Origin of the sequence: Rhodococcoides kyotonense (assembly GCF_900188125.1) — a bacterium.
GTDB classification, from domain to species: domain Bacteria; phylum Actinomycetota; class Actinomycetes; order Mycobacteriales; family Mycobacteriaceae; genus Rhodococcoides; species Rhodococcoides kyotonense.
Map to the genome: position 1 here is coordinate 1 of NZ_FZOW01000029.1, position 55297 is coordinate 55297.

Below are 55297 nucleotides of genomic sequence, written 5' to 3' on the forward strand. Positions count from 1 at the left end.
GCCGGAAGCCGTCGACGCCGGGCCTATCGCCTTCGTGCGCGACGGTGATCAGATCCGTCTCGACGTCGGAAAGGGGACACTCGACGTCCTCGTCGGCGACGCGGAACTCGAAGCACGTAAGCAAGGGTGGGCTCCGCTGCCTCCCCGTTACACGCGCGGAGTGTTGGCGAAGTATTCCAAGCTGGTCGGATCGGCGTCGACCGGTGCGGTTCTGGTTTGACACTGCTTGAATGGCGACCCGAAGCTATCTGATCGTATGAATGGACCATTCAAGCGGTAGGCGGGCCATGCAATCCCGACGCAAAACGACGAAAGGGCCACCGCGCCGGTGTTGTGAAACCCAGCGCGATGGCCCATTCGTCGTGAGAAGTCCTACGGGATCGGAGTGAATCCGGCTCCCACTGCGTTTCCTGCGTTGATCTGACGCAGGATCGCGTCGATGTTGGTACCGACCTGCGGGCCGAAGCACGCGACGCCGAGGTAGGCGTTGACCATTCCGACGAGCGTGGTGCCGACGACGACCGGGCTGCCCGAGTCACCTTCGACGACGCACAGCTGCGACCACGTTTCCTGCGACTGCAGGATGTCGCCGTACGCGATGCCGCACGTGTTGCCGGTGGTTCGCCCTTCCTTGCACACGATGTTCGGGAACAATGCGGGCGGGCCGACCTGCGTGATGGTCACGTTGCCGACATGGTTGACCGGGATGACCTTGGCGCGGTCGAACTCGATGACCGCGAAGTCGTATTCGGGATTGGAGAACGCGATGCGGCCGACGACGCCTGCATCGGGGTCGTACTCCGGAATGATGGTTGCGCCGGCGTTGCCGCAGTGACCTGCGGTGAGTCCGACCAGACGGCCTGCGCCGTCGTTACCGATAGTCGTCAGCGTGCACTCCGCGGCGCTGTCGACGATGATCCCGGATCCACCTCCGAGGACCGCCGGAGCTGCAGCAGATGCAGTTCCGACGCCGACGCTTGCCGCGACAGCTGCGGCGGCCACGACGACGAGCATGAACTTCTTCAACATGTATTCCCTCTCCAGCGGTGTCCGCAGAACCCTAGCAACAACTACCACCGCGAGACGACTGTGTTGGTCAACGTTCTTGTCACGACTCGCGCGTCGGTGTCCATCTCGTTACCGTGCGGCCGTCGTCGTTTCGTCCCTTTATTACTGTGTGCCGCTTTCGAGTGCCGCGAGCATCGACTGCGCTTCCTCCAGTTGCCGGCTCAGCTCGGCCACCCGCTGGGCGGCTTCGTCACGGGCGTGAGAGATGACCGCCTCGACGGCCTGTACAGCGGAATCGTCGCCCAGCTCGCGGACTGCTCGGGAGACGGACTCGGGAGTCACCGGCTGCGCCTTGCCCGGTCGCCTCGCACCGTGGGTGACCGTCACGGACCAGTCGTTGTCGGCGCCCGCATGAATGGTCACGCTGACGCTGTCCGGTCCCTTCTTTCCCTTCCGCGCCGCCGGGGCCGCGGGCTTCGACACGGTCGCCGGACTCGGAGCCGGCGCAGGCTTGGGAGTGACGGGCTTGGGCGTGACAGGCTTGGGGGTGACAGGCTTCGGCTTGGGCGCAGGCTCGGTCCACTCGGCGATCTCGGGCTTCGGCGCGACAGGCTTGGGCGCCGGCTTCGCGGCTCCCCCCGGCGGGTTGCGAGTGATGCGGAGTTCGTCGGCCTCGAACGGCAGCTCGTCGTTGACTCCCTTGGGGCTGATCGTGACGGTGCTTCCGTCGATCGAGACGACCCGCGCCGACGTCCCCTCCGGCAGACCGAGACTCGGCGTGGCCTCGATCAGATACACCGTCGCGCGCTTGCCCGAGGCGAGTGCGTCGGCCAACGTCGCGAGGTTCTCGGGCGTGAGGGACTCGTTCGCGGTAGAACGTCTACGCGGTGGCATCGGGGCGAACCTCTCTCGAAAGTGTTTGCGAATACTGTCGCACACTCGGTGCGCGATCGGTATCGAGCACGAACCACCTTCGTGTGGGACGCGTCACGCGTAACCTGACGGCGTACCTGTTTACGGGGTGCGGAACGGGAGGGATTGTCGATGTACACCGTCGATGCCAGCGCGAAGAAACCGACGTACGACGGCCAGCCGGTCTATCTTCTCGACGCGGCATCGACGCTGGAAGTTCAGGCTCTGAACCAGTGGATCGACCGGGCCACACCGGACGGGCAGACGCGTCCACCGTCGATCGTTCTGTTCGGCGAGAGCGCACACCAGATCGCCGAGTCGGTACGCGCCGTCGCCGACGACCCGTTGCTCGTGCCCCTGCGCGTCACGTTGTCGGAGAAGAAGCGATCCGGGGTACTGCGTCGGATGGTCGCGCCGCGTGGCAATTCCAAGCCGACGCGGGCATGGCAACGCTGGGTCCAGAGCGACGACCCCGATCACTCCGAAATTCTCGTCGGCGCTCCCGCGACGCTCGCCGAACTGGAGACCCGGTTCCACCGGACGGGCGGCAAGTCGCTGTCGTCGTTCATCTGCAGGCAGGCGACCCTCGCGCTCGACAAGGCCGAGCGAGACGTCATCGGATCCGAGTACAAGGTGCCGCGTTTCGTCGTCGAGGACATGACGGAACAGAAGAAGTTCCACGACGGCATCGCGGAACTTGCGGCCGAGGTCGGCGACAGCGTCACCGACGTCACCCGTCGAGTACACGAGATCCTGCACGAGATGGTGGCAACGGAAACCCGTCGCGCAGTGGAGATGTGGGGAACCCTCGGCGCGTACTTCTCCCGCGCCTATCGCGTCGACGTCGATCGCACCGAGTTGACGAAGGTGCGTGAGCTCAACAAGAACTATCCGCTCGTCTTCCTGCCCAACCACCGGTCCTACCTCGATCCGCTGGTGTTGCGTCCGGCGCTGCTGACCGAGGGTCTGCCGCTCAACCATGTGATGGGCGGAATCAACGTCGGGTTCTGGCCGCTCGGGCCGATCGCGAAACGCAGTGGCGTCGTGCTGATTCAGCGCAAATTCTCCGACGAGATCTACAAGTGGACGCTGCGGCAATACATGAGCTTTCTGCTCGGCAAGCGATTCAATCTCGAGTGGTACATAGAGGGCGGCCGCAGCCGTACCGGCAAACTGCGCCCACCGCGGTTCGGGCTACTGACCTACCTGGTCGACGCGCTCGAGAGCAGCGACGCCGAGGACGTCTATCTGGTCCCGACGTCGATCACCTACGACCGCCTGCACGAGGTCGGCGCGATGGCGGCCGAGTCCCACGGCGCGAAGAAGCAGGCCGAGGGCATTCGCATGGCGATCGGCTACATCCGCGCTCAGGGAAAGCTTCGCGGCAACGTGTATCTGACGTTCGGAGAACCGATTTCGGTACGTTCGATCCTCGACGCGAACGAGGACAAGCGCATCGCGGTCCAGAAGATCGCATTGTCCGTTGCCCACGCGATCAACGACACGACGCCGGTGACGCCTGCCGCTCTGGTCACGATGGCGTTGTTGGGCATCGAAGACCGCGCGCTCAACGTGCACGAGATGTGGGCGATCATCGCCCCTCTCGCTCGGTACATCAAACGACGCGGCCTCCCGACGGCAGGGGGCATCGACATCAGCGAGGTCGACGTCGTACGCAATGCCGTCGTCGCGCAGGTGAATGCGGGCGTCGTCAAACGTTTCGACGACGGACCCGAGCCTGTGTTCTATCTGGCGCAGGACAAGCACCTGGTGGCTGCGTTCTTCCGCAACAACGCAATTCACTATTTCGTGATGCGCGCCATCGGCGAACTCGTCGTACTGCCCGACCGTGACCAGACCGAGGCGTCGACGCCGGAATCGATGTGGAAGGCCGCCCTCGAACTCCGGGATCTGCTGAAGTTCGAGTTCTTCTTCGGTGACAAGAAGGATTTCGGAACACGCCTCGAAGCGGAAGTCGCCCTGATCGATCCGGACTGGCGAGCCAACCTCGACGATCCCGGTTATGCCGCGCGGCAACTCGAAAGCCAGGATCTGCACCTCGCGCATCGTGTGTTGCAGCCGATCCTCGAGGCCTATCAAGTCGTCGCCGATCAGTTGTTGCTGCTGCCTGCCGACGCCGAACTGGACAAGCCGTCGTTCATCGCCCAGTGCCTCGGCGCGGCGCAGGCGCGTCGTCTGCGGCAGCAGCTCGACCACAGCGAAGCCATCTCGGGCGAATTGTTCGACACGGCACTACAATTGGCCGACAACCGCAAGCTCGTGGATCCCGGCAGCGAGAACCTGGCGCAACGTCGGCGGGACTTCGCGCAGGAGATCAACGAGTGGGCGCGCAAGGCACGCTTGATTCGCGACATGGCACATCGAATGCTCGACGAGGTCGATCCGCTCGAAGTCCCCGAGACATCGACAGATTCCGACGAGAAGGAGGACGACGCCCGATGATCGACCTGTCGACACAGCTGCGCGCCATCGCCGACGCGCCGGCCGGGCCGGACACCGCGGCATTCTTCGACCTCGACGGCACCCTCATCAACGGGTTCTCCGCGAAAGCCGTGTTCCTCGAACGCCTCAAGACGCTCGACGTGACCGTTCACGAGCTGTGGGAGATCTCCAGTGCCGTCGTCGAGATGCGCATGAAGAGCTCGCCCGTCGACAACCTGATGGGCAAGGCGGTCAAGGGGCTGGAAGGCCGGCGCGAAGAAGATCTGATGGAACAGGCATATGCATTGTTCCGCAACGAGATCGCCCCGATGATCTACCCCGAAGCACGGATTCTGGTGGAAGCTCACCGGCATGCTGGACACCGGCTCGTGATGGCGACGTCGGCGACGCCGTATCAAGCAATCCCTGTACAGGAAGACCTCATGTTCGACGCGTTACTGTGCACCACACCGGTCGTCGTCGACGGTGTCCTGACGGGTGAGCTCGTCGGCAGTTCGCTGTGGGGTCCACGCAAGGCACAGGCGGTCGCAGACTACGCCGAGCAGGAAGGCCTCGATCTGACCGGGTGTTTCGGGTATTCCAATGGCGGAGAAGATGTTCCGCTCCTGGAAGAGGTCGGCATCCCCGTCGCGCTCAACCCCGACGACGAGCTGACGAGGCACGCTGCGCGCGTCGGATGGCCTGCGCTTCGACTCGAGAATCCCAAGCGCGGTATCGACCTCACGTCGGTCGTACGCAGCACCGCGGCGTTGGGGTCGGTGCTCGCGAGCGCAGGCGTGGGCCTCGGCCTCGGACTCCTGACACGCAGCAGGCGGACAGGTGCCAACATCACCTCCTCTGTCGCCCCGGACATCGCGTTGGCTCTCGCAGGGATCAAGCTCGACGTCACCGGCACCGAGAATGCATGGTCCGCGCGGCCAGCGGTCTTCATGTTCAACCATCAGAGCACCGCAGACTCCGTCATCGTGACGTCGATTCTGCGCAAGGACATCACCGCTGTCGCCAAGCGCGAACTCGAACGCGACCCTCGATTCGCGCTGTTGGGCAAGATCTTCGACGTTGCCTACATCGACCGAGGGGACCCTGCGCAGGCCCGCGAAGCGATGAAGCCTGCGATCGACAAGCTGCATTCGGGCGTCTCGGTCGCCATCGCTCCCGAGGGCACCCGCATGCCGACGTCCCGGCTCGGGCGTTTCAAGAAAGGCGGATTCCATCTGGCGATGCAAGCCCAGGTTCCGATCGTTCCCATCGTGATCCACAACGCCGGCGACGTCATGTGGAAGAAGGACTTCACGGCACATTCGGGTACCGTCAAGGTCACCGTCGGAGAACCCATCTCGACCGAGGGCTGGGTTCCCGAGAAGATCGACAACTACATCGACGACGTCCGTTCCTTCTTCGACAGAACGTTGGGATATGCCTGAGAAAGACATCAACTCGGTGGTACAGCGGGAGATCGAGAAGAATCTCCTCGGGGGAACACCGAAGTACACCCGCATGGACATCGTCGAGAAGTCGGGCATCCCACTCGAGCGCGTCGTACAGTTGTGGACTGCCATGGGTTTTCCGGTGCACACCGATCCCGATGCCGTGGTCTTCACGGACGCCGACCTCGACGCGCTACGCCTGCTCACCGGCCTGACCGAGCAGAGCGTCATCGAACCCGAGATGGAAGTCGCCATCGCACGCACACTCGGGCAGGCCATGTCGCGGCTGACGGAGTGGCAGGTCGGAGTCGTCAACAGTCATATTCACGACCGCATGACCGAGGGCGCCGACCTCGATGCGATCCGTAAGAACGCCAGAGAGGTTGCTGCACAGACGGTTCCGACGTTGGAGGCATTGCAATCGTACACGTGGCGCAGGCATCTCGCGGCCACCGCAGGCAGGTCCATCGCAGACCCCGGCGAGGAGACCACCGATCGCACGGTCGCCGTCGGGTTCGCGGACATGGTCGGTTACACCAGCCTGACGCGTCGGCTCGGCGTCGACGAGCTCACCCAGCTTCTCGAGGAATTCGAATCGATCGCCAGCAACATCATCGCGCGCGGACGTGGCTCGGTCATCAAGAACGTCGGCGACGAGGTGATGTTCAGTGCACAGACGGCAGAGGACGCCGCGCACATCGCGCTCGATCTGCAGGACGCATACGAAGCGCAGGAGGACATGCCGGAACTCCGCGTCGGATTGGCATGGGGGCCGGTGCTCGCTCGGTACGGCGACTTGTACGGTTCCACCGTCAACATCGCTGCGCGTCTGACCAGTTCGGCCCATCCCGGCACCATCCTGGTGGACACCACGATGGCCGAGGCGCTGCAGGACGACGCCGAGTTCTACCTCAAGTCGTTGAGGTCGCTACGTGTGCGCGGATTCCACAGACTCAAGCCTCATGCATTGCGGCGCAACAAAGACCGATAGAAGTCGAGGTGCCTCTGTGCCGCAGCGTCCCACGTGAGGCTGCGGGCCAGAGCGCGACCGGTCTCCTGAGTTCGTTCGCTGCCGATCGCGGCGGCGAGTTCGGCCGCCAGTTCGGCCGAGTCGTGTGCATACGTCACCGCGTCGCCGAACACCTCCCGTAGCACCGGCAGATCCCGTGCTACGACGGGTATTCCGGCTGCGAGTGCTTCCATCGCCGCAAGTCCGAAGCCCTCCTTGGTGGAGAAGAACGGTAGCACCGCTGCCTGCGCGACGAGATGAGGTAACTCGTCGTCGTCGACGGTACCGAGCACGATGGGTTCGACGCCCAAGTGCTGTGCTCGAGACTCGAATTCGCATCGATAGTCTCGGTAGTCGAACAGTGTTTCTCCACCTGCGAACACGAGGGACAGGTCCGGGCGGTCCAGTTGTGCGAACGCGTCGAGCAGATCGATCGATCCCTTGCGTGGTTCGATGCCGCCGACCGCGAGCACGTACCGACCGAGCTTCTGCCGCCAGGCGGTACTGCCCGACGCCGCGGCCGCCTCGAAGCGCTGCGCGTCGACGCCGTTCGGGATGACCGTCGGCTCCAATCCCCAACCCTGACGGACCTCCTCGGCTACCGCAGCCGACACACAGATGCGTGCATACGGTTCGGTGACCGCGCGTTCGTGACAGGCTGCGAGCGCAGGGGTGGTGAACTGGTCGAGATGATGGATGGTCCTGATGCACGGCCCGACCGCGTTGGCCGAGATGCAGTCCTGGGCATGCACGATGTCGTAGTCGGCGCCCGAAAATGCCTGTCCCAGAACATCGATGGATCGAAGTATCCGATCGCCGACGGACTCGTCGTCGCGCGCCTGAAACGGGACCATCCGAACCGTGACCGACGGGTCGACTCGACGGAAGAACGCGCTGTCACCGCCGCGGCCCAGCGACCAGACCGTCACGTCCTCGCCTGCTCGGGCCAGCGCCTCCGCCAGATGCAGCGTGTGCACCACCCCACCACGAGGTTTCGACGAATACGTCAACAGACTGATCTTCACGACTTCTCCTGACGGTACGCATCCACCCGGCGCTCGTCGAGGTGATGCAGGACCCGTCGTGCGCGGTCCACTTCGGCGTCGACGTCGATGTCGCACACGGCAAGTCCGCCCTTGGACCATGTCTTCGCAAGTACGTCGCCGCCCGGCCCGACGATCTTCGCCTGCCCGAGGAACCGCAACGATCCCATGACTCCGGTTTGGTTGGAGGACACCAGGACAACTTGATTCTCGGCCGCGCGGGCCGCGTCGTACAGGTCGAAGAGGCGGGACTGACGGTCGTTCGGCAGCGACGACGCCCGATCGGTGACGCTTGCTGGCCACGCCGACAATGCGGCGATGATGCGTGCGCCGTCGAGGGCAAGTGCCCGAGCGGATTCGGGGAACGTCTTGTCGTAGTCGATGAGCATTCCCATGCGCCCGACCGGGGTGTCGAAGGCCTCGAAGCGGTCACCCGCCGCGTAAGCCAACGACTCGCCCAGAGGTTGGTGCACTTTGCGATGACTGCCGAGCACACCGTCACCGCTGACGCACGCAGCGGCGTTGTAGCGCAGTCCGTTCGACAGCTCGGTGTACCCGATGCACACCGTCAGATCACCGGCGGCGGCCATGATCGCGGAGATCTCGGGGCCGTCGATGTCCAGAGTGGGCGGGAGTTCCGACACGTCCGGGTTGCGCAGACTGTCGATGTATCCACCGAGAGAGGCGTCGGGCAGCACGAGAAGGTCGATCTCGTCGCGTTTGGCGCTGTCGATGATCGTCTCGATCTTCGATACCGCGCGATCGACGTCACGACCGAAATGCGCTGCCAGAGCGCCGATCTTGATGGATCCCACCGAGTTACACCCGCACCTTCTCCGGTTGCGCAGCGCTGATCTCCAGCCCGATCTGCTCGGCGAGGAATTCTGCATCTCGCGCAACCGCGGCAAACCGTCCCGAACCCCACGTGTGCTGCCACGGCAGCCCGAGGAAGTAGAGCCCACCGACGGCGCTGACGCCGCGGTTGTGCGTCGGATGCCCCTTCCCGTCGAAGGCACCGACTTCGAGCCAGCGATAGTCCGTGCGGAAGCCGACGGACCAGACGACGGCCTTGATACCGGCGTCGGCGAGATCGAGTTCGGTGGTTTCGGTCTCGGGTTTCCAGACCGGTACGTACCGTTCCTCGGTAGGAGCAGAAATTCCCTCGCGCTGGATGTACGCGTCGATGTTGTCCTTGATGCTCTCGGCCACGGCATCCGCGGCGTCGAGGGACGCCTCGAGCGTGGGTGCGAACTGCAGAACCCCGTCGTCGACGCCGAGGAGCCTGCCGTAGAGCTGCATGCCCTCGGTCGCGAACGCACGCAGATCGATGTCACGACCACCGTCGCGACCCGTCACGTAGTGGTTGGTGTTCTCGCGTTTGCCGACGCCTCCGGGCTGATCTTCGATGGAGACATCATAAACACCCATGTCGTGCAGCCAGGCGACACAGTCACGGCCGCGATAGAAGCGTGCGACGCGGGGCGCCGTTCCCGCGACCAGGTGCACCCGCCTGCCGTCGAGATGCAAGTCCTCGGCGATCTGTGCGCCGGACTGGCCGGTACCGACGACGAGTACGTCGCCCTCGGGGAATTGATGCGCGCCCCGGTACTGCGACGAGTGGATCTGCAGTACGTCTTTCGGCAGCTTCTCGGCGAACCGAGGGATCGTCGGGACGTGATAGCCGCCGACCGCAACGACTATCTGGTCGGCGTGCAACGGCCCCGCAGTGGTGTCGACGTCGAAACCGCCGCCCTGTGCCTGCCGGACGAGGGTGACGGACACGTTCTCGCGAACCGGGGCGTCGAAACTTGTCGCGTATCGGCGCACGAAGTCGTATACCTCGTCGCGCTTCATGAACCCGTCCGGATCGTCCCCGTCGTAGGCGAATCCGGGTAATGCACACTGCCAGTTCGGCGTCACGAGCGTGAAGTTGTCCCAGCGGGAGTCCTTCCATTCATGCGCGATCGTATCCGACTCCAACACAACGTGTTCGATGCCTCGCTGTGTCAAGTGCCAGCTGATGGACAGTCCTGCTTGACCACCACCGACGACGACTACTTCATGTGTCTCCGTCACAACAGTTCAGCTCCCGACATACTCAACACGCGCACAGCGCCCTCCGGATAGGACACGCTGACGTCGTGAATCTCGTCCATCTGCTGTGCGGCAGAGGTGCACCGCATTCCGAATTTCGCCAGCACTCGATCGCTGGCCACTGTGAGTGCTTCCGATGTTCGCTTCACGAACTCGTCCACCGAGTACTCGGCGCCTGGTTCGAGGTAGTCGTGCATCACCAACGACGGTGAATAGCAGGACTGTTCGCGTCCATCGGGCCATCGCACGAGAAATCGCATCTCAGGCATGGACCGGCTCTTTCGTGATGGTCTTGTAGACCGAGGGCCGACGGTCACGCAGGTTGTACATTCCGCCACCACGTGCCGCTCCGATGAGGCTGTCGACATCGACGGTCGCTGTCGCCAACCCGGGTTCGACGCCTGTGCCCGCGAGGATTTCGCCACCCGGTCCGACGATCTTGGCGCTGCAGACGAATCGGAGCGAGCCGAAGGTGCCCGCCTGATTCGCAGCGACCCAGACGACCTGATTCTCCAGCGCCCGTGCGCGATCGTAGATGTCGAATCGCTGCTTCCAGCGGTCGTCTTCCATGTTCGACGTGGTCGCGGTGCGAGCCGTCGGCCAGGCCGAGATCGAAGTAATGATCTCGGCGCCGTCGAGCGCGAGTTCCCGTGCGGCCTCGGGGAATCCCTTGTCGTAGCAGATCTGCATTCCCATGCGACCGACGGGAGTGTCGAACGCGGCGTAGCTGTCTCCTGCGTCGTAGCAGAGGTTTTCACCGAGTGGCTGATGCACCTTGCGGTACGACCCGAGGATGCCGTCGCCGTTCAGGGTCACTGCTGCGTTGTAGCGTGTGTCGCCGTCCTTCTCGCAGAACCCGAGTGTGATCACCATGTCACCTGCCATGTCGATCACACGCTTCAACTCGGGCCCGCCGAGTTCGAGTGCAGGTGGCAAGCTTTCGAGCCGACGCTGACGTGCCTCGTCCGATTCGTCACCGCCGCCGAGGCTGGGCAGGTACCCGCCGAGGCACGCCTCGGGTAGGACGAGCAGTTGGCTTCCGCGGTGGCGGGCTTCCTCGAGCAATGCGGCGATCGTGCTGTATCCCTGTTCCATGTCGCGACCGAATTCGGCTGCGGCCACGGAAATCGTGATGTCGTTCATGCTTCTCCCAATCCAGTCACGGTGGACGTGACTGCGCGCGTGATGATTCCGTCGGGCCACCGCAGTGCGACGCCCGGAATGTCGGTGAGTTCTCCGCATCGTGCGGAGACTGCAGGTCCCGACGGCGCGAGTTGCGCGCCGGGACGGTCCGCGGTGATCATCGCGAACCCTGGAAAACACGTGATCCATTCACCCATGGATGCTGCCTCCGGCTTGGGAACGGTGGCAACGTCGAGAACAGCTCCTGTGCCGCACGCCTCGGCGAGCATGCCCGTCGTACCTGCAAGGCCCGCCATCGACACGTCCTTGGCGGCTTTCGGAGCGGTTCGGGCGACGAACGATGCCATCGCACTCAACTCCGACGAGTTACGCCTCGACGACGAATCCCATTGCTGTCCTTGATATCCGCGACGCCACTGACCTTCGACGTCGGCGGTGAGAGTGAGAACGTCGCCGACGGAGGCGCCGCCTGCGCGGATAGGATTCGTTGCCCGCCCCAACGCCGTGACGGACAGCGACGACGGGACTCCGACCTGAGTATGACCCCCGAGGACAGGCACCTGCCACGCCTGCGACGCGTTGGCCAGCCCTCTGATGATGCGGGTCAGACGCGACTGTGTCGGCGCGCCGACCGAATCCAGCATCCCGACGGCTCCGGCCCCCATCGCTGACAGGTCGTTGAGGTTGACCAGCGCGGCGCACCAACCCGCCCATTCGGGGTCACGATCGACCATCGACGGGATGATCGCATCGCAGGCCGCGATGACGTCGCTGCCGGGGACCGGAACACCGTCGTCGCCCCGAAATCCTTTGGCTCCGAGTCCGAGTGGCTGCGCTTTCAACGGCGCGAGAACACCTGCCAGCATCGCCTTGGTCGACGACACCAGCCGCTCGATCCGGTCGATCGGCCAGTGCATGGCGACATGCGGGGAGCCGTGAACATCGACGTCGAAGCGCCGGATCCATCCCAATCGAGTGAAGAGTGCCTCGTTCTGTATCTGCACGGTCGCGTCGAAGCGCAATACACCCTGGTTCTCGGCGTAGGCACAAGCCGCTCGAACCAGAGCAGGACCCACACCCGACGTGCGGGCGTCGGTCGAGGCGACGAGCCGTCCTCCTGCCCACCACCCCAGATCCGGTGCGGTGCAGGGTGACAGGCGTACGCCGCCCAGTACCGTCCCGTCAGCATCACGAGCGACCAACACGACTGTGCGTGGGTCGTCGTCGACGTCGTCCTGATCGGTGCCGGCGAACAGCCCCTGCTCGGTGACGAAGACATCTCGTCGCAGACGTCGGTATTCGTCGAGTTCCACTGCACTGCTGCACGGTTGGATCAGAAACGGTGCCTGAGACGTAGCTACCGCAGTCCCGGCCAAGTCGGTGTACATCTACCCTCCCGCGTTCTGGAGGACACTGCACGCACCGCACGCGGCGCACCCGGCCTTCTGATCCGACCCGAGCATCGACGCGGCCTGCAATTCCTTCGCGACCCGCCGAGTGACATTCTCGAGGACGTCGCGGTTCGGTGCGACGGCTTTATCGACGTCGACGGCCAACGTTCCCGCGAGCGGCCGGAACGGAACCACAAAGGGATAGACGCCCATCTCGATGAGTTCCGCTGCACCCGAAACCAATTCGTCGGGATCTTCGCCGAGACCGACCAGGATGTACGTCGACACCTGATTGCGCCCGAACACTCGAACTGCTTCGGCCCAAGCCGCGCGGTACTCGTCCATCGAGACCGTCGCCTTGCCCGGCATCCAATTCCTGCGCACGTCGTCGTCGAGAGATTCGACGTGGATGCCGATGGACTCGGCTCCTGCGTCGTGCAGATCCGTGATGGTCTGTAGATCTCCCGGCGGTTCGCACTGCACCTGAATCGGCAGCTGTGGCACAACGGCTTTGATCGCGGCGACACATCGTGCGATATGTCGGGCACCGCGGTCCTTGGCTGCGGAGGTGCCGGTCGTGATGACCATCTGCGTGACACCGTCGAGCCGTACCGCAGCTTCGGCGACCTCCGCCAACTGCGCGGGAGTCTTGACTGCAATGGTGTCGCCTGCATCCAACGATGCCTCGATGGAACAGAAGCGGCATCGCTGATCCGGCGTGTAACGGATACACGTCTGCATGACCGTCGTGGCGAGGACGCTGGAGCCGTGCAGTTTTGCGATCTTCTCGTAGGAGATTCCGTCGGCAGTGGCGAGATCGTAGAACCTCGGTCGTGCCACGGCCTCGATGTCGAACCCGATGTCGTTGCCGTCGAACAGAATTCGTCCGTCCTCGAGAACAAACGGGCTCAACGGATTTCGGGGGATGGCCGCGCCGAGACCATCGATCCGAACATGCCCGTCGTCGCTGGGCCCGGCGCCGGCCGTTCTGTTGACCGGTGGCGTTCCTCGAATTCCCAGGAGCGCCAGATCTACTCGCGTCGATACGGACATGACAGTCTCCTAGACCATGTACGTCGAGTTGATGATGGCGCCCTTGCGTGCGTAGTGGATCAACGCGTCCTGGACGTCGAGGGGGTGGGCAGGGATGACGCCCTCGATGAGGTCCTCTTCGCGGCCACCGTGCAGAGCGAGACCGAAGCGGCAGCAGAACACCGTGCCGCCCTCGGCGATGAACGTCGCGAGCGAGTCGTTGATGTTCTGCTCACCCGGGAAGCCCGAGTCGCCCGTCGTCGGGAATCCGCGTGTGGCAAGGCAATTGATCGCGCCGGGTCCGTAGAAGTACATCGCGGACTCGAAGCCCTTGCGCAGAGCGCGGGTCGCCTGCAGGACCGCGACGAAGCTGACCGACGACTCGTGCGCGATGCCGTGCACCAGCGTGAAGTAGCTCTCGCCGTTCTCTGCCTTGTAATCGGGGAAGATCTTGGTCGAGCCGTAGATGTTGCTGCCCTTGGGCAACGAGGGATGGGGGATCTCTCCGAGCGACTTCTGAATGTTCTCGGCGATGGTGTTGTCGATGTCTGACACTTCTGGCACTCCTGCGTCGGTGAGTTGTTGCGAGAAGGTGGGCGTCGGTGGCCACCGGAAGTTACGGGTGGCGTCGGAGATGCTCGTCGGCCATGAGACAAGTACAGGCCTCGTTGATGTCCGAATGGTCACGTCCGGAATAACGCCCTGTTTCGAAGGCCTCACAGTGTTGGCCTTCGCTCGTCCCGATACCCTGGGTGCGTCCACACCATTTTTCGAGGTCAGTAAGAGGAATCGATGATCGGCGCCGTCACCGGCCTGTTGTACGTCATGTCACTGGTGGTCGGTCTGTGGGTTCTCGTGAAGCTGGTGGCAGGCAGGCCGGTGTTGTTGAAGAACACATCGGACCGAGCGCTGTTCTGGACCATTTCCGCTACCGAAGCCGTCGTGCTGCTGCAGGCGATCATCGGATTCGTCCTGATGTTCGTCTCGGACCGAGAGATTCATCGGCTGACGTTCGGTGCGTACCTGATCGGGCTGCTGCTTCTCCTACCGCTCGGTACGTGGTGGTCTCTGGGCGATCGTTCCCGAGGTGGCACTGCAGTTCTGCTCGTCGCCGTCACCACTCTCGCAGCGATGGTGCTGCGCCTCAGCCAGATATGGGCCGGATATGCCTGACGACTCCGACAAGTTGAAGGAAGCCACCCGTACCGGGTTCGGCCGATTCCTCATAGCCGTCTACGCGGTGTTCGCCGTCGCAGCGACGTCGCGCTCGATCGTGCAGTTGACGACGCGTTTCGACGTCGCCCCGTTCGCGTACATCCTGTCGGCGCTGGCGGCAGTGGTCTACATCGTCGCGACGATCGGCCTTGCCCGCGCCACCGAAGCGTCGCGTCGCGTCGTGATGATCTCGTGCATCATCGAGCTCGTCGGCGTCCTGGCGATCGGTGCGCTCAGCTACATCCAGCCGCAGGATTTCCCCGACGCGACCGTGTGGTCGCACTTCGGTCAGGGGTACGTCTTCATCCCGGTGGTGCTGCCGATCGCGGGGATCTGGTGGCTGAGGCGGCTCCGCCGCATGTGAGTGAAAATGTATAGAGGGCTATACATTTTCACTCACGAGGCGAGTGCCGCGAGATTCGCCACCGACTGCTTGACATCCGTGTCGAGGGCCCTGGCGACGACCTTCCCGACGGGCCCGAACAGGACGCCGCCGCCGAAGGATGCGTCGAGGCTCAGTTCCGATCCGCCTCCGCGGGCTTCGCGGACGTGGATGGTCATCGAGATCTTGATGCCGCCCTTGCCGCGGCCGGACATCTCGATGAGTTCGGGTTCCTTGTACTCGGTGAACGTCCAGTCGATCGTGTTGCGGAAGCCTTTGACCTTGACGAGGGACTGCACTTCCGTGCCCTTCTCGATGGTCGCGGGCGGCGGACTGCACCAGCCGCCGTGGATCGTCATCCATTCGTCGAAACGGTTCAGCGCCGACGCCTTGTCCCATGCGCCTTGGGGATCTTCGGGCATGTTGACGGTCACGCGGATCGTTGCCATGCCTTCGAGCTTGGCACAGGTTCCGCGCGGGAACCGGGGCAGCTGATTAGCCTGGGGAAATGGCGACGCTCGACATCGCGGGCCGCAAGGTCTCGGTAACCAACCTCGACAAGGTGCTGTTCCCGAAGACCGGGACGACGAAAAGCCAGGTCATCGAGTACTACACGAGCATCGCGCCGGCGATGTTGCCGCACATGGCAGGCCGGGCCGTGACGCGTAAGCGCTGGCCGAACGGGGTCGACCAGTCATCCTTCTTCGAGAAGAATCTCGCGTCGTCCGCACCGGACTGGCTGGAACGACGCGACATGCAGCACTCCGATCGCTTCGTCACGTATCCGTTGTTCTCGTCCGCGGCAGATCTCGCGTGGCTGGGCCAGCAGGCGGCCATCGAAGCGCACGTGCCGCAGTGGCGGTTCGACGGCGATACACCGGGTCCGGCGACGCGGATGGTGTTCGATCTCGACCCGGGCGACGACGTCGACCTCGCTCGGTGCGCAGAGATCGCCTGCGAAATTCGCGAGCTCATGGCCGACATCGGGTTCACCGCGTTCCCGGTCACCAGCGGCAGCAAGGGCATTCACCTGTATGTTCCGCTCGAGAAGCCGCTGACGACATCGGGTGCATCGACGGTCGCGAAGCAGGTTGCATCGATCCTCGAGGAGAGGTCGCCGCAGCGTGTCACGGCCACGATGGCCAAGGCGAAACGCACGGGACGGGTGTTCGTCGACTGGTCGCAGAACAACGGTAAGAAGACGACCGTGGCGCCGTACTCGATGCGCGGCCGGGAAGAACCGACCGTCGCGGCCCCCAGGTCGTGGGACGAGTTGGAGTCGACGGGGCTGAAGCAGCTGCGGTTCGAGGAGGTCGTCGAACGCTTCCACGACTCGGGCGACCTTCTCGCCGACCTCGACCCGCCCCTCGACGAGCCCGCGAAGCCGGACAAGCTCACGAAATACCGCAGCATGCGCAGTTCCGCCAAGACGCCCGAGCCGATTCCTCAGGGGGCCGAACCCCGAGGCAGTGTTTCGAAGGACGGGGACGCCATGTTCGTCATCCAGGAACACCATGCGCGACGCCTGCACTACGACTTCCGTCTCGAACACGACGGCGTTCTCGTGTCGTGGGCCGTGCCGAAGAACATTCCCGACGACCCGAAGCAGAACCGCCTCGCGGTGCACACCGAGGATCACCCGCTCGAGTACGCGACGTTCTCCGGCAGTATCCCGAGGGGCGAGTACGGGGGTGGCGAGGTGTCGATCTGGGACACCGGCACCTACGAGCTCGAGAAATGGCGCGACGACGAAGTCATCGTGACGTTGTCGGGAGCAAAGGCGAAAGGCCGCTTCGCGCTCATCAGAACCAAGGGCGATCAGTGGTTGATGCATCTGATGAAGGAACAATCACCCGAAACCGGTGAATTACCGAAGAACAGTGATCTTCCGAAAAATATCGAGCCGATGCTTGCGACGGCCGGAGATGTCCTCGATCTTCCCGACGGGGAATGGTCCTTCGAAGGAAAGTGGGACGGCTTTCGCGTCGTCGCACAGTTCTCGCACGGCGACATGAAATTGTCCTCGCGCACCGGCAAGGATCTGACCGAGCGTTTCAGCGGAATCCGGGCTCTCGCACAGGACCTGAAGGATCACGACGCGATCGTCGACGGCGAGGCGGTCGTGTTCGACGCGAACGGTGTGTCGAGTTTCGAACTGCTGCAGAACAGCACGGGCAAGCACGTCGATTTCATCGCGTTCGATCTACTCCACCTCGACGGGACGTCGCTGCTGCGGAAGAAGTACTCGGACAGGCGAAAGCTGCTCGAGCTGTTGACGACCGGCCTCGATTCGGTGATCGTGCCGGATCTACTTCCGGCGACAGCGTCGGACGCCGTCGCCGAGAGTATCGAGCGGGGACTGGAAGGCGTCGTCGCCAAGCGTTCCGATTCGATCTACCAACCGGGGAAACGTGCGAGAACCTGGATCAAATCGAAGAATTGGCGAACTCAGGAAGTCGTGATCGGTGGGTGGCGACGCGGTCGCGGGCGTCGCAGTGGCGGGCTCGGCTCACTTCTCGTCGGGGTGCCCGACGACGGTGGCCTTCGATACCTCGGACGCGTCGGGACCGGTTTCAGTGACCAAGCTCTCGATCGACTGAGCGATGAGTTGTCACCATTGGAGACCGACGTCTCACCGTTCACAGAGAGGCTTCCGACGGCCGATCGCAAGGACGCCGTATGGGTGACTCCGACGCTCGTCGGCGAGGTCAGGTTCTACGAATGGACCGAATCGATGCACCTTCGTCACCCGAGTTGGCGCGGAATTCGTGAGGACAAGAACCCCGAAGACGTCGTGATCGAGAACAATTAGCGGGCACCTGTTCTGGCACATGCTCGGTTGCCATAAAATCTCGGGCTGCGTACTCTTCGAACATCGTTTCCGGGGGGAGCGTAACGGGCGGGGCCACTTTTCCTATATCGCACCCGGTGCGGTGTCGTGTTGTAGGAGTGCGTCTGCGGCACGGGAATCGAAGTTCTGTCGGGAGGGATTTGACGTCATGCGCGCTATCAAATTGATCGGGGCAGCGGGTTTCACCGCCGTCGCGGTCATGTGTTCGACTCTGGTGGCAGCAGCGCCGGCTACCGCGCTTCCGCTGGAGCCCACGCCGATTGCGGATGCGTTCTACGGTCCGGTACCTGGTCTGGATGCGCTGAATCCCGGTGACATCATCTCCAGTCGCCCGATGCCACCACCGGCAGGATTCTTCGACGCCGACGTGTGGCAGCTGCGTTTCCGGTCCACCAACTCCGCGGGCAATCCGATCGCCGCCGTGACCACCGTCTTCGCTCCGCGAAACAAGGCCCCCAACGGCCCACTGCTGTCGTACCAACACATCATCAACGCGCTTGGCCTGGAATGTGCTCCGTCACAAGCACTCTGGACCAACGACCCGAATCTGATCATCCGCGAGGCGCCTGCTCTCAACGTGGCGCTGCAGCGCGGCTGGACCGTCACGATGACCGATCACCTCGGCCCCAACAGCGCATACGGTGCCGCCAAGATGGGCGGGCAGATCGTGCTCGACGGCATCCGCGCGACGCAACGTTTCGATCCGCTTCAGGTCCAGCAGAGCCGCGTCGCACTCGCCGGCTACTCCGGCGGCGGCATGGCGACGGCATGGGCCGCTGCACTGCAGAACGACTACGCACCCGAGCTGAACATCGTCGGCAGCGCCGCGGGTGGTGCGCCGATGAACCTCGAACGCATGGCACGCGATCTGGGCTTCGCCCCGCATCCGGTGTTCGGTCTCGCGTTCGCGGCCGCTCTCGGACTCGAGCGTGAATATCCGACGCGCATCCCCATCAGCGAACAGCTGAACCCGCTCGGCCAGCAGATGGCGACGGAACTGCAGAACGCGTGCACCAACGACATCATCCGTGTCGGCGCGGGCAAGAGCGCCACGCTGGTCGCCAATTCGCTCAGCCTGATCGACAGCCCTGAGATGGTGGCCGCGGTCAACGAGAACAGCGTCGAGCTCTACCCGGGCGTTCCGAAGGCCCCGTACTTCGAATGGCACAGCCCGACGGATGCTCTGATCCCCGTCTCGGCCATCACCAACACGATCGGCCGTTACTGCGCGGCCGGCGTCCCGGTGACCGAGGTCCAGGTCCCCAGCAACGATCACCTGACTGCCGCGGTGCTCGGACTCCCGCAGGCGCTCGAGTGGATCGATGCCCGGTTCAACGGGGTACCTGCGCCGAGTAACTGCTGACGGCTCTCACGGTTCTGAGCGAATGACGCCTTCGGTCACGTGAAGTGACCGAAGGCGTCATTCGGTCCGGGCAAAGCCTCGAGACCCCTTGACGGTTTGATTACTCAGGACTCCGGTTAGGCTTACCTCGCCTTCAGTCCATACGCGAGGAGTCTCACTGTGCGTACCAGTTATCTTCGATTCGCCGCAGGCGCAGCTGCGGTTGCTCTTGTCGCAGGATGTTCGTCCGACGACAGCTCGTCGACGACCACATCCGACGAGTCGGGCGCCTTCCCCGTCACCATCTCCCACCACTTCGGCGAGACGACCATCGACAGCGAACCATCGAGCGTCGTCACCATCGGATTCAACGAGCAGGACTTCGTTCTCGCGCTCGGTGTCAAGCCTGTCGCAACGCGCGGCAACCTGAGCTACGACTACCGCGCACGCCCGTGGGCTCAGGAAGCCCTCGGCGGCACCGAGATCCCCGAGGTCGGCACCGACGAGCTCAACCTCGAGCAGATCGCCGCAGCCGACCCGGACCTGATCCTCGGGCCGTACTCGTTCATCGAGCAGGGCCAGTACGACCAGCTGTCCGAGATGGCCCCCACGATCTCCGACATCGGCGGATACGACAACGTTCCTGCTGCCACGTGGCAGCAGGAGTTCGAGGTCGTCGGCAAGGCTCTCGGCAAGGAGCAGGAAGCCGCCGATCAGACCGCGGAACTCGAGCAGAAGTTCCAGACGACCCAGGACGAGAACCCGCAGTTCGTCGGCAAGACTCTGACGCTGGGTTTCCTCATGGACGACGGCAGCTTCCTCGTGCTCGGTGAAGACGACATCCGTGCGCTCTTCTTCCGCGACCTCGGCTTCGAGATCCCCGCGGTCACCGAGACGATCAGCCCCGAGAACCTGAACCAGCTGAACACAGACGTGCTCGTGATGGCAGGCGCGAGCAAGGAGCAGCTGACCACCAATCCGCTGTTCGCTCAGCTCCCCGTCGTAGCCGAGGACCGGACCGCCTACATCGGTTCCTTCAGCGAGGACCTGCCGTCGGCGCTCGGATACTCGAGCCCGCTGTCACTGAACTACGCGATCGACGGATTCGCGCCGATGTTGGCCGCTGCCGCCGACAACGACCCCGCAACGGTCGTTCCTGCACCGGCAGGCTGATTCTCGGTTCTGAACTGTGTCCGATGGAGCTCCTCGTAGCGGCCGCCCGCCGCGAGGAGCTCCTCGTGCGTTCCGCGCTCGACGATCGAACCCCCTTCGACGACGAGGATCGTGTCGGCCGCCCGGATCGTCGACAACCGGTGAGCGATCACGACGGACGTCTTTCCCGCCAGCGCCTCACCGAGAGCCGCCTGCACTGCAGCTTCCGACGTCGAATCCAGTGACGCCGTTGCCTCGTCGAGAATGACGACGCGCGGCCGCGAGATCAACAGTCTGGCGATCGTCAGCCGTTGCCTCTCACCACCGGACAAGCGATAACCACGCTCGCCGACGACGGTCTCCAGCCCGTCGGGAAGCGATGTCACGAGATCTGCGAGACGGGCCCGGCGGAGCGCGTCCCACACTTCGTCCTCGGTCGCGTCGGGGCGCGACAGCACGATGTTCGAGCGCACGGTGTCGTGGAACAGGTGCCCGTCCTGCGTCACCATGCCCACGGCGTCACGAATGGACTCCGCCGTCAGGTCACGGACATCTCGTTCCCCGAGTCGCACCGAGCCGTCGTCGACGTCGTAGAGCCGGGCGACCAGTTGCGCGATGGTCGATTTACCCGCACCGGAAGTCCCGACGAGCGCAACCATCTGCCCCGGCTCGGCGCGGAACGAGACTCCGTGCAGGACTTCTTCGCCGCCGCGCGTATCGAGCGCTGCGACTTCCTCCAGCGACGCGAGCGACACCTTGTCAGCCGACGGGTATCCGAACCGCACGTTGTCCAGCTCCACCGATACCGGGCCGTCGGGCAGTACAACGGCGTCGGGCTTGTCCTGAATCAGCGGCACCAGATCGAGGACCTCGAAGACACGCTCGAAACTCACCAGTGCGCTCATGACTTCGACACGTGCACTTGCCAATTCGGTCAGCGGTGAATACAGACGCGTGAGCAGGAGAGACAACGACACGACCGAGCCCGGGTCCAGTTCTCCCCTGATCGCGTAGAAGCCGCCCAGGCCGTACACGACAGCCAGAGCCAACGCCGAGACGAGCGTCAACGCGGTGACGAACACCGTCTGCACCATTGCGCTGCGGACGCCGATATCGCGGACGCGCGAGGCCCGGACGGCGAACTCACGCGATTCGTGGTCGGGCTGGCCGAACAGTTTGACCAGTGTTGCACCAGGAGCCGAAAACCGTTCTGTCATCTGCGTACTCATCGCCGAGTCGTGTGCCGCGGCTTCACGTTGAAGACGCGCCAGTCGACGTCCCATGCGGCTCGCCGGCACCACGAAGACCGGTAACAGGAGCATCGCGAGAAGCGTGATCTGCCAAGAGATTCCGATCATGACGACGAGCGTCAGCGCCAACGTGACGAGATTGCTGACGACGCCCGACAGGGTGTCGCTGAATGCGCGCTGCGCGCCGATGACGTCGTTGTTCAGCCGGCTGACGAGTGCGCCTGTCCGGGTGCGCGTGAAGAACGCGATCGGCATGCGCTGCACGTGGTCGAACACCGCCGTGCGCAGATCCAGGATCAGCGCCTCGCCGATGTTCGACGACAGCCACCTGTTGAGCAGCCCGAAAGCCGCGTCGACGACGGCAATGAGCGCGATCAACAGAGCGAGCCGCAGCACGATGTCGAACGAATCGCCGTCGACGATCGCGTTGACCACCCGCCCGGCCAGCACAGGCGTCGCTACCGCGAGTACCGCGAGAACGATGCTGAGCAGCACGAACCCGGCCAACTTGCGTCGGTGAGGGCGCGCGAAGGCCAGGATCCTGCGGGCTGTGTCTGCGTTGAAACGAGCTGTACCGGACGACGCGTGCATCGTCCGGTACAGCTGGTTCCAGGCAGTGACTTCCATACTCATGACTGAAACCGTAGAACCTCGAGGTAGGTCGAGGTCAAGCCCTTATGCCGCCTTCACGCCTTCCCTGTCCTCCAATGCGAGCTTCAGGATGTCGGCGACGTCCGTCATGGGACGCACATCGAGCGCGGCGAGCACCTCGGCCGGTACGTCGTCGAGATCGGGTTCGTTGCGAGCCGGGATGAAGACCGTCTTCAGCCCTGCACGCTGGGCGGCGAGGAGCTTCTGCTTCACGCCTCCGATCGGGAGAACACGTCCGTTCAGCGTGACCTCGCCGGTCATTCCGACGTCGGATCGCACCGGCCTCCCCGTTGCCATGGACACCAATGCTGTGACCATCGTGACGCCGGCCGACGGGCCGTCCTTCGGTACGGCGCCTGCTGGAACGTGGACGTGGATACTGCGATCGAGCGATTCCGGGCTCACCCCGAATTCGCTTGCGTGCGAGCGCACATACGACAGCGCGATCTGCGCCGACTCCTTCATGACGTCGCCGAGTTGGCCCGTCAAAGCGAGGCCGGGCTTGCCGTCGGTGGACGCCGCTTCGATGAACAGGACATCACCACCGAGGCCGGTCACTGCGAGACCCGTTGCGACGCCTGGCACCTCGGTCCGCTCGTGCGCGTCCGGCGTGAATCGCGGTCTGCCCAGGTAGTCGACGAGTGCCGGTTCGTCGATACGGAGTGGGGAGTCCTCCTGCGCCAGTTTCGTTGCCGCCTTACGCAGCGCCTTCGCCAGAAGTCGTTCCATCTGACGCACACCGGGTTCGCGTGTGTAGTCCGCGGCGATCTTACGCAGAGCGTCGTCGGTGACATCAACCTCGTCGGAAGTCACTGCAGCCCTGTCTAGTTGACGCGGAAGCAGATAGTTCCGCGCGATCGCCACCTTGTCGTCCTCGGTGTAGCCGTCGATGGTGACGAGCTCCATCCTGTCGAGCAGCGCTGCCGGGATCTGTTCGATCACGTTGGCGGTCGCGAGGAACACGACGTCGGACAGGTCGAGGTCCAGGTCCAAATAGTGATCGCGGAACGTGTGGTTCTGCGCGGGGTCCAGGACCTCGAGCAGAGCAGCGCTCGGATCGCCGCGGTAGTCGGACCCGACCTTGTCGATCTCGTCCAGCAGCACAACGGGATTCATCGATCCGGCCTCACCGATGGCACGCACTATTCGACCCGGCAATGCACCGACGTAGGTTCTACGGTGCCCGCGGATCTCGGCCTCGTCGCGGACACCGCCGAGTGCGACGCGCACGAACTTTCGACCCAGAGCACGGGCCACGGACTCACCGAGCGACGTCTTGCCGACGCCGGGAGGTCCTGCGAGCACCATCACCGCACCCGAGCCACGCCCGCCGACGAGCTGCATCCCTCGTTCGGCGCGACGTGCCCGCACCGCGAGGTACTCGACGATCCGATCCTTGACGTCGTCCAGACCGTGGTGATCCGCGTCGAGAACCGCTCGCGCCGAGACGATGTCCGTCTCGTCGGTCGTCGTGGTGTTCCACGGAAGATCGAGGACGGTGTCGAGCCACGTTCTTATCCAACCGGATTCGGGACTTTGATCACTGGCGCGTTCGAGTTTTCCGACCTCGCGCAGCGCGGCCTCGCGCACCTTCTCGGGCAGCTCGGCAGCCTCGACGCGCTCGCGATAGTCGTCGGCGCCGTCGGGTTCGTCCTCACCGAGTTCCTTGCGGATGGCGGCGAGTTGTTGGCGCAGCAGGAATTCCTTCTGCGTCTTCTCCATACCCTCGCGTACGTCGCCGGAGATCTTGTCTCCGAGTTCGATTTCCGCCAGGTGGGTCTTGGTCCAATCGATCAGGAGTGTGAGTCGCTCTGCCACGTCCGGGGTTTCGAGCAACCCGCGCTTCTGCACGTCGGTCAGGTACGACGCGTATCCGGCGGTGTCGGCAATCGCGCTCGGGTCGGTGAGCTTGTTGACCGAGTCGATGACCTGCCACGCGTCTCGGCGTTGCAGCATTGCGACGACGAGTTTCTTGTACTCGGCTGCGAGCGTCTTGACGTCGTCGGTGGGAGTGACGTCGTCGACGGGTTCTGCCTCCACCCACAGGGCGGCCCCGGGCCCACTGACGCCGTGGCCGATGTGTGCGCGTCGTTCCGCTTTGACGACGGCGGCAGGTTCGCCGGTCGCGAGCCGGCCCATCTGGACGATGGATGCGACGACCCCGTAGGCCGCATAACGGTCCTCGAGTCGTGGCGCGACGAGAAGTGTGCCGTCGTTCGACGAATTCGCGGCGTCGACGGCGGCCCGCGCTGCCTCGTCGAGTTCGACAGGTACCACCATGCCCGGGAGCACGACGGGATCGGTCAGGAACAGCACAGGTAGACGAATGGATTCGGACATCGTGCACCTCCATGAGAGTTGAGCTGTATCGACTCAACTCATCGGTCGGCGCCGGTGTTCCCCCAGGTAGTCGTGTTCTCCGTGGGCAGAACTTTACCGAGGGCAACGGTCGCGTCGAGCTCCTCGGAATGGATGACGCGCGCGTCGAACCCCGCCTTTTCGATGATCGCTCGGGTCCTCTCGGCTTGGTGCTCACTGGTCTCGATCAGGAGATGACCGGTGTCGGTGAGCCAGTGGGAGGCGTCGTCGGCGATCCGTCGGTGAAGATCCAGTCCGTCGACACCTCCGTCGAGCGCGACGCGTGGCTCGTGGTCACGGGCTTCGGTCGGCATGGACGCGATGTGGTCGGTCGGGACGTACGGCGCGTTTGCAACGATGACGTCGACGCGACTCCGAAGCCGTTGCGGAAGCGGCGAATACAGGTCGCCCTCGTACACGTGACCCGCGTCGACGTTCCGACGCGCGCACTGCACAGCGACGGGGTCGATGTCCGTGGCGTGAACGTCGAGGTTCGGTACCGAATGTGCCAGTGCCGCAGCCACTGCGCCGGATCCGCAGCACATGTCCACGACCGTCGACGGACCGAGCGCCAACGCCTGGTCGACGAGTAGTTCCGTCCTACGCCGAGGAACGAAAACACCAGGCTCGACGACGACGCGCAGCCCGCGGAACTCTGCCCAGCCGAGTATCTGCTCGAGCGGGGTTCCCTCGGCACGTCGACAGACCATTCGTCGTAAGTGCTTGCCGCTGAACGCAGCTCGGAGAAGCGCCGCCTCGTCTTCTGCGTAGACGCAGCCGGCTGCACGTAGCGTCTCGATGATGTCCTCGGTGTCGATGCCCGACTCTAACCCACGACTCGCTCATGCTGCGAGGAATATTCGGCCGCTGATGGTGCCGCGAGCGGTGTTGACGGCGACGACGGCCCACGCCGAGACCAGAAACGCGTAGAGGCACACTGCGACGATGTTCGCTGCACCGAACGTGGCTCCGAGAGCGGTCGCACCGGTCACGCAGGTTCCGACCGGGAAAGTGAAGCTCCACCACGTCATCGTGAATCGCAGACCACGTCGGGCTGCTCGGATCGTCAGGGTCGTTGCGAGCGTGACCATTACAACGCCGAATGCGCCTACGACGAGTCCGTACACGATGCTCGCGTCCTGGAGCCACACGCTGCCTGTGTCGACAGCGAGAAGATGTGCGGCAGTGACGGATTGGCCGACGAGCCCAAGGGTGATCCAGACGGTCGGAATTGCCTGCAGTGGTGGAGTCCGACCTTTCGCGAGACCGTTGAGGATGATCGCCAGTGTTGTCGATCCGAGAACCAGACTCAGTGCGAACATCACGCACGAGGTGGCGACGAGAGTGGTGCGGATAGAACTGTCCGGCATGTGTTGCGCGATAATAGCTCCGGCCGTTGCCGACACCATCGGCGGTACGACGGGCATCAACCATGCCGGGCAGGCTTCCGCTTCGGTGCGACGACATGGAAACCACAGCGCGGTGGCGAGGCCGACCGCCGTCCCGACGACCCAGAGCATTCCGGCGATACACAACGCCGGAGTAGCACCGAGAATGTCCGTGCCGAGCAACAGCGTGCCGGTACCGACCGTCAACAACGCCATCGGGATCGCACCGTAGAACAGGCCGGTGACCGGGTGCGCAGCATGGCTGCGTGCATTCTCGGTGTACAGAATCCAGTGCGCCGCGAATGCGATTGTCAGAACGACGAGTGCGATGGAGGCGAAAACCCATACGCCCGTGGCGAACACGCGCAGCATCGGCAACTGGATCGGCAACGTGGCTGCAGCATTCGCAACGATGCCGGTACCCATGATGGTGGCGAACCAGTTCGGCGTCAGGTTCTCCAGGATCCTGCCCGGGCGGTCGAGTTCCCGGAACAGGAAGGCTGGTGGTGTCGTCAGGACTGCTGCGGTCATGGTTCCACGGTCGTCGCTGTGAGCGTCGTGCGGTAGATGCCCGGCTGTTGTGTACCCACAAGCCTTGTTTGTACCCACCGTGCCTTCGGGGCCTGGATTGACATGTCGGAAATTTCCGACGTATCGTTTCGGCGTGGTCGACACCTTCCTCGCCCTGGCGAATCCGGTACGACGGGAACTGCTGTCCTTGCTTCGCAGCGGACCGAGAACAGCCGGGGAGCTGGCAGAAGAGTTCGATCTCAGCAGGCCGTCGGTCGCAGAGCACTTGTCCGTCCTGCGGCAGGCCGGCCTCGTCGAGTCCGAGAAGTCCGGTCGCCACAGCAACTATCACCTGACACCCGAACCGCTGGCCGAGATCGGCGAGTGGCTCCACCCGTTCGAGAAGCATTGGCGAACTCGGCTGCGCGCGTTGGCCGAAGTCGCAGAGGAGGATTCATGAGCAGCACCATCACCGTCGACCAATTCGTAGCAGCGTCACCCGAACGGGTATGGCGCACCATCACCGAACCCGAGCTGATCGCACGCTGGTGGGCGCCCGGCGACATCTCCGATCGCGTCGGGCATCGATTCACGCTCGAGATGCCCGGCTGGGGTCCGCAGCCGTGCGAGGTCGTCGAATCGACGCCGTTCACCAAGTTCGTCTACACGTTTACCGAGAATTGGACTCTCACATGGACATTGGCCGAGGAAGGCAAGGGAACCCGCCTGATCCTCGAGCACTCCGGCTTCGACCCGAACGACAAACGAAGCGTCGACGCCTTCACCCGCATGGGCCCAGGATGGCGCGACAAGATCGTCCCGACGCTTGCCGACGTCGCTGCGTCGCTGCCTTACTCGGTAGGACCCTGGTAGCGCCCCTCGGAACATCGAGATGGACGTTGCGTTTTCAACGAAATGCGTTCAGGGCCCGCAGCTTTGCGGAACTCGATGTTGCCTTCGCACACATGTTCGAATAAGATGGTGGCCATGAGAATGCCGGGGGGCTTCGAACAGATCAGACGAGACGCCGACGAGGCCGCCTCCGTCCTGCTGCCCTCCCTCACCACTCTCCGGCGCGAGGAGAACATCCGTGCCGCAGCGACCGTGCACCGCGTCCACGATCTCCTCGACCTCCGCATCTCCACCGAAGCCGCCATCTACCAGCACGGACTCGAACACGGCGTCCCCACCGGACCACAGCAGTACGGCGTCGCCGAACCCGACATCTACGCCGCACGCCTGGCCACCGAAACCGAAGCGTCCGTCGCACTGGCCCTGTCCCGGCAGATCACCCGCGACATGATCACGATCGGCGAAGAACTCGCGGCGCGACTACCCGCCATCGACGCCGCCTTCACCGCAGGAGACCTCGACTACCCCCGCGTCCGCGTCATCGCCCTGACCCTCACCCACGCCAGCGATGACACCATCGCCGCCCTCGAACCCGACATCCTCGCCGCCGCCCATCGCTGCACCCCACGATCACTGCGCGACAGCATCTGGCGTCACTGGACCACCCACAACCCCGACGAAGCCGCCGCCGCACGTAAACGCGCCGAAGCCGACGAACGCGGCGTCAGCATCCGTCGCAACAACGACGGCACCGCCTCCCTCTTCGCCCAGATCACCTCCGTCGAAGGCGCCGAAATCGACGCCATCCTCGACGAATTCGCTTCCACCGTCTGCCCGCGCGACCCCCGCACCCGCAAACAACTCCGCGCCGACGCCCTCGTCGCGATCATGCACCACGAAGACTCCCTCACCTGCACCTGCCGCACCGACGAATGCCCCATCACCACCACCGAACAACACCCCCGACGCACACCCCTCATCCACGTCATCGTCGACCTCGAAACCCTCCTACACCTGAACAACAATCCCGCCACTCTCTCCGACGGCACCACCCTCGACGCCGACACCGCACGCCTACTCGCCACCGACGCCCGCTGGCAAGCCTTCTTCGCCGAAGGACTCCAAGCTGCCAAAGCCCAACGCGCGGCACAAGACGCCGCCGAAGGCAGCACCGAAACCACTGCAGCGCAACCTCACACGACGGCGTCCCCAGCTGAAACACCCGAGACTCAGCCTGCGCCCGTGCCTGTGCCTGTGCCTGTGCCTGTGCCTGTGCCCGACGATGCACCCGAAGCAGACTCCGCCGAGGCACCGGATGATCCGGACGACTCGGGCGGACAACACGATTCACCCACCGATCCACCCTCACCCACCGATCCACCCTCACCCGCCGATCCACCACCCCCACCACCGGGACCGACCGGAACCAGCACACGCGGACCCCGCACCCGCCGCATCATCGGCCGCGGACGAATACGACCCGCCGCACCCCTCCCACCACCGGGCCCGACATCAGGCACCCGGCGCCCCAGCACGCCCACCGTCGCCGGCCACGAACACGCACTCCACACCGCCATCGACGCCTACCTCGCCGCCGCAGCCCTCGACCCCGTACTCGCCCATGGACCACACCCCGACGGACACGGCGGCTACATCACCCCACCGCCCGGAGCACTCACCTACCGACCCACCGCCGAACTCGTCGCGCTCATCCGCGCCACGTACAGCACCTGCACATTCCCCCACTGCACCGTCCCCGCTGCACGCTGCGACATCGATCACATCGTCCCCTTCGACCACACCGACCCCCGCGCCGGCGGCTGGACCATCCGCGAGAACCTCCACCCCGTCTGCAGCCACCATCACCACGCCAAAACTCTCGACATCTGGCGCTGCGCAAAGCTTCACGGCGACGCCGTCTACTGGCGCACCCCCAGCGGACTACACAGCATCACCCCACCCACCTACGGCACAGTCCTCGTGCCCGACACCTACCGCCACTCCCGACGACCCCACCACCCCCACACCACCACCGACCTCGACACCCACCTCGACGGCGAAAGTGACACCGACACTCCCCGCCCGACACCCGCCGCCGACATATTCGGCACCCCACCCGACGAACTCTACGAACCCACCTGGTGGGAACAGAACATCAACGACACCCACTCCAGCGACACCTGGGACCCTCACGCACCCACCCTCGGCGACATCGCACGCCTCACCGACCCTCGAGCCCGCGCCGACGCCACCCACCTCCGCACCAAGTACCTCGAACACCGCCACATCGCCGCCGCCCGCGACAAACGCCGACCACCACCGTTCTGACAACCAGCAGCTATCGAGTTCTACGGTTCGAGGTCGATCCCGCGCTCCTGCAGCGCTGCTTTGACGACTCGTAGTGCCTTGGGTCCGACACCGTGAAGTTTCGCCAGCTCCGACTCCGATTGCCCTGCAAGGTCGTCCAGCGAGCGATAGCCGGCAGCGAAGAATGCGCCCGCCGCCGGACGACCCGTACCCTTCGGAAAGTGATCGACAGGTTCACTCATGGCCACATCCTAGGGTTTTCCGTACCCTGGGCGCCGTGTCCGACAACAAGCAGCGACGTGTACTCCTCACCGGCGGTAACACCGGAATCGGCTACTTCACCGCGCTCGAGTTGGTGAAGCAGGGCGACCATGTGACGCTCGCCTGCCGCAATCTGGACAAGGCCGATGCAGCAGCGAAGAAGATCACGGAAGAAGTCCGCAAGAACACAACCGGGCCGGCAGGTACGGTCGATACCGCCCGCCTGGACCTCGCCGACCTCGAATCGGTCCGCACATTCGCAGAGTCCGCTCCGGCAGAAGTGGACGTGCTGATCAACAACGCGGGCGTCATGATGCCGTCGAAGCGGACCGAAACCAAAGACGGGTTCGAGCTTCAGTTCGGCACCAACCACCTCGGCCACTTCGCGTTGACGGGCCACCTGTTGCCCAACCTCAAGGCAGCAGGCAAGGCCACCGTCGTGACGGTCTCGTCGGTCGCGCACAAGCAGGCGCCCAAGCTGAATTTCGATGACCTTCAGGCCACCCGTGGATACAACCCCCAGCGGATGTACGCGAATTCGAAGCTCGCGAATCTTCTCTTCGCACAAGAGCTTCAGCGACGCCTCGACGCGGCAGGTATCCCGATCACCAGCAATGCCGCACACCCAGGCATCTCGTCGACCGAGCTCTACACCAGCCCCGACGGTCTCGGAAGCTCGAAGATCGTGTCGTTCGCTGCGTCCATCGGGCTGCTGTTCATCTCCCAATCCGCCCGTGCGGGAGCACTTCCCACGCTGTATGCGCTCGAGAAGGGCGGACCGGGTTCGTACAGCGGGCCCAAGCTGCTCCTCGAATCCCGCGGTAAGCCAGGCCCCGCGAAAATCTCGACGAAGGCCCAGGACCGCGACTTAGCCGAAAAGCTCTGGGAAGCAAGCGAAAAGCTCACGGGCGTGGTTTTCGATCTCAGCTGAAACGCCAGGCGCCCAAAATTTGGAGGCCGTCACCGTGCCCGCGAACCGTTCAGGTAAGTGGCAATCGGGGTCCGAAAGGACACCTGCCTCCCCATGAGCGACAGCGTGACGAGCCCCTCGCACAGCGCCACGTATCCCTCGGCAGTCTCGCGGTCTCCGAACAGTTCGAGAGCTCGATCCACTGAGAACACACTGCCGGCCAGTCGCGCACGCACAGCGGCGTCGACTTCGGGATCGATCATCAACGCGTGACGAGCGCGCAGTTGATCCGACCTCTCGTCGATCAGCTGTTCCATGTATCGCACGGTGACATCGACAACGTCACCGTGAAAGGCCAACGCGTCGAACATCGATCGCGAACACTCGGCCACCCGTTCGGCGACCGCTCCGACAAGATCAGCCTTGGTCCTGAAGTAGTACGACGTCGATCCCTGAGGTAGTTCGAGCACGGCGTCGACCTTTCGATGCGTCAGCGCCCGCAACCCGGAATGGGCAATCAACGCGGTGGCTGCGTCGGAGATCACTGTTCGGCGGCTCACCACCGATACTCTACATCTGTAGAGTCTACCCATGCGCCCGTCCGCTGCTGCCGAATCCTTTGCCGCCGACTTCCTTCTCGACTCGACGCAGGCGGCGGCCGTAGCTCGACTCACATGCACGGATGAGCTCGGGATCTACATGTGGGGACCCGTCGGGCGCGGAAAGACGTGGTTGCTCGACCGATACTTTGCGGGGGTCGACACCAGAGCCAAGAAGCGCGTTCACTTCCACAGCTTTTTTCGCGATCTTCACGCGGCGTACTTCCGCCACGGTTTCTCGATCGACGGCGCAATCGACGATCTGCTGGGCGAGATCGAGCTTCTGTGCTTCGACGAATTCCACGTCCACGACATCGGAGACGCGCGCCTGATCGCACGAATGCTCGAGTCGCTGTTCGCACGCAATGTCTCTCTCGTCGTCACGTCCAACTACGCGCCCGACGAGCTGCTGCCCAATCCGTTGTTCCACGATGCATTCGTCCCGACGATCACCATCCTGAAGAAACGGCTGCGCGAGATCCGAGTGGACGGTCCGGCAGACTACCGAGCACTGCGCACGCCAGCGTCGAATTTCGCGAGGGGAGTGTGGACAACCGAGAGACCCGACACCGGCATCCAGTTTTCCGAATTGTGCGAGAAGCCGCGTTCGACGGCCGACTTCCTGGCACTTGTGGAGCTCGGGCAAGATCTGACGATCACCGATATACCCCGACTCACAGACGTCGACGACGAAGCTGTCCAGCGCTTCTCGAATCTCGTCGACATCCTGTACGACCGAGACATCGCAACAACGTTCCATGCGCGGGTGGAGTTGAACGCCTTGGGCATCGGAAGTGCGGGGCGTGACATAGCTCGCACCATGAGCAGGCTCAGCGAACTTGTTACTCGAAAATAGGCGAGACGCCCACAGCTGACGGCGGTCGGGGGCGACAGCAGCGGCGGGCGTCTCATCATCAATTCGCGGCAGGTGATGGGGTGGATGGGTCGGATTGGAAGAATTTTTTTCCGTCCGAGCCCTAGCCTTGTGCCCATGTCCTACACAGCGGCCAACCATTACGTTTTCGAGGGCGACGAACTGACGGGAACGTTCGACACGAACAGTCTGGCGGGCGTCGCCGCGGCACAGTTCGTGCTGAACGGCGTCACTCTCGAGTCGACCGAGGCGACCCGGACCGACCTCGGTTACGAGATCCGCGCGATCGTCGAGCGAGTGCACGACGGGACTTCCACGCACCTTCTGGCCGTCGTCCCGCGTGTGAACATCGAGAACGATCCGGTGACCTTCGGCGCCTACGCAGTCCTGTTCACTTCGCGCGGCAACATCGCCGGCGACAGGTACGTGCACGGCGCACTCGAGTCCTACGACGTACGGACCTTGAACGGCACTGCGTCCCTGGTCGACAGCTGAGGTAGCACTCGCGGAATACACCTGGAGGGCCTGCGGTTACAGTGCAAGTCAATGCAAACGCATGAACTTGCGTTTCGAGAACGTGAGCCAGGGAGCAGATCATGCAGTTCGGAATCTTCACCGTCGGCGACGTCACGGTCGACCCCACGACCGGACGTGCACCCACCGAACACGAGCGCATCAAGGCGATGGTCACCATCGCCAAGCACGCCGAGGACGTCGGCCTCGACGTCTTCGCGAACGGCGAGCACCACAACCGGCCATTCGTACCGTCGTCGCCGACGACCATGCTCGGGTACGTCGCAGCCCAGACCGAGAAGCTGATCCTGTCGACGTCCACGACGCTGATCACCACCAACGATCCGGTGAAGATCGCCGAGGACTACGCGATGCTGCAGCACCTGTCCGACGGTCGCGTCGACCTCATCATGGGCCGCGGCAACACCGCACCCGTGTATCCGTGGTTCGGCCAGGACATCCGTCAGGGCATCCCGCTCGCTCTGGAGAACTACCAGCTGCTACGACGCCTGTGGACCGAGGACGTCGTGAATTGGAAGGGCAACTTCCGAACTCCTCTCGACAACTTCACCTCCACGCCGCGGCCTCTCGACGACATCCCGCCGTTCGTCTGGCACGGTTCGATCCGCAGCCCCGAGATCGCTGAAATCGCCGCGTACCACGGTGACGGTTTCTTCGCGAACAACATCTTCTGGCCGAAAGAGCACTACATTCAGCTCATCAACCTGTACCGCGAGCGTTACGAACACTACGGACACGGCCGCGCAGACCAGGCCATCGTCGGCCTCGGCGGTCAGGTGTTCATGCGCAAGAACAGCCAGGACGCCGTCGACGAGTTCCGTCCGTACTTCGACAACGCGCCGGTGTACGGTCACGGCCCGACGATGGAGGAGTTCACCGAGCAGACACCGCTGACCGTCGGATCGCCTCAGCAGGTCATCGAGAAGACGTTGGCCTTCGCGGACTTCTTCGGCGACTACCAGCGTCAGCTGTTCCTGATGGACCACGCGGGGCTGCCACTGAAGACCGTGCTCGAGCAGCTCGACCTGCTCGGCGAAGAGGTCGTACCCACACTCCGCAGAGAGTTCGCGGCCAGGCGTCCCGAGGGTGTCCCGGAAAACCCGCCCACCCACGCCAGCATGTTGGCGAACAAGGAAGAGACAGTTGCCGTCTAGCACCGAGTTGGCAGTGGACGCCTGGGAGTCGCTCTTCCGCTCCCAGGTGGCACTGATGCGGCGCTTCACCGCGGACGACATATGGGGCCCGATCAGCCTGCGCGAGTACGACGTTCTGTTCACGTTGAGTAAGTGCCCGACGCACAAGCTCAGGCTGCACGACCTCAACCACGAAATACTGCTCAGCCAGCCGTCGCTCAGCCGCATGTGCGAGCGTCTGGAGAAACTGGGTTACGTCGCGCGCGAGCCGGATCCAGCCGACAAACGCGGAACAGTCGTCGTACTCACCGACGACGGGCTCGAGATGCAGAGAACGATCGGACGCAAGCACGCGGCTCGCATCCGACGCTACGTCGGCGGCGCATTGTCCGACGACGAACTCGCGCAACTCGAAAAGCTCTGCAGCAAGCTACGACTCGGACAGGTAGAAATCGAATGAGTATCGAGATACTGACTCCGCGTGACGTGCCTCTCGGCGGGCCGCGCGCAATGACCGTACGACGGACGCTTCCGCAGAAGCAGCGCACACTGATCGGAGCCTGGTGCTTCGCCGACCACTACGGTCCCGACGACATCTCCAGTTCCGGCCCCGGCATGGACGTTCCGCCCCACCCACACACGGGCCTGCAGACCGTCAGCTGGCTGTTCTCGGGCGAGATCGAGCACCGAGACAGCATCGGATCGCACGCCATGGTGCTGCCCGGCGAACTCAACCTCATGACGGCGGGTCGCGGCATCTCTCACTCCGAAGTGTCGACGCCCAACACTCACATCCTGCACGGCATGCAGCTGTGGGTTGCTCTGCCCGGCCATGCCCGTTTCACGGCCCCTGCATTCGAACACTATGTGCCGCAGGCAATCTCGGTCGACGGCGCAACACTGCGCGTCTTCCTCGGCAGCCTCGCAGGCGCCACGTCTCCAGTCGAGACGTTCACGCCCCTTCTGGGCGCGGAAATAATTCTCGACGCGGGCAGAACCATCCAGCTCGACGTGGATGTCACCCACGAGCACGGCGTCATCCTCGACGAGGGCACGATCGACGTCGACGGGAATCCTGTCGAACGCGCCGAACTGGCCTTCCGCGAACCAGGCTCCGATTCTCTGACCGTGCGCAACACTGGCCGGACGCCTGCACGCATGCTGCTGCTCGGTGGCCCACCGTTCGGCGAACAGGTCGTCATGTGGTGGAACTTCATGGGCCGCAACCACGACGACATCGCCGCATACCGCGAGGCCTGGCAGGCGGGGAGCACACAGTTCGGGACCGTCGACGGGTATGTGACCAAGGACGGGGTGCACGGATTCCGACTCCCCGCACCGGAGTTGCCGAACGCCAGAATCCAGCCCAGGGGCTGACTATCGGGCGCTTACAACACGGCCACTCTTACAACACCGCCACTCGTTTACAACAGCTGTAAGTGTTGTAAACGACTGGCAGTGTTGTAAGGCGGATCAGAACAGCGTCGCCGGATCAGAACAGCGTCGCGACCTCGTCGGCAGGGGCCGCATCCGCAGCAGAAGCCCTGGAAACAGCAGGGGCGGCCGGCGCAGCAGGGGACTTCGCCGCAGCCGGTGCATTCTTGACAGGGCCTCCAGCAGCCACGGCTCGGGCAGCCTCACCGGCGAGGGCGTCGGCTGCTTCGTTGAAATGGTTGCCGACGTGCCCGCGGACCCACCGGAACCGGACGGGACCGCTACGTTCGGCGATCGCCCGATCGATACTTTGCACGAGGTCCAAATTGCGAACAGGCGTACCGCCCGCCGTCTTCCACCCCTTGCGCTTCCATCCGGGCAACCACTCGGACGCGCACTTGATGGCGTACTGCGAGTCGGATTCGATCAACAGCGGCTCGTCACCCGGATGCGCGAGAACCGCCTCGAGCAGAGCCCGTAACTCGGCGATCTGATTGGTCCCCGAGGGCTCGCCACCGGAGTTGCTGGGACCTGTGTGATTGACCCAGGCCCACCCGATAGCGCCGCCAGGATTACGCAGACACGAGCCGTCAGTACTCACGATGATCACGACACAGGACCCTACTTCGACCCACCGACAAACAACAGACGCCGCGCACGAAAAACGATGTCGCTCGACTGAATTACTGTGGGACGCATCCGCGCTACGAAAGGATTTCCTGTCGTGACTGTGCCAACGTCGTTCACCGCTCTCGTCGCCCGCGAGAAGGACGGATCCGAGATCACACTGTCGCCGGAGACCGTCGACCAATCCTTCCTTCCCCACCCCGACGGGCCGGATCGGGTGCACCCCACCGTCACCATCGCGGTCGAGTATTCGAGCGTCAATTTCAAGGATGCGCTCGCCGTCACACCGAAGGGCGGCGTGGTCCGCGAGTACCCGATCGTGCCGGGCATCGACATCGCCGGAACGGTCGTCGAATCCGGCAGCGACGCCATCGCCGTCGGGCAGAAGGTCGTCGCCCACGGTTACGAGATCGGAACCGGGCAACACGGCGGTTACGCCGAGTACGCGCGCGTCCCCGCCGACTGGGTCGTCCCGCTGACGACGCTGTCGACGCGCGAAGCAGCGGCGATCGGCACGGCCGGATTCACCGCAGCGATGAGCGTAGAAGCACTTCTCGCCCACGGAATCAGGCCCGACGACGGCCCGATCGTCGTCACCGGAGCAAGCGGTGGCGTCGGGACCGTCAGTGTCGATCTGCTGTCCGCGGCCGGGTTCGAGGTGCACGCATCCAGCGGCAAAGCCAGCGCAGCAGAGCTGCTGACCAGCCTCGGAGCAGCAAAGATCATCGGTCGTCTCCCCGAGGACCCCGACGCGAAACCCCGCCCCCTCGGCCGCGCCGAATGGGCGGGTGCTGTGGATTGCGTCGGCGGCAAGACCCTCGCACATGTTCTGTCGACGACGCGTTATGCCGGTGCCGTCGCAGCGAGCGGGCTGACGGGTGGCGCCGGCCTGTCCACGACGGTCCTGCCGTTCATCCTTCGCGGCGTCGCGCTCCTCGGTATCGACTCCGTGCAGCGGCCGATCGAGAAGCGTCGGGCAACGTGGCAGCAACTCGAATCGACGCTGACACCGCAGCGCCTCGACCAGCTCACGACCGAGGTCGCGATCGCCGACGTGCAGTCCGTCCTGAGCGACATCGCCCGGGGCGCGATCACCGGCCGGACAGTCGTCGCCGTCGCCGGCGGGTTCTGACTGTCGGTCCCGGCCGATATCCTGGGGATCCCATGTTGTCGTCAGGTCCGCTCTCCGCCGCCGACTCGGCCCGCGCCGAGTTCGTCTCCGACCGTCCGCTCGACATGTTCCTGTCCGTGTCACCGCTGCGGCGGGGCCGCGGCGACCCAACGTACGAGCGCGACGACGCCGGATCCGTGTGGCGAACATCACGGTTCGCATCGGGTCCTGTCACGTACCGACTCACGCAGACATCGAGGCATTCGGTCGACGCGGTGGCGTGGGGTTCCGGCGTAGCCGAGTTCCTCGAGACCCTGCCCGCACTCCTCGGAGCAGACGACGACGCGTCGGACTTCGCACCGGAACACCCGACGCTCGGCGAGGCACATCGCCAGTTCCCTCATCTGCGCCTCGGACGAACGGGACGCGTCATGGAGGCATTGGTTCCGGCGATCCTCGAACAACGAGTGCACGGGGTCTCGGCGTTCGCGTCGTGGCGAAAGCTCGTCACCAAGTTCGGTGAACGCGCTCCCGGGCCCACTCCGAAACCGATGTTCGTCTCGCCGGCCCCCGATGTCTGGCGTCGAATCCCGTCGTGGGAGTACCACCTCGCGAACGTCGATCCAGCCCGGTCGAAGACCATCGTGCGATGCGCGCAGGTCGCGAACCGACTGGAGCAGGCGTCGTCGATGAGCCCCGCCGACGCGACCAAGCGACTGCGCGCAGTCCCCGGCGTCGGCATCTGGACCGCGGCCGAGGTGGCGCAGCGCGCCTTCGGGGACCCCGACGCGTTGTCCGTCGGGGACTATCACCTGTCGGCTGTCGTCGGGTGGTCACTGCTGGGCAGACCGATCGACGATGCAGAAATGATCGAATACATGAAACCTCTTGCACCGCACAGGCATCGCGCAGTCCGATTGCTCGCGGCGAGCGGCAAGGCGATCAAACCCAAATTCGGGCCACGTACACCACTCGTCGACCACACCTGGCACTGAAGAATCGACAGCAGGCACCGAAGAATGCCAGCTGAGACTGCCGAGAACACCCGGCCGGTCTAACCCGAATTCTCTTGTCGCGCAATCGTTGTGCGCATGCTGATTTTTAAGATCTCACGTCGCTGACCTGCAGTTTTACAAAAGTTTTGACTGCACCGACGGACCTGCTAGCTTTCGAGCGATCTCCTCGCAGACTCCTACAGGACGTGACTCATGAATTTCGGGCCAAAGCTCAGGGCCGCTACCGCTCTCGCTGCATCCGTGTTGGTTCTGGCCGGCTGCGGGGGGAATGCCGAATCCGCGAGCAGCGACGAGAGTTCGACACCGAGATCGGGTGGTTCGATCACCGTCGGCATCATCCCTGCATGTGGCCTCGACAAGGCGCAGACGTCGGGATGCAACTTCGCGAACGTCGAGGTCGTCGACAATCTCACCGAACAGCTCCCGGACACAGGCGAAGTCGTGCCGTGGCTCGCCGAATCGTGGGACATCGCCGACGACGGCAAGTCCTACACGTTCCACTTGAAGGACGGTGTCACGTTCAGCAACGGTGAAACGCTCGATGCCGCCGCGGTCAAGCTGAACTTCGACAACGTCGTCGAACTCGGTAAGCAGGGACGCGCATTCCAGTCGTCGGCTTACCTTCAGGGGTATCGCGAGTCCGTCGTCGTCGATCCGTTGACACTGCGCGTCGACTTCGACATCGCCAAAGCCGGTTTCCTGCAGGCGCTTTCCGAGAAGCCGCTGGGCATCATCGCACCGGAGACCATCACCACGAAGACCCCGGAAGATCGGTTGGCGTTCGGGGTCATCGGTAGCGGGCCGTTCGTCATCGACGAGGTGGTGCCTGATCAGAAGATCGTCGTCAGCCGTCGCGACGACTACGAGTGGTCGTCGCCCAAGAACGATCACACGGGTCCTGCCTACCTCGACCAGGTCACGTTCCAGATCCTGCCCGAGGACCTCGTCAGGACGGGCGCACTGCTCAGCGGCCAGATCCAGGTGTCGACGACCATTCCCAGCAACGACGTCGACTCGATCCGCGGACAGGGCTTCGACATCGTCTCGCGCTCCTCGGCCGGTGTGGTCTACACCTACTACCCGAACGTGACCGACCCGATCCTGTCCGACGAAGCAGTGCGAAAAGCGTTGCAGCTGAGCCTCGATCGCCAGGAGATCCACGACACCGTTTTCAACGAGTTCCAGACCGTGCCGTCGAGCATCCTGTCGACGACTCACCCGAACTACACCGACCTGTCCGACGACCTGAGCCAGAACCAGGACGAGGCACGACGCATCCTCGACGACGCAGGCTGGAGAGAGGGCAGCGACGGCGTCCGCGAGAAGGACGGCCGAAAGCTCAGCGTCGCAATCCAGTTCAGCGCCAACGGCGACAAGCCGATTCACGAGCTCGCACAGCAACAGCTCCGTGCCGTCGGCATCGACTTCCAGCTCCAGCAGATCACCGCGGCCGAGGCACTCGCCAATCGCAACTCGGGTCAGTGGCAGTTGCAGTACGGCAACCTGACTCGGCCCGACGCGGACGTCCTCGTCTCGGCGTTCGATCCGACCTACAGCAACTATTTCAAGGCGTCGTACGATCCCGAACTCGAAGGTCTGCTCGATACACAGGCCTCGGAGCTCGACGACACGAAGCGCGGCGAACTGGCCGATCGTATTCAGCAGATCATCGTCGAACGTGGCTACGCGTTCCCGGTCACCGAAGGAAGTCAGACACAGGCAGCCCCACCGACCGTGCACGGCTTGAGTTTTCAGGCACCGTGGTGGCCGTCGTTCGTGGACGCGTGGATCGAGGAGTGACAGGCAGTCGGTCCCGTCGGGTTCCGACGGCCGGGCACTTCGGAACCTATCTCGCCGAGACCGACGGTACCGTCGTCACTGCCCTGACTCCCCATCCGATCGACGACGACCCGTCGCCGATCGGTACGGGAGTGCCGTCGACGCTGCACTCGCGATCACGGCTGACCAGCCCGATGGTCCGACGCGGATACCTCGACGGCGGGCCGGGTACAGGAGTGCGCGGCGACGACACCTACGTGCCCGTCTCGTGGGACACGGCTGTGGGGTTGGTCGCCGACGAGATCGACCGCGTCCGAGGCCGATACGGCAACTCGGCGATCTACGGTGGTTCGTACGGCTGGGGCTCGGCCGGCCGGTTCCATCACCCACAGTCGCAGATTCACAGGTTCCTCAACCTCGCAGGTGGCTACACCGCGTCGGTCGAGTCCTACTCGTCGGCAGCGATGCAGGTCGTCCTACGTCGGGTTGCCGGCGGCTATCCGGCAGCGCTCGCATCGAATCCGACGTGGCAGGAGATCGCCGAACACCGTTCGCTGGTACTGGCTTTCGGTGGAATTGCCGCACGGAACGCACAGGTCAACGGCGGCGGAATCGGCGCACACGTCAATGTGTCCGGCCAACGCAAGGCCCGTGAGGCCGGCGCAGATTTCGTCGTGATCTCCCCGCAGCGCACCGACAGCGACGATGCCCTGGATGCGCAGTGGGTTCCGATCGTTCCGGGAACCGACGTCGCGGTCATGCTCGGCATCGCGCACACCATCGTGACGGCCGACAGACACGATCGCGATTTTCTCGAACGCTTCACCGTGGGGTGGGATCGGTTCGAGCAGTATCTGTTCGGCCGCACCGACGGCATACCGAAGTCGGCGGAGTGGGCGTCGTCGATCTCCGGTATCGATGCCGCGACGATACGCGAGCTGGCCCACCGGACCTTCGGAAGGCGAACCGTTTTCGCGACGTCGTATTCGTTGCAGCGCGCGGACCACGGTGAACAGGCGCCGTGGATGGCGTTGACTCTCGCTGCGATCACGGGTGATCTCGGCCTGCCGGGCGGAGGATTCGGGTGCGCGCTGGGTGCACTGCACCAATTGGGCATACCCGTCAACGGTTTTCGTCCCGCCGCATTCGAGCAGGGCGTTCGGCCGATCGCGGACTTCATACCGGTCGCTCGTATTGCCGACATGCTGTCGACCCCCGGTGCCGAATTCGATTACGACGGTGCGCGATACCGCTATCCCGACATCAAGATGGTCTACTGGGCCGGTGGAAATCCGTTCCACCACCACCAGGACTTGAACCGCCTCGTCGGCGCGTGGCAGCGACCGGATACCGTCGTCGTACACGAGCATTTCGCCAATTCGCTGGCCAGGCATGCCGATATCGTTCTGCCCGCGGCAACGTGGTTGGAGCGCAACGACTTCGCCGCCGGCGCCGACGGGTACATCTCGGCGATCGTCAAAGCCGCCGAACCGCCCGGCGACGTCAAGACCGATTACGAGATCTTCTCGCTGCTGTCCGAACGTCTCGGGTTCGGACGCGAGTTCACCGCGGACCAGACGGCTGACGACTGGGTGACCGAGTTGTACAGGCGCACAAGGGAACGCACTCCGGGCATTCCGACCTGGGACGAGCTGCTCGAGGCGGGCGGTGTGGTACCCGCACCGGAAGTCGATCCAGGAGTGCCCCCGTACCGCGCACTTCGGGCGGATCCCGCCGCGCACCCACTCGCGACGCCGTCGGGACGGTTCGAGATCTTCTCGGAGACGATCGCGGGCTTCGATTACGACGACTGCCCAGGACATCCCACCTGGTTGCCGCCGCGGGAATGGTCGGTGGCGGAGGCTTTTCCGTTGCACCTCGTGTCCGGTCAGCCGGAGCGACGCCTGCACTCGCAGTTCGACAACGGCGACCACTCCCGGGCAGGAAAGATCGAAGGTCGAGAGCCGATTCTGATCAACCGAGTCGATGCTGCGGCGCGCTCGATCGCGGACGGCGACGTGGTCCGTGTGTTCAACGACCGCGGCCAATGCCTCGCGGGCGCCGTCGTCGGCGACGACATCATGTCCGGCGTCGTGCGCCTGTCCACGGGTGCGTGGTACGACCCCGTCGAACCCGGCGGACTCGACGCTCACGGCAATCCGAACGTACTGACGCCCGATCGGGGCACGTCGCGGCTGGCGCAGGGTCCGTCCGCGCACAGCGCACTCGTGCAGGTCGAGAAGTTCGTGGGTCCGGTCCCGCCGATCAGGGCTTTCGAACCGCTCGGCTCTTGCGTGGAGAATCTCCAGGTGTATCCTTCAGTTGAAGGTTCAACTTAATCAGTGAGGTGCCCATGCCCATCCAACGTCTCAATCACGCAGTTCTGTATGTCAGGAATGTCGAGAAGTCCGTCGCGTTCTACTCCGATGTCCTCGGATTCAGAACGAAGATGCGGATGGGCGCGGGTGCCGCGTTCCTGCAGGCGAGCGCCAGCGCCAACGATCACGACCTCGGACTGTTCCAACTCGGCGACGCGGCCGGACCCAGCGGCGCCGGCCGCTCGACCGTCGGCCTCTACCACCTCGCATGGGAAGTGCAGACGCTCGCGGACCTCGCCGACATTGCGCAGAAGCTCTCTGCCGCAGACGCTCTCGTCGGCGCATCGGACCACGGGTCGACCAAGAGCCTCTACGGCAAGGACCCCGACGGCATCGAATTCGAGATCGTCTGGCTCGTGCCGCTGAATCTGCTCGACGAGAAGGCCATCGAAGCGAGCAAGTCCATCCGGCCGCTCGATCTGCAGAAGGAGATCGACCGCTACGGCATCGACACTCCCAGCGGCGTCGGTGTCTCGAGTCCCGTGAACATCTGAAGTCAGGGGAACAACATGTCCCGACGGGGACGTTGACCTGACGAGATAATTCGCTGCGATAAGGAGTCCACAGTGGTTGCAATAGGAAACTCGAACCTCGACATCTTTCCCCTCGCACTCGGTGGAAACACCTTCGGCTGGACGAGCGACGAGAACGCGTCGTTCGAGATCTTGGACGCGTTCACCGCAGGTGGTGGCAATTTCATCGACACCGCAGATTCGTACTCCGCGTTCGCCGACGGGAATTCCGGTGGTGAGTCGGAGACCATCATCGGTAATTGGACTGCGGCCCGCGGGAACCGTGACGACGTCGTCATCGCCACCAAGGTCAGCCAGCACCCGGAGTTTCGAGGACTCGCGCCCGCCAACGTGAAGGCCGCCGCCGAGGCGTCGTTGAAGCGCCTGCAGAGCGACCACATCGACGTCTACTACGCCCATTACGACGACGAGAAGACGCCTCTCGTCGAGACGTTGGCTGCGTTCGACGAGCTGGTCAAGGACGGCAAGGTTCGCTACGTCGCGATCTCCAACTACTCGCCCGACCGCATTCGTGAGTGGCTGAGCCTCGCCGAGCAGAACGACTTCTCCGCACCGATCGCGCTGCAGCCGCACTACAACCTCGTCACACGCCACGAGTACGAATCGGAACTCGCCGCGCTCGCGACCGACAACAATCTCGGTGTCTTCCCGTACTTCGCACTCGCCGCAGGCTTCCTGACGGGCAAGTACCGCACCCGCGAGGACCTCGAGGGTCAGGCTCGCGAGAAGCTGGCGTCGGGCTACTTCACCGACAAGGGACTCGAGGTCGTCGACGCACTCGGCGAGATCGCCGCTGCTCACGAGGCCGAGATCTCGTCGGTCGCGCTCGCCTGGTTGCTCGAGCAGCCCACGGTCACCGCGCCGATCGCAAGCGCCAGCAAGATCTCCCAGCTCAGCGCGCTGCTCGCCGCTCCCGGGCTGAACCTGACGTCCGACGAGGTCCAGCGACTCACCGACGTGTCTGCCTGAGAGCGACTGCATCACACCCGGGAACAGAACGGCCGGACTCGTTGCTGACGATGGGGTGTCTCACGCCACGGAACCGACTCACGTCGATACGAAACCCACCACTCCTCAGTCAACAGAACCCACGCCCGCCGAACGACTGCGGATCATCCTGGTCCTCGGCGCGCTGATCGCTCTCGGGCCGTTGACGATCGACATGTACCTCCCGGCGTTGCCGTCGATCGTCGACGACCTGAATTCGTCGTCGGCCGCAGTGCAGCTCACGCTCACCGGCACCCTGATCGGCCTTGCGCTCGGTCAGCTGATCATCGGTCCGCTGTCCGACATCGTCGGACGACGCCTACCCCTGATCGCAGGCACGGCCGTGCACATCGTCGCGTCGTTGCTGTGCGTCGTCGCGCCGAATGTCGCCGTCCTCGGCGTCTTCCGTGGCCTGCAGGGACTGGGTGCAGCCGCTGCGGCCGTCGTCGCGATGGCCGTCGTACGTGACCTGTTCACCGGACGCGCGGCCGCGACGGTTCTGTCCCGCCTGATGCTCGTCATGGGCGTCGCACCCGTTCTGGCACCGTCGATCGGCGGTGGCATTCTGCTCGCCGGATCGTGGCGCTGGGTCTTCGGAGTCCTGGCCGTCCTCGGCGTCGCACTGCTCGTCGTCGCCGTCTTCGCGTTGCGTGAGAGCCTGCCGCCGGAGCGTCGTCGCAGCCGCGGCGTGATGCCCGTCGTCCGCACGTACGGCGGATTGCTGCGCGACGGGCAGTTCCTTGTTCTCGTTCTGGTCGCCGCCCTCGCGATGTCGGCCATGTTCGCGTACATCGCCGGCTCGTCGTTCGTGTTGCAGGAAGAATTCGGACTCAACGAGCAGCAGTTCGCCATCGTCTTCGCGCTGGGCGCGATCGCACTGATCGGCGCCTCGCAGATGAACGTCGTGCTGCTCGGACACTTCACGCCGGTCCGCATCGTCATCGCTGCGCTGTCGGTGGCCGTACTCTCCGCGCTGGTCATGACCGTCATCGCGATCGCGGGCATAGGCGGCATGTTCGGCTTCCTGATTCCGCTGTGGTTCGTGCTCGGAGCCGTCGGTTTCGTCATGCCGAACGCACCCGCTCTCGCGCTCTCCCGTCACGGTGAGGCCGCAGGTACCGCAGCAGCTCTCCTCGGCGCCGCACAGTTCGGCTCCGGCGCGATCATCGCCCCGGTCGTCGGTGTGCTCGGCAACGACGCCGTGGCAGTATCGGTCACTATGGTCGGCGTCTCGGCAATCGCTCTCGTGGCGCTGATCGCCGTCACGATCTCGACGAGGAGCGTAAGCAGTGACAGCAGCACGCGACAGGGAACGGGACCCAGCAGGTAAACCGCAGAACGCGCGACCCCGCGACGGCCTGGGAAGGCCGCTTCCGCGGGGCGCCGTCGGCGTCGAACGCATTCCCGACGACCTGCGCCTCCCACCGGACGACGCCATCGCGCGGGCACAACAACTGCTCGACGACGGTATGCCGTTCCACGCCCACGAGATCCTCGAAGGAACGTGGAAGGACGCGCCGGAACCCGAGCGCATGCTGTGGCAAGGGCTGGCGCAATTGGCCGTCGGGCTGACTCATCTTCTTCGAGGCAACGCGGTCGGCGCGCGCTCTCTTCTCGGCCAGGGCCACGATCGCATCCGCGGCTACGAAGTAGATCCTCCGTACGGTCTGGACATCGCCGGTCTCCTGAACTGGTCCGACACACTGGTCGACGCGCTCGACGCCGGGGACGTCCCGCAGTCACCTGCTGTCCCGACGCTTCTCGCTTGATCTTTTGTTCGCGTATCTGCGCCGCCCTCGCTACAGTGTGCGAAGGTTAGGTAAGGCTAGCGACACAGGAAGGGCCGAGAGTGACCGAGCAAGCTGTGACCGCGCAGATCCCGTACTGGGTCGCCGTACTCACTCCCGAGGAGCGGTCGCTCGGAAGTCGCCGAACCGATCCGCGCATCGACACGGTCTTCTCGTCCGTCGTCACCGTCACTCGCACGCAGTGGGCGGGGACGCACCACCCGTCCGACACCACTCTGCTCGCAGTCCTGGCCGCCACGGTGGGCGCCTGGCAGAGCGATCGGTGCCATCGCTGCACATCGGGAGTGCTCGTCGACGTCACCGCGTCCGACGCCGACTTCTTTCCCGTTCGCCTGCCGTCCACCGGTGAGGCGCACGCTCTCGTCGAGGAGGTAGGTCGACGCGTCGCTGCCGCGCCCAACGGCGGCCGTGACTACTCCGACGCGAAGAACTCCACGAACGCCGCCGCGCTGGCCCGCAAGTCCGGTGCCCAGATCTCGTTCCGTGTCGGCGCCGAGGCAGCCCTGCACGACGACGATTCTCTGACCCACAGCCTGGCCGTCAGGTGCTCTGTGGTCGAGGTCGACGGAGTCACCATGGTGGACACCGAATTCCGTTGGAACGAGCGGGTATTCACCCGCGCCGACGTCGACGACTTCGAGCGTTTCTGGGAGAAGACGCTCGCGGTGTTCGTCTAGCCTTTCAGATACCGCACGTCGTCGGCGATTCCCTCGGCGGGCGTCTCGAGGATCACGGGCGCTCCCGACGCCTCGGCCACCGCCCTGAGCACCTCTGCATCGATCGTGCCGTCCGCGAGGTTGGCGTGCCTGTCTCGTGCCGAGTCGAACTCGTCGCGCGAATTGTTCAGGTGCACAAGGTCGATGCGACCGGTGATGGCCTTGATCCGATCGACGACACCGACCAGTTCCTCGCCACCGGCCCACGCGTGACACGTGTCGAGGCAGAACCCGGCACCGAATTCGCCGACGGCATCCCACAGCCGCGCGATGTCGTCGAAATGTCGCGCCATCGCGAAGTCACCGCCGGCGGTGTTCTCGATGAAGATGGGAACCCCGAAGCCGCCGTCCTGCGCTTGCCGCTCGAACAGCTTCCGCCAGTTCTCGAAGCCCTTCGCCGTGTCCTCGCCGTCGCGTACGTGGCCGCCGTGTACGACGAGACCGATCGCCCCGATGTCGGCGGCTGCCGCGGCCTGCTCGATGACGGCCTTGCGTGACGGGATCCGAATACGGTTGTTCAGACTTGCGACGTTGAGCACGTACGAGCTGTGCACGACGACGTCGACAGCGCTGTCACGTAGTTCCTCGCCCTGCGGATGAGGCTGCAGCTTGTTCCATTTCTGTGGGTCGGTGAGGAAGAGTTGGACCAGGTCGACGCCGAGGTCCTCGGCCGAACCGAGCGGATCGTTGCTGTCGCGTACGTGGGCTCCAATGCGCATGTCTCCAATAGTAGGAGCGACTTATCAGGGTGTCCCCCGATAGTGCACGGGTCGAAACACTGAAACACTGGCGTCCATGACTGATATCGCCGCCAGCGCGGTCGCTTTGTCCAAGACGTACGGCACCGGAGACACACAAGTTCACGCGCTGCGCGACGTGAGCGTCCAGTTCGCACGCGGCGAATTCACCGCGATCATGGGACCGTCCGGTTCAGGGAAGTCGACGCTCATGCACTGCCTCGCGGGGTTGGACACGTCGTCGTCCGGCATCGTGACGATCGGAGACACCGAGCTGACCGATTTGTCCGACAAGCAGATGACCGGATTGCGCAGGGACCGAATCGGTTTCGTGTTCCAGTCGTTCAATCTCGTCCCGACGTTGACGGCGCTGGAGAACATCACCCTGCCGCTCGACATCGCAGGCCGGAGGCCCGACAAGGAGTGGCTCGACACCGTCGTCACCAGGCTCGGTCTCACCGACAGGCTCGGACATCGGCCGAGCGAGCTGTCCGGAGGTCAGCAGCAGCGCGTCGCGTGTGCGCGTGCTCTCGTCGGCCGTCCCGACATCGTGTTCGGCGACGAGCCCACCGGCAACCTCGATTCGCGCTCGTCCGGCGAGGTCCTGGGCATCCTGCGCACCGCGGCCGACGAGTTCGATCAGACCGTCGTCATCGTCACGCACGATCCGCGCGCCGCGAGTTACGCCGACCGCGTCGTGTTCCTCGCCGACGGGAAGGTGATCGACCACCTCATGAACCCGACGGCCGACGCCGTGCTCGATCGCATGAAGCAGCTCGAGACGGTCCGATGAGTACGGCGTCGAACAATCCCATGCGCAAGGTCTCACTGAGAAACCTTGCCGCGCACAAGGTCCGACTCGCACTGACAGTACTGTCCGTGGTACTCGGAACCGCTTTCGTCGCAGGCTCTTTCGTGTTCACCGACACGCTGCAGCGAACGTTCTCGTCGATCTTCTCCGACACGGCACAGGGTGCGGACGTGCGCGTCAGCGCAGAGGAAGCAGGATCGAGTGGAGTCCCGGTCGATGCGGCCGCCACCATCTCCGCTCTTCCGAACGTTCGTGCCGTTGCCCCGTACGTCGGCACTCAGGTCGTCCTGCTCGGCAAGGACGGTGCCGCGGTACAGACCGGCGGCGCCCCGACGATCGGCGAGGCCTACCTCGACGGTGATCGACGCCTCGGTGACGATGCCGTCTTCGTCGCGGGCACCGCGCCGACCGCACCGGGTCAAGTGGTCATCAACGAAGGTGGCGCAACACGATCCGGGCTCTCCGTCGGCGACACGACGCAGGTGCTCGTACCGTCGAAGGGCACTGTCGACGTCACCGTGGCCGGTATCTACGACACACCCGTCGAATCCGGCGGGTACATCGGGCTGCAGTTCTTCGAGGCTCAGGCCGACGAGCTGTTCTCCGACGGCACCCATGTCCAGTACTACGACGTCGCCGGGAGCGACATTGCGGCACAGGGACTTACGCAGAGCGACCTGCGCGACGAGATCGCCGCCGCGCTGCCGGACCTGAAAGTACAGACCGCCGACGACGTCCGCGACGAAGCGCAGGCGCAGGTCGAGACCGCCCTGTCCTTCGTCAACTACTTCCTGCTCGCGTTCGGCGGAATCGCCTTGCTCGTAGGAACATTCATCATCTACAACACCTTCTCGATGATCGTCGCTCAACGAGTCCGCGAACTCGCACTCCTGCGGGCGATCGGCGCGAGTCGCGGCCAGGTCAGCAGATCGGTCGTCCTGGAGGCGCTCGTCGTCGGAATCGTCGGCAGTGCCATCGGATTCGCGGGCGGCGTCGGCCTCGCCTACGGCCTGCGCGCCCTGCTCAACGCGTTCGATCTCGGATTGCCTTCGGGCACATTGGCTCTCGAACCGCGAACCGTGATCGTCGCGTTCGCCGTCGGGATCATCGTCACCGTGCTGAGTGCATACGCACCTGCTCGGCGTGCCGCGAACATCCCACCCGTCGCCGCGATGCGTGAGGAATTCGCTTCGGCGGGAGACAGTCTGCGCGTCCGCACGCTGGTCGGTGCCGTCCTAGGTGTCCTCGGCATGCTGGCTCTCGTCGTCGGCGCCCAATCGACCGGCGGGGGAGCAGCCGCGACGGTCGGCGTCGGTGCGGTCGCCGTCATCGTGGCCGTCGCACTGGCAGCGCCGTCCCTGTCGCGGCCCATCGTCGGCGCGCTCGGCGCAGTCCTCACAAGGCCGTTCGGCGCGATCGGCCGTCTGGCACGCACCAACTCGGTCCGCAACCCGAGGCGCACGGCGGCAACGGCATTCGCACTCATGCTCGGACTGATGCTGGTATCGGTCATCGGGGTACTCGGCTCGACCGCCAAGGCAAGCGTCGACGCGCTCGTCGACAACGGCATCGAGGCCGACTACATCTTCAGCGGTCCGCCGGCGATCGGCGTACCGCCCGGCGCGGGTCGTGCCGCCGAATCGGTGCCCGGTGTCGACCGCGTCGCGATCCTGCACCCCGTCGCGGTCAAGATCGACGACGAGCAAGCCTTCGGCGTCGCGCTCGACGGCAGCCCGCAGGGACTGTTCGATCAGAGCGTCGTCGAGGGCTCCGGCGAGCAGACCCCGAACAGCATCGGCGTGTCGGAGGCCGCATCGGCCGAGAACGGATGGACGCTCGGATCGACGATCGATCTCGTGTCGCTCGACGGCAACAGTGTCACGGTGACCGTGACGACGATCTTCGCCGACAATCCGTTGATCGGTGACTGGATCGTCTCCGAGGACGTCTACCAAGCAGTGACTCCAGGAGTCGTGCGTTCCGACATCGCCGTGCTCGTCGGAGCGGCACCGGGAACCGATCTGGATCAATTGCGCACCGACCTCGAAGCGGCCGTGAAGCCGTTCGTCGTCGTGCAGGTGCAGGACCGCGAGGAGTTCAAGGGCGCACAGAGTCAGCAGATCGACACGCTGCTCGCCGTTCTCTACGGCCTACTCGCGCTGGCGGTGGTCATCGCGATCCTGGGCATCGTCAACACGCTCGCGTTGTCGGTGGTCGAGCGACGACGGGAGATCGGCATGCTGCGAGCGGTCGGCATGCAGCGGCCGCAGGTCAGACGAACCATCTACCTCGAATCGCTGCTCATCGCGCTGTTCGGCGCCATCGTCGGGCTCGTCCTCGGAGTGGTGTTCGGCTGGGGATTCGTACGGACATTGCGCGACGAAGGACTCGACGTCCTGACGATCCCGTGGGGTCAGATGATCGCGATGCTCGTCGGTTCCGCCGTGGTCGGCATCGGGGCAGCTCTGCTTCCCGCCATCCGTGCCGCGCGCACCCGACCGTTGGAGGCGATCAGCGAGGCCTGACCGCCCGACGCACGCGTCGCGCGTCCCCACCTGACACGGGTTGTAGAAAAACGGACCACACCGTTACCGTGAGGGTGTAAAACAGACCACACGACGGTTTTGTTCTGCGAAACCGAGTGATCTGCCGACGGGACGCACTGGGGAGGCGACGTGAGCACGGGGTTCTCGAGCACAGGGTTGCCGAGCACGGGGTTGTCGGGCACGGGGTCCGTTGTGCGCTCGCGGGTGGCATTGGCGCCTTTGGGCAGGCCCGATGCGCGCGACACCGTCCTCGGTCGCCTGTGCGAGGTCGCGCATGCGGTGCCGGCCGCGACGGCTCTGGTGACCGACGACGGTTCCATCACGTTCGACGAACTGCTGCACCGCACGTACGCCGTCGCACGGAAGATCGCGACGATCGCCCCGACCGAGGCGGAACCCGTTGCAGTGGAGACCGCATCCACGATCGACGCGGTCGTCCTGATGTTCGCGGTATTCGCCTCGGGTCGGGTGCTCGTTCCGCTCGACCAGCACCTTCCCGAGGCGCGCCGCGAGCAGATCGTCGTTCAGGCAGGCGCCCGACGGCTCGGCATCGAGGACATCGCGAGCATCGAGGACTCCTCGACGCCACTGCCTGTCGTCACCGGGGACCACATCGCGCTCATCGCTTTCACGTCCGGTTCGACCGGGGCCGCGAAGGGCGTTCTCCTCAGCAATCGCATGTGCCTCAGCAAGGCCTACGAGGTGAGTTCGACGCTCGGGCTGTCGGGGCGCCACCGCGTCGGGAATGCTCTTCCGGTCAGTTTCGGGGCGGGCATCAACACCTTGCTCGCTGGAGTCCTCAGCGGCTCGCAGGTCCACTGCCGCGACCCACGCACCGAGCACGCAGCGAACTTCACCGAGTGGGTCACGACGAATCATCTGACGACGCTGCATTGCTCGCCGTCGCTCGTGCGCGCACTCTCTGCGATTCCCTCCGCCGACCGCCTCTTCCCGTCGCTGCAGTACGTCGTCACGTACGGCGAGGCTCTGCATTCTCGCGACGTCACCCAATTTCGTCGCGAATCCGATTGCGCTGCAACGTTCGTCAACTGGTACGCCACCACCGAGGCCGGTGCCGTCGCGCGCATGCACTACGGTCTCGACACACCGCTGCCCGACGGGTTCCTCGACGCAGGCAGGTGCCCCGCGGGCAAGAGCGTCGACATCGTGCGATCCGACGGGATCCTCGCGCGTCCGGGCGAGGTCGGACAGGTCCGCGTCACCGGGGACTGCTTCGCCGACGGTTACCTCGACATGCCCGAGCAGACCGCTCTCCGCTTCACCGACGACTCGGGCCGCAGGCGGTACTGGACAGGCGATCTCGGACGCATCGACGAGCGTGGCGTCCTGCACCTCGTCGGACGGATCGACGACGCGGTCAAGATCCGTGGCTATCTCGTCGAACCTGCGGAAGTGGAGAGCGCGGTGCGCTCGCTGGACGGTGTCTCCGATGCCGTCGTCGTCGCCTCCGAGGACAATGCTGTCCTCGAGCTGGCAGTGTTCTTCGTCGGCGATGTCGTCACCGATGCCGACGTGCGCGGCGCGCTGCGCGAGACACTGCCGGATTGGATGGTCCCGAAGTTCGTCACTCGGCTCGACGCGATTCCGCGGACGCACCGCGGCAAGGTCGACCGAGCCGCGCTTCCACCCGTCCCAGTTCGCGTCGCCGAGGCCGCGGAAACCGTCCTGTCCGGCACGACCGAGTACTGGCTCGCGCTGATCGTCGCCCGTGAACTCGACCTGAATCAGATGCATCGGGACGCCGACTTCGCCGAGCTCGGTGCCACGTCGTTGGTGACGACCAGGATCCTCGTGGAGATCCGGCAAGCGTTCCACGTGGAACTTGCCCCAGCCGACCTCGTCAGTGCAATGACCGTGCGGCTGCTGGCGGCGTTGATCGACGAGCGGCTCGCCGAAGCCGAACGGAACCACGGATCACCGAAGAACCCGATCCTCGTACCGCTTCGAGCGGAAGGTACCGGTTCGCCACTGTTCGTCGTCGCAGGAGCCGGGGTGCCTGCCGTCGGGCTCGCACCGCTCGCGCGCCGACTGACGGGACGCCCGCTCTACGCACTCCAGGCCAAGGGCCTCGACGCGCGCGCTTTTCCGCATCGAACCATCTCCTGCGCCGCACGGGCATACGTCCGCGAAATCCAGAAGGTGCAGCCGCACGGCCCGTACACGCTGGCCGGGCACTCGCTCGGAGCGTGGATCGCGCTGGAGATGGCTCACGTGCTGGAGTCGCACGGCGAAACCGTCGAACATCTCGTTCTGCTCGACCCCCGTCTGTATCGGTGGTTGCTGGACAAGGTGCCGGGAGCCGGTCCACACCTCGAATCGGCGCCGCCGGAACCGGACGGCCCACGCTACAAGCCGGGTCTGCGGACGGTCATGCGGCAGATCACGCAGGTCGCCGCCGCCGGCATCGTTCGATTCCGCACCACCGACCGATGGCTCACGTTCGGCCTCATCGGATCGATGGCCCTCAGGCGGCATACGCCGAAAGCGTGGGACGGGTCGGTGACCGTCGTCGTCACCGAGAGCAACACGTCCAGCCGTGCATCGTGGGAAGCTCTCGCTCCGGGCCGCCTCGACATCACTCCGGTGCCGGGCGAACACATCGGGCTGGTCCGAGAACCAGTCGTCACGACGGTCGCCGAGGTCATCGACCGAGCACTCGAGTCTCGACGGTGACCACCGTCGCACGTGGCACGCCCACGTTGACGGCTTCCATCGCGGCACATCGAAATGTGAGCTGTTCACCGTCGATCGAGACGCGTACGTTGGGCCAGGACGCTGTCGAGACGTCGCAGGGAGGGCCTGGATTCATGAGCGACAGATACGACCTGGACTCGGTGGAGTTGCACAGGGACGTACTGCGGTACGTCGATGTCGGTGACGGACCCCCGGTCGTGCTGGTGCACGGCCTGCTCGGATCGCACGAGTCCTGGGCGGGTCAGATCGAGCGCCTGTCGGAGAAATACCGCGTCATCGCACCGGATCTGTTCGGCCACGGCAGCTCGGACAAGCCATCGGGAGACTATTCGCTCAGCTCGCATGCGGCGACATTGCGCGACCTGCTGGATCATCTGGACGTCGAGTCCGCGCCGATGGTCGGGCATTCGCTCGGCGGCGGCATCGTCATGCAGGCCACCTATCTGTTCCCCGAACGCGTCGACCGACTTGCGCTCGTCAGCAGCGGCGGCCTCGGGCCCGAGGTGTCGTTGTTGCTGAAAGCGGCGACGCTTCCCGGCAGCGAATTGGTGCTGCCGATCCTGGCTTCCGACTGGGTGCGTCGAAACACCGAAAGCGTCGTCGGACAGCTGAATCGATGGGGATTCCCGGTACACCCCGGCAAGTCACTGAACGAGACGTGGCGCGCATTCAAGACGGTGTCCGACAAAGGATCTCGTGAGGCGTTTCTGGCCTCCACCCGTGCCGTCGTCGGGCCACGTGGTCAAACCATCAGCGCGAAGCAACATTTCGAGAAGTTCGAGGGATTGCCGTCGCTGCTGATCTGGGGCGGCAAGGACCGCATGATCCCGGCGTCGCACGCCGACAGCATTCGACGCGAAGTCCCCGCGTCTCGTGTCGAGATCTTCTCGTCCGCAGGTCATTTCCCGCAGCTCGACGAGCCCGATCTGTTCTTCCGCATTCTCGACGAATTCCTCGCCGCGAACGCCGTGCCCGAATTACCCTCTCGGACAGCGGTATCGGACTGACGGTGGTGGACTGACGATGGCCGTCGTACCGATGTTTCCACTCGGCAGCGCCTTGCTGCCGGGCGAGCGACTTCCGCTGCACATCTTCGAACCTCGCTACCAGGAGATGCTGCGAGACTGTCTCGAGATGGACGACCCGAGCTTCGGCGTCGTCCTGATCGCGCAGGGCAGGGAAGCAGGCGGCGGTGACGTGCGGTACGACGTCGCGACTCTCGCTCACATCGTCGGCCACCGAGACATCGGGGACGGGCGACACCTCATCGAATGCATCGGCGACGAGCGGATCCGCGTCGACGTCTGGCTCGAAGACGACCCGTACCCACGCGCGGACGTGCGGGTCTGGCCGGACGAGCCGAGCGGCGCGCCTGCCGAGTCGGACCTGGCTGCTCTGGAACTCGAAGTGATGCGCGACAAGATCGACGAGCTGTATCGACTGATCGGCAAACTGGCAGCCGCGGAAAGCACGACGCCACCGCCCGCCCCGAATCTCGACTCGCTGCCGACGGACCCGGGCGAGCGCCTGTTCCAGCTCGCCACACACGTACCGATGGGCGAATCGGACCGCCAGGCGGTCCTCGAAGCGCCCGGACCGGCCGAAAGGCTGCGTGCGCTGCTCGACGCGATCGACACGGCGTCGGACATCGTGCGGTTTCGCCTGCAGGGTTAAAACTACTGCCGGATTCAAGCAACGAACCCCGGGAGGCCGATGGCTTCCCGGGGTTCTTCTTTTTGTAGCGGGGACAGGATTTGAACCTGCGACCTCTGGGTTATGAGCCCAGCGAGCTACCGAGCTGCTCCACCCCGCGTCGTTGTTCCTCAACCGTACATGCTCTGGCCACCGAACGCCCAATCGCCTGGTCAGGACTCCCTTGTGAGCGAAAATGTGTACCCCTCTATACATTTTCACTCAGTGATACTGGAGTTGTTCGTCGATGCAGGAGTTTGACTCGTTTTCGCTCTGACGCCGATGGCTGTCTTCCTCGTGATGTGTCTGCTGCTGC

Annotated in this window: 50 protein-coding genes, 1 tRNA gene and 1 pseudogene; 32 read left to right on the top strand and 20 right to left on the bottom strand. The window is 64.4% G+C overall.

The window, feature by feature from the left end; genetic code table 11:
- Positions 1-220, top strand: a pseudogene (locus CHB96_RS27540) (dihydroxy-acid dehydratase domain-containing protein); the annotation flags it as partial.
- A gap of 152 nt (positions 221-372) precedes the next feature.
- Here the strand turns inward: CHB96_RS27540 and CHB96_RS27545 are convergent.
- Both CHB96_RS27545 and CHB96_RS27550 read right to left on the bottom strand, forming a co-directional pair.
- Positions 373-1029, bottom strand: coding sequence for a chymotrypsin family serine protease (locus CHB96_RS27545; protein ID WP_089252369.1), 657 nt, complete (start codon positions 1027-1029; stop codon positions 373-375).
- Positions 1030-1170: 141 nt separating this feature from the next.
- The gene (locus tag CHB96_RS27550) at positions 1171-1902 is read right to left on the bottom strand and encodes a DUF6319 family protein (RefSeq protein WP_089252371.1); all 732 of its coding nucleotides are present in this window, start codon (positions 1900-1902) and stop codon (positions 1171-1173) included.
- Between the two features lie 150 nt (positions 1903-2052).
- On the opposite strand from CHB96_RS27550, the gene CHB96_RS27555 reads away from it, so the two are divergent.
- The 3 genes from CHB96_RS27555 to CHB96_RS27565 are packed head-to-tail and all read left to right on the top strand — an operon-like array spanning position 2053 to position 6801.
- Positions 2053-4383 (top strand): glycerol-3-phosphate 1-O-acyltransferase, encoded by a 2331-nt coding sequence (locus tag CHB96_RS27555; protein ID WP_089252373.1) that lies wholly within the window; start codon positions 2053-2055, stop codon positions 4381-4383.
- The gene (locus CHB96_RS27560) at positions 4380-5807 is read left to right on the top strand and encodes an HAD-IB family hydrolase (protein WP_089252375.1); all 1428 of its coding nucleotides are present in this window, start codon (positions 4380-4382) and stop codon (positions 5805-5807) included. The genes CHB96_RS27555 and CHB96_RS27560 overlap by 4 nt, the downstream gene beginning before the upstream one ends.
- Positions 5800-6801: an adenylate/guanylate cyclase domain-containing protein gene (locus CHB96_RS27565; protein ID WP_089252377.1), complete on the top strand. Its 1002-nt coding sequence runs from the start codon at positions 5800-5802 to the stop codon at positions 6799-6801. Before CHB96_RS27560 ends, CHB96_RS27565 begins: the two co-directional genes overlap by 8 nt.
- On the opposite strand, the gene CHB96_RS27570 is transcribed toward CHB96_RS27565, so the two are convergent.
- From CHB96_RS27570 to CHB96_RS27605, 8 genes are read right to left on the bottom strand one after another with little or no spacing between them, the layout of a single operon-like run.
- Positions 6771-7844, bottom strand: coding sequence for an MSMEG_0565 family glycosyltransferase (locus CHB96_RS27570; protein ID WP_089252379.1), 1074 nt, complete (start codon positions 7842-7844; stop codon positions 6771-6773). The two genes, CHB96_RS27565 and CHB96_RS27570, sit on opposite strands and share 31 nt — an antisense overlap.
- Positions 7841-8677 (bottom strand): carbon-nitrogen hydrolase family protein, encoded by an 837-nt coding sequence (locus tag CHB96_RS27575; protein WP_089252381.1) that lies wholly within the window; start codon positions 8675-8677, stop codon positions 7841-7843. Before CHB96_RS27575 ends, CHB96_RS27570 begins: the two co-directional genes overlap by 4 nt.
- Before the next feature lie 4 nt (positions 8678-8681).
- Positions 8682-9938, bottom strand: a complete 1257-nt coding sequence (locus CHB96_RS27580; RefSeq protein ID WP_089252383.1) for an MSMEG_0569 family flavin-dependent oxidoreductase — start codon at positions 9936-9938, stop codon at positions 8682-8684.
- Positions 9935-10225 (bottom strand): MSMEG_0570 family nitrogen starvation response protein, encoded by a 291-nt coding sequence (locus CHB96_RS27585; protein ID WP_089252385.1) that lies wholly within the window; start codon positions 10223-10225, stop codon positions 9935-9937. Before CHB96_RS27585 ends, CHB96_RS27580 begins: the two co-directional genes overlap by 4 nt.
- Positions 10218-11099 (bottom strand): carbon-nitrogen hydrolase family protein, encoded by an 882-nt coding sequence (locus CHB96_RS27590; protein ID WP_089252387.1) that lies wholly within the window; start codon positions 11097-11099, stop codon positions 10218-10220. Before CHB96_RS27590 ends, CHB96_RS27585 begins: the two co-directional genes overlap by 8 nt.
- Positions 11096-12487, bottom strand: a complete 1392-nt coding sequence (locus CHB96_RS27595) for an MSMEG_0567/sll0787 family protein (protein WP_089252389.1) — start codon at positions 12485-12487, stop codon at positions 11096-11098. Before CHB96_RS27595 ends, CHB96_RS27590 begins: the two co-directional genes overlap by 4 nt.
- Positions 12488-13543 carry an MSMEG_0568 family radical SAM protein gene (locus CHB96_RS27600; RefSeq protein WP_089252391.1) on the bottom strand — a complete coding sequence of 352 codons (1056 nt, stop codon included), beginning with the start codon at positions 13541-13543 and terminating at the stop codon, positions 12488-12490. It lies immediately after the preceding gene.
- Between the two features lie 9 nt (positions 13544-13552).
- Complete coding sequence (locus CHB96_RS27605; RefSeq protein WP_089252393.1) at positions 13553-14077, bottom strand: MSMEG_0572/Sll0783 family nitrogen starvation response protein; 525 nt, start codon at positions 14075-14077, stop codon at positions 13553-13555.
- A gap of 237 nt (positions 14078-14314) precedes the next feature.
- On the opposite strand from CHB96_RS27605, the gene CHB96_RS27610 reads away from it, so the two are divergent.
- Complete coding sequence (locus CHB96_RS27610; protein WP_089252395.1) at positions 14315-14695, top strand: hypothetical protein; 381 nt, start codon at positions 14315-14317, stop codon at positions 14693-14695.
- Positions 14688-15101, top strand: coding sequence for a hypothetical protein (locus tag CHB96_RS27615; protein WP_089252397.1), 414 nt, complete (start codon positions 14688-14690; stop codon positions 15099-15101). The genes CHB96_RS27610 and CHB96_RS27615 overlap by 8 nt, the downstream gene beginning before the upstream one ends.
- A 32-nt stretch (positions 15102-15133) precedes the next feature.
- On the opposite strand, the gene CHB96_RS27620 is transcribed toward CHB96_RS27615, so the two are convergent.
- A complete protein-coding gene (locus CHB96_RS27620) occupies positions 15134-15568 on the bottom strand; it encodes a type II toxin-antitoxin system Rv0910 family toxin (protein ID WP_089252399.1) in 435 nt (144 codons plus the stop codon).
- Positions 15569-15627: 59 nt separating this feature from the next.
- On the opposite strand from CHB96_RS27620, the gene CHB96_RS27625 reads away from it, so the two are divergent.
- From CHB96_RS27625 to CHB96_RS27635, 3 genes are all read left to right on the top strand, one after another.
- Entirely contained in the window at positions 15628-17931 is a 2304-nt protein-coding gene (locus tag CHB96_RS27625) for an ATP-dependent DNA ligase (RefSeq protein WP_089252401.1), read from the top strand.
- A gap of 187 nt (positions 17932-18118) precedes the next feature.
- Positions 18119-19333, top strand: coding sequence for a lipase family protein (locus tag CHB96_RS27630; protein WP_089252403.1), 1215 nt, complete (start codon positions 18119-18121; stop codon positions 19331-19333).
- A 159-nt stretch (positions 19334-19492) separates the two neighbouring features.
- Positions 19493-20485, top strand: a complete 993-nt coding sequence (locus CHB96_RS27635; protein WP_089252405.1) for an iron-siderophore ABC transporter substrate-binding protein — start codon at positions 19493-19495, stop codon at positions 20483-20485.
- Here the strand turns inward: CHB96_RS27635 and CHB96_RS27640 are convergent.
- From CHB96_RS27640 to CHB96_RS27655, 4 genes are read right to left on the bottom strand one after another with little or no spacing between them, the layout of a single operon-like run.
- Positions 20401-22347, bottom strand: coding sequence for an ABC transporter ATP-binding protein (locus CHB96_RS27640; RefSeq protein WP_089252407.1), 1947 nt, complete (start codon positions 22345-22347; stop codon positions 20401-20403). The genes CHB96_RS27635 and CHB96_RS27640 overlap by 85 nt on opposite strands.
- Positions 22348-22389: 42 nt before the next feature.
- Positions 22390-24705: an endopeptidase La gene (gene lon, locus CHB96_RS27645; protein ID WP_089252409.1), complete on the bottom strand. Its 2316-nt coding sequence runs from the start codon at positions 24703-24705 to the stop codon at positions 22390-22392.
- A 38-nt stretch (positions 24706-24743) separates the two neighbouring features.
- Positions 24744-25541 (bottom strand): putative protein N(5)-glutamine methyltransferase, encoded by a 798-nt coding sequence (locus CHB96_RS27650; RefSeq protein WP_089252411.1) that lies wholly within the window; start codon positions 25539-25541, stop codon positions 24744-24746.
- A gap of 24 nt (positions 25542-25565) precedes the next feature.
- Positions 25566-26642 carry a TDT family transporter gene (locus CHB96_RS27655; RefSeq protein WP_089252413.1) on the bottom strand — a complete coding sequence of 359 codons (1077 nt, stop codon included), beginning with the start codon at positions 26640-26642 and terminating at the stop codon, positions 25566-25568.
- 133 nt (positions 26643-26775) lie between these two features.
- Between CHB96_RS27655 and CHB96_RS27660 the strand changes: the two genes are divergently transcribed.
- From CHB96_RS27660 to CHB96_RS27670, 3 genes are all read left to right on the top strand, one after another.
- Complete coding sequence (locus CHB96_RS27660; protein WP_089252415.1) at positions 26776-27081, top strand: metalloregulator ArsR/SmtB family transcription factor; 306 nt, start codon at positions 26776-26778, stop codon at positions 27079-27081.
- Positions 27078-27494, top strand: coding sequence for an SRPBCC family protein (locus tag CHB96_RS27665; RefSeq protein WP_089252417.1), 417 nt, complete (start codon positions 27078-27080; stop codon positions 27492-27494). The genes CHB96_RS27660 and CHB96_RS27665 overlap by 4 nt, the downstream gene beginning before the upstream one ends.
- A 114-nt stretch (positions 27495-27608) precedes the next feature.
- Positions 27609-29801 carry an HNH endonuclease signature motif containing protein gene (locus tag CHB96_RS27670; RefSeq protein ID WP_089252419.1) on the top strand — a complete coding sequence of 731 codons (2193 nt, stop codon included), beginning with the start codon at positions 27609-27611 and terminating at the stop codon, positions 29799-29801.
- A 20-nt stretch (positions 29802-29821) separates the two neighbouring features.
- On the opposite strand, the gene CHB96_RS27675 is transcribed toward CHB96_RS27670, so the two are convergent.
- The gene (locus CHB96_RS27675; RefSeq protein ID WP_089252452.1) at positions 29822-30022 is read right to left on the bottom strand and encodes a helix-hairpin-helix domain-containing protein; all 201 of its coding nucleotides are present in this window, start codon (positions 30020-30022) and stop codon (positions 29822-29824) included.
- 35 nt (positions 30023-30057) lie between these two features.
- On the opposite strand from CHB96_RS27675, the gene CHB96_RS27680 reads away from it, so the two are divergent.
- Positions 30058-30972 carry an oxidoreductase gene (locus tag CHB96_RS27680; protein ID WP_089252421.1) on the top strand — a complete coding sequence of 305 codons (915 nt, stop codon included), beginning with the start codon at positions 30058-30060 and terminating at the stop codon, positions 30970-30972.
- 29 nt (positions 30973-31001) lie between these two features.
- On the opposite strand, the gene CHB96_RS27685 is transcribed toward CHB96_RS27680, so the two are convergent.
- Positions 31002-31511 (bottom strand): TetR/AcrR family transcriptional regulator, encoded by a 510-nt coding sequence (locus CHB96_RS27685; RefSeq protein ID WP_089252423.1) that lies wholly within the window; start codon positions 31509-31511, stop codon positions 31002-31004.
- A 31-nt stretch (positions 31512-31542) separates the two neighbouring features.
- On the opposite strand from CHB96_RS27685, the gene zapE reads away from it, so the two are divergent.
- From zapE to CHB96_RS27710, 5 genes are all read left to right on the top strand, one after another.
- Entirely contained in the window at positions 31543-32406 is an 864-nt protein-coding gene (gene zapE, locus CHB96_RS27690) for a cell division protein ZapE (protein WP_089252425.1), read from the top strand.
- 135 nt (positions 32407-32541) lie between these two features.
- Positions 32542-32919, top strand: coding sequence for a hypothetical protein (locus CHB96_RS27695; protein ID WP_089252427.1), 378 nt, complete (start codon positions 32542-32544; stop codon positions 32917-32919).
- A 101-nt stretch (positions 32920-33020) separates the two neighbouring features.
- Positions 33021-34112 (top strand): LLM class flavin-dependent oxidoreductase, encoded by a 1092-nt coding sequence (locus CHB96_RS27700; protein ID WP_089252429.1) that lies wholly within the window; start codon positions 33021-33023, stop codon positions 34110-34112.
- 55 nt (positions 34113-34167) lie between these two features.
- On the top strand, positions 34168-34551 hold the full coding sequence (locus CHB96_RS27705; RefSeq protein ID WP_371829061.1) for a MarR family winged helix-turn-helix transcriptional regulator: 384 nt from the start codon (positions 34168-34170) through the stop codon (positions 34549-34551).
- Positions 34548-35468: a pirin family protein gene (locus CHB96_RS27710; RefSeq protein WP_089252431.1), complete on the top strand. Its 921-nt coding sequence runs from the start codon at positions 34548-34550 to the stop codon at positions 35466-35468. Before CHB96_RS27705 ends, CHB96_RS27710 begins: the two co-directional genes overlap by 4 nt.
- A gap of 115 nt (positions 35469-35583) precedes the next feature.
- Here the strand turns inward: CHB96_RS27710 and CHB96_RS27715 are convergent, their stop codons facing one another.
- Positions 35584-36135, bottom strand: a complete 552-nt coding sequence (locus tag CHB96_RS27715) for a ribonuclease H family protein (protein ID WP_089252433.1) — start codon at positions 36133-36135, stop codon at positions 35584-35586.
- A gap of 120 nt (positions 36136-36255) precedes the next feature.
- Between CHB96_RS27715 and CHB96_RS27720 the strand changes: the two genes are divergently transcribed.
- The 9 genes from CHB96_RS27720 to CHB96_RS27760 all read left to right on the top strand — a co-directional run bounded on the left by CHB96_RS27720 (position 36256) and on the right by CHB96_RS27760 (position 46441).
- A complete protein-coding gene (locus tag CHB96_RS27720) occupies positions 36256-37284 on the top strand; it encodes an MDR family oxidoreductase (protein WP_089252456.1) in 1029 nt (342 codons plus the stop codon).
- A 32-nt stretch (positions 37285-37316) separates the two neighbouring features.
- Positions 37317-38258: a DNA-3-methyladenine glycosylase family protein gene (locus CHB96_RS27725; RefSeq protein WP_089252434.1), complete on the top strand. Its 942-nt coding sequence runs from the start codon at positions 37317-37319 to the stop codon at positions 38256-38258.
- Positions 38259-38471: 213 nt separating this feature from the next.
- Positions 38472-40079, top strand: a complete 1608-nt coding sequence (locus tag CHB96_RS27730) for an ABC transporter substrate-binding protein (protein ID WP_089252436.1) — start codon at positions 38472-38474, stop codon at positions 40077-40079.
- Positions 40076-42397, top strand: coding sequence for a molybdopterin-dependent oxidoreductase (locus CHB96_RS27735; protein WP_089252458.1), 2322 nt, complete (start codon positions 40076-40078; stop codon positions 42395-42397). The genes CHB96_RS27730 and CHB96_RS27735 overlap by 4 nt, the downstream gene beginning before the upstream one ends.
- A 14-nt stretch (positions 42398-42411) precedes the next feature.
- Positions 42412-42930 carry a VOC family protein gene (locus tag CHB96_RS27740; protein ID WP_089252438.1) on the top strand — a complete coding sequence of 173 codons (519 nt, stop codon included), beginning with the start codon at positions 42412-42414 and terminating at the stop codon, positions 42928-42930.
- 72 nt (positions 42931-43002) lie between these two features.
- A complete protein-coding gene (locus CHB96_RS27745; protein WP_089252440.1) occupies positions 43003-43938 on the top strand; it encodes an aldo/keto reductase in 936 nt (311 codons plus the stop codon).
- 55 nt (positions 43939-43993) lie between these two features.
- Positions 43994-45286 (top strand): multidrug effflux MFS transporter, encoded by a 1293-nt coding sequence (locus tag CHB96_RS27750; protein ID WP_371829060.1) that lies wholly within the window; start codon positions 43994-43996, stop codon positions 45284-45286.
- On the top strand, positions 45246-45725 hold the full coding sequence (locus CHB96_RS27755) for a DUF309 domain-containing protein (RefSeq protein ID WP_089252442.1): 480 nt from the start codon (positions 45246-45248) through the stop codon (positions 45723-45725). The genes CHB96_RS27750 and CHB96_RS27755 overlap by 41 nt, the downstream gene beginning before the upstream one ends.
- Before the next feature lie 80 nt (positions 45726-45805).
- Positions 45806-46441: a hypothetical protein gene (locus CHB96_RS27760; protein ID WP_089252444.1), complete on the top strand. Its 636-nt coding sequence runs from the start codon at positions 45806-45808 to the stop codon at positions 46439-46441.
- Here the strand turns inward: CHB96_RS27760 and CHB96_RS27765 are convergent.
- On the bottom strand, positions 46438-47199 hold the full coding sequence (locus tag CHB96_RS27765) for a deoxyribonuclease IV (protein ID WP_089252446.1): 762 nt from the start codon (positions 47197-47199) through the stop codon (positions 46438-46440). The two genes, CHB96_RS27760 and CHB96_RS27765, sit on opposite strands and share 4 nt — an antisense overlap.
- Positions 47200-47275: 76 nt before the next feature.
- Here CHB96_RS27765 and CHB96_RS27770 point away from each other — a divergent pair, with 76 nt between their 5' ends.
- From CHB96_RS27770 to CHB96_RS27790, 5 genes are all read left to right on the top strand, one after another.
- Positions 47276-48010 carry an ABC transporter ATP-binding protein gene (locus CHB96_RS27770; protein WP_089252448.1) on the top strand — a complete coding sequence of 245 codons (735 nt, stop codon included), beginning with the start codon at positions 47276-47278 and terminating at the stop codon, positions 48008-48010.
- Positions 48007-50553: an ABC transporter permease gene (locus CHB96_RS27775; protein WP_176444536.1), complete on the top strand. Its 2547-nt coding sequence runs from the start codon at positions 48007-48009 to the stop codon at positions 50551-50553. Before CHB96_RS27770 ends, CHB96_RS27775 begins: the two co-directional genes overlap by 4 nt.
- Positions 50554-50703: 150 nt before the next feature.
- A complete protein-coding gene (locus tag CHB96_RS27780) occupies positions 50704-53268 on the top strand; it encodes an alpha/beta fold hydrolase (protein ID WP_245866266.1) in 2565 nt (854 codons plus the stop codon).
- 134 nt (positions 53269-53402) lie between these two features.
- Positions 53403-54296, top strand: a complete 894-nt coding sequence (locus tag CHB96_RS27785; RefSeq protein WP_089252464.1) for an alpha/beta fold hydrolase — start codon at positions 53403-53405, stop codon at positions 54294-54296.
- Positions 54297-54312: 16 nt separating this feature from the next.
- Positions 54313-54963, top strand: a complete 651-nt coding sequence (locus CHB96_RS27790; RefSeq protein WP_089252450.1) for an LON peptidase substrate-binding domain-containing protein — start codon at positions 54313-54315, stop codon at positions 54961-54963.
- 65 nt (positions 54964-55028) lie between these two features.
- Here the strand turns inward: CHB96_RS27790 and CHB96_RS27795 are convergent.
- Positions 55029-55102: transfer RNA gene (locus CHB96_RS27795), tRNA-Met, on the bottom strand.
- Between the last annotated feature and the right edge of the window lie 195 nt (positions 55103-55297).

Excerpts from the sequence above, each read along its gene's own strand:
- CHB96_RS27655 (WP_089252413.1), bottom strand. The coding sequence starts at position 26,642 with ATGACCGCAGCAGTCCTGACGACACCACCAGCCTTCCTGTTCCGGGAA.
- CHB96_RS27590 (WP_089252387.1), bottom strand. The coding sequence starts at position 11,099 with ATGAACGACATCACGATTTCCGTGGCCGCAGCCGAATTCGGTCGCGAC.
- CHB96_RS27740 (WP_089252438.1), top strand. The coding sequence starts at position 42,412 with ATGCCCATCCAACGTCTCAATCACGCAGTTCTGTATGTCAGGAATGTC.
- CHB96_RS27730 (WP_089252436.1), top strand. The coding sequence starts at position 38,472 with ATGAATTTCGGGCCAAAGCTCAGGGCCGCTACCGCTCTCGCTGCATCC.
- CHB96_RS27675 (WP_089252452.1), bottom strand. The coding sequence starts at position 30,022 with ATGAGTGAACCTGTCGATCACTTTCCGAAGGGTACGGGTCGTCCGGCG.
- CHB96_RS27625 (WP_089252401.1), top strand. The coding sequence starts at position 15,628 with ATGGCGACGCTCGACATCGCGGGCCGCAAGGTCTCGGTAACCAACCTC.
- CHB96_RS27615 (WP_089252397.1), top strand. The coding sequence starts at position 14,688 with ATGCCTGACGACTCCGACAAGTTGAAGGAAGCCACCCGTACCGGGTTC.
- CHB96_RS27665 (WP_089252417.1), top strand. The coding sequence starts at position 27,078 with ATGAGCAGCACCATCACCGTCGACCAATTCGTAGCAGCGTCACCCGAA.
- CHB96_RS27695 (WP_089252427.1), top strand. The coding sequence starts at position 32,542 with ATGTCCTACACAGCGGCCAACCATTACGTTTTCGAGGGCGACGAACTG.
- CHB96_RS27565 (WP_089252377.1), top strand. The coding sequence starts at position 5,800 with ATGCCTGAGAAAGACATCAACTCGGTGGTACAGCGGGAGATCGAGAAG.
- CHB96_RS27620 (WP_089252399.1), bottom strand. The coding sequence starts at position 15,568 with ATGGCAACGATCCGCGTGACCGTCAACATGCCCGAAGATCCCCAAGGC.
- CHB96_RS27560 (WP_089252375.1), top strand. The coding sequence starts at position 4,380 with ATGATCGACCTGTCGACACAGCTGCGCGCCATCGCCGACGCGCCGGCC.
- CHB96_RS27545 (WP_089252369.1), bottom strand. The coding sequence starts at position 1,029 with ATGTTGAAGAAGTTCATGCTCGTCGTCGTGGCCGCCGCAGCTGTCGCG.
- CHB96_RS27610 (WP_089252395.1), top strand. The coding sequence starts at position 14,315 with ATGATCGGCGCCGTCACCGGCCTGTTGTACGTCATGTCACTGGTGGTC.
- CHB96_RS27790 (WP_089252450.1), top strand. The coding sequence starts at position 54,313 with ATGGCCGTCGTACCGATGTTTCCACTCGGCAGCGCCTTGCTGCCGGGC.
- CHB96_RS27770 (WP_089252448.1), top strand. The coding sequence starts at position 47,276 with ATGACTGATATCGCCGCCAGCGCGGTCGCTTTGTCCAAGACGTACGGC.
- CHB96_RS27640 (WP_089252407.1), bottom strand. The coding sequence starts at position 22,347 with ATGAGTATGGAAGTCACTGCCTGGAACCAGCTGTACCGGACGATGCAC.
- CHB96_RS27550 (WP_089252371.1), bottom strand. The coding sequence starts at position 1,902 with ATGCCACCGCGTAGACGTTCTACCGCGAACGAGTCCCTCACGCCCGAG.
- zapE (WP_089252425.1), top strand. The coding sequence starts at position 31,543 with ATGCGCCCGTCCGCTGCTGCCGAATCCTTTGCCGCCGACTTCCTTCTC.
- CHB96_RS27725 (WP_089252434.1), top strand. The coding sequence starts at position 37,317 with ATGTTGTCGTCAGGTCCGCTCTCCGCCGCCGACTCGGCCCGCGCCGAG.
- CHB96_RS27555 (WP_089252373.1), top strand. The coding sequence starts at position 2,053 with ATGTACACCGTCGATGCCAGCGCGAAGAAACCGACGTACGACGGCCAG.
- CHB96_RS27600 (WP_089252391.1), bottom strand. The coding sequence starts at position 13,543 with ATGTCCGTATCGACGCGAGTAGATCTGGCGCTCCTGGGAATTCGAGGA.
- CHB96_RS27630 (WP_089252403.1), top strand. The coding sequence starts at position 18,119 with ATGCGCGCTATCAAATTGATCGGGGCAGCGGGTTTCACCGCCGTCGCG.
- CHB96_RS27785 (WP_089252464.1), top strand. The coding sequence starts at position 53,403 with ATGAGCGACAGATACGACCTGGACTCGGTGGAGTTGCACAGGGACGTA.
- CHB96_RS27710 (WP_089252431.1), top strand. The coding sequence starts at position 34,548 with ATGAGTATCGAGATACTGACTCCGCGTGACGTGCCTCTCGGCGGGCCG.
- CHB96_RS27670 (WP_089252419.1), top strand. The coding sequence starts at position 27,609 with ATGAGAATGCCGGGGGGCTTCGAACAGATCAGACGAGACGCCGACGAG.
- CHB96_RS27775 (WP_176444536.1), top strand. The coding sequence starts at position 48,007 with ATGAGTACGGCGTCGAACAATCCCATGCGCAAGGTCTCACTGAGAAAC.
- CHB96_RS27765 (WP_089252446.1), bottom strand. The coding sequence starts at position 47,199 with ATGCGCATTGGAGCCCACGTACGCGACAGCAACGATCCGCTCGGTTCG.
- lon (WP_089252409.1), bottom strand. The coding sequence starts at position 24,705 with ATGTCCGAATCCATTCGTCTACCTGTGCTGTTCCTGACCGATCCCGTC.
- CHB96_RS27705 (WP_371829061.1), top strand. The coding sequence starts at position 34,168 with ATGCGGCGCTTCACCGCGGACGACATATGGGGCCCGATCAGCCTGCGC.
- CHB96_RS27595 (WP_089252389.1), bottom strand. The coding sequence starts at position 12,487 with ATGTACACCGACTTGGCCGGGACTGCGGTAGCTACGTCTCAGGCACCG.
- CHB96_RS27585 (WP_089252385.1), bottom strand. The coding sequence starts at position 10,225 with ATGCCTGAGATGCGATTTCTCGTGCGATGGCCCGATGGACGCGAACAG.
- CHB96_RS27700 (WP_089252429.1), top strand. The coding sequence starts at position 33,021 with ATGCAGTTCGGAATCTTCACCGTCGGCGACGTCACGGTCGACCCCACG.